Consider the following 57,671-nt stretch of genomic DNA (forward strand, 5'->3'; position numbering starts at 1 on the left):
AAGATACTGATATGCTGCAAACGATGTTCCACTAAAAGCAGGAACTTTCAAGGTGCCAATTACAGTTGAAACAGGAAGATTAGGCAATAAAATCAAACCCATGGGAGTTTGTATCAATCCGCCACCACCAACAATTGCGTCAATAAATCCTGCCGCAAAGGCCGCTAAACAAAGTAAAACTAGAATATAAGTTTCCATTACGGTATTCGATTTTAAATAGTGTAGTTACAAGGGACAAAAATAGTATTCGTATTGATGTATTGCTATTAAATAGAAATTGTTTTGTCTTCAAAAAAGTATATTTTTGTTATTTAAATTTTAAATCAAAATGGATTCAACAAAAATCATAGAAATTCTGGCGTACACAATACCCTCACTAATTACCGGTGGAGTTGCTTATTACTTGTTCAACTCTTATTTTAAAGACCAACAAAATACTAGACGTTGGTTATTACAAAAAGAAGCACAAAAAAATGCTTTACCACTGCGTTTACAAGCCTATGAGCGCATGTCATTATACATGGAACGCATTAATCCAACTAAATTATTAATTCGGATTGCTCCAATTTCCAACGATAAAAACGATTACGAAAATCTGATAATTTCACAAATCGAACAAGAATTTGAGCACAATTTAACCCAACAAATTTACATGTCAGATGAATGTTGGACTATCATTGTAACTGCAAAAAATGCTACGATCCAAATGATTCGAAAAGCGAATATGAGTGATCGTGTTGACAATGCCGATAAATTGCGTGAAGTTGTTATAAGTGATTTGATGGGAAAACAATCACCTAGTAATGCAGCATTAGCTTACATCAAAAATGAAGTGGGTCAATTGTGGTAAAACATTCTAAAACAATGAACATAATCAAATTCACTAATTTCAATATGAATAATCGTTTGAAATTAGTGAATTTATGTTTTAAATCCCTGTTGATTCTGACTTATTCTTTCAACAACCGGTTCAATTGAAACTGTTCGGCTTGATTTAAATCTGGAACTATTCTTTCCAAAGAAACTCTCATTTCCGAATTTTTTAATAATTTTCTAATGTTATCTCTTCCAAATTTCGAGAATTGCCACATGTGATGCGTGGTTGCGTTGACCAAATTCTCCAAAACAACATCATTTATTATTTTGAAAGAAAGTAATTTATCCAAAGCATTTTGTCTTGTATTCGCTTCGTAATTGATTGACGAATACTGTATTAATTCGTTTATGAGGGCACCTTTTTCTTCAGCATAATTGGGTGTTGACAAAGCGAGTGTGAGCCATAATGTCCTTAAATTATAATCATTGAAACCTATCCAGGTTTTTGATTTATCCAAATACTGAATGCGTTGCACCGGAAAATTATGCCATAAATTATACAGCGCAATTTCTTGTGTTTGATATGATTTATCCTGTAATAAAGTTTCATATTGCGTTCTGAAACTCTCCGGAATTTCATTCAATGATGCAGCAACCGATTGGCGCAATTGCATATTTTTAGTTTCTAAAGCTAAAATAAAAAAACTCTTTTTATCTTCCCAATTTTCATTTTTCAATTGATTCAGAATCGCTTCTTTTACCGAAAAACAAACGTCAGATTGCATTGTTTTTTTTAGAAAATCTCTTTTCTCTGACAACGGTTTGTTTTTTAACTTATCAACTTCAAACAGTATCTGAATCGCTTTATTTTTAAGCAATAAACTATTGGCTTGTTGTGTATTGAAAACGGTATTTTCAAGCCATACTTTACTAAAATTATCCAAATCATATCTTGATACTTTTTTGATTTCAGCAAAGAAATCTGGTGTATTCACACTCTTAAAAGCATGCTTTTTCAAATAGTTTGATACCGCATTTTTAAAGGCCTTATCTCCTATTTCTTTTTGTAAAACAAAAAGTGCCCAAGCTCCTTTTTGATAAAAAGTCAATGTACTGGCTTTGGCATTCAAAACAGGAATGGTGTCCGTTCGGGAAGCAAATTTCAATTGTTGCGCCGACTCATATAATTTGGAATAGAAATAATCTTCACCATAGATTTCCTTTTCGGCCAGCAACGCGTAATAGGTTGCGAAACCTTCCTGTAACCAATGGTGTTTTCCACTTTCGGCAGTGACTAAATTCCCAAACCATTGATGTGCTAATTCATGTGCATTAACATTCGTGTAACTTCTATCCTCAAAACCTGTAGAATCGACCACATAACGCGTGTTGAAAAGTGTTGCTGATGCATTTTCCATTCCGGCATACAAGAAATCTCTGACAGGCGCTTGTTTATAAATTTCCCAAGGATACTTTACTCCTATTTCCTTTTCTAAAAAATCAAACATTATTTTAGAATCACGATAGGTTGGTTCAAATTTAGTTGCGTCTTTTGGTTCCAAATACATTTCTAAAGGAATTCCCGAATTTGATTGCTGTATTTGTTTTTCAAATTTCCCGATGGCAAGCATGAGTAAATAAGAACTCATTGGTTTTTGCATGTTGAATCTCCAATAGGTCATTGAATCATTATTAACCTTACTTTTTAAAATTCCGTTAGAAATTACTTGGTATTTTGAATCAACTACTATTTCCAAACTAAAAATCATTTTCTCATTGACATCATCAAAACTTGGCAGCCAATTGCTAGTGTTTTTTCCTTGTCCTTGCGTCCATATTTGCACATTATCTTTTTCTTCAGAACCAACAAAATACAAGGCTTGCTTTGGTTTGGCAACATAATTAAAACTAACATTATTTTTTCCTTTTTTGAAATGTGAAATCAATAGAATTTGCTTTCCATTTGTAATAAATTGAATTTTTTTTTGATTTAATTCTGCATCAGAAAAATCCATATTTTGCCCGTCAATTTTAATAGTATCTGTTTCTTTTAAAACATTAAACCAATAGCTGACTGCACCGCTAACAGATTTAGCCTTAGAATTAATTGTTATCTGTCCACCAACCGATTTAAAATCGACAGATTTACTTTGTTGCGCAAAAGTGATGGCAGATATTAAGAGAAAAAGGTATTTCATGAATTTCAAAGGTTAAAACTGAGATTTCCAAAGTTACAAAGGTTTCCCAAACTAATCCGACTAATTTTGTAAGTTTACCTCCAGAAAATTACAAGAAAATAACATTGAAAAAGAAAGCCTTATTTAATTGGAGCAGTGGAAAAGATTCTGCGCTGGCCTTATATAAAACCCTACAAAATCCAGAAATTGAAATTGCCTGTTTACTCACCAGTGTAAACCAACAGTATCAACGTATTTCGATGCACGGCGTACGAGTAGAATTATTGCAACAACAGGCCGAAAGTATTGGATTGCCACTTGAAATCATGCGAATTCCTGAAATGCCCACGATGGAAGTCTACGAAAATGTGATGCGCGAAACATTGGCTAAACTAAAAAAACAAGGTGTGACGCATTCCATTTTTGGGGATATTTTTCTGGAAGATCTGCGTAAATACCGTGAAGATAAATTAGCCGAAATAGGTTTTGAAGGCATTTTTCCGCTTTGGAAGATCCCAACTCACGAACTAATTCAAGAATTCATAGATTTAGGATTCAAAACGATTGTAGTTTGTGTAAATGAACGATTTTTAGATAAAAGCTTTGTTGGTCGCGTTATCGACCAAGATTTCATCAAAGATCTACCTGAAAATGTTGATGTTTGTGGTGAAAACGGCGAATTTCACACCTTCACATTTGATGGTCCTGTTTTCTCGAATCCAATTAATTTTGAAATTGGTGAAATCGTGTACCGAAAATACGAAAAACCGGAAAAAGAAGATTCCTCAGATACCGCTTGCGATACGAGTGCTTCTGATGCATTTGATTTTGGATTTTGGTATTGTGATTTGGTTGCAAAATAATTTAAATACAAAACTCCGAAATCATAAGACAACGGAGTTTCATTTTTATAGAATCTTAAAGAAATTACTAATCTAAACTTGGCACAGAAAAAGTATCCAAAACACTTTTTTCATTCATAAGGGCTTCCATTTCATTTGATTTCCTTGGTGCTTCCGCAGATAAGTTTACGGGTCCATTTGTAGTAATCAAAATATCATCTTCAATTCGCACCGCAATTCCCCACCATTTTTTATCACAATCACTACCTATAGGAATGTAAATTCCCGGCTCAACAGTAACGACCATATCGGCTTCAAAAGCATTATATAAACCCGGATCGTGAACATCTAACCCAATATGATGCGAAGTTCCGTGCGGAAAATATTTTCGGGATTCTTGTTCCGTTTTTACAATTCCTAGTTTTACTAAACCGGCGCTGATTATTTTACGTGCCGCAACATCAGGTGCATTGAAACTATTTCCAATTTTAGCAGCAGTAATTCCCGCTTCTTGAGCATCATATACTAAATCATAAATCAGCTTTTGCTCAGTAGAAAATTTTCCGTTAGCAGGAATCGTTCGGGTTACATCAGCAGTATAGCCATGATATTCAGCACCTAAATCCATTAAAACCAATTCATTTTCGACTTTCATTTTGCTATTTTCAATATAATGCAACACACAACCATTGTTTCCAGCGCCTACGATTGATGGATAACCTTCAAACTCGCTGCCGTACTTTTTATAAACAAATTCGTGAATTCCTTGTATTTCCGTTTCAGACATTCCTGGATGCATCGCTTTCATAATTTCGCGTTGTCCCATTGCCGAAATTCGAACGGCTTTTGTCAGCAAAACCAACTCTTCTTTTGATTTTTTCTCACGTAAACTCGCCATATACGTCAAAATCGATTTTGTATTCATCGTAGCTTTTTTTGAAGTGATACTTTTTTTTGCATTAATTTCATTTTGCACATTCGAATCCATTTGAGATTTCACTTTTTCGTTGTAGCCTATTTGGGATTTAAACGCTCCAATTAACTTGTATAAATCCGCTTTTTCATTTTTCGAATTTCGAGTGTCTTCTTCAAATTCCTTAAAGAAAACAGTGTCAAAACTGACATAATCAATCCCCGAATTTAAAAACGCTGCTCCATTGAAAGCATTTTCAAAACCCAACTCTTTTTTGGCACCTTCCGTTCCTAAACGCACTCCTGTCCATTGCTCCGCTCTTGGATTTTTTTCCTGAACGTACAACAATTCATTGAATGACTTTCCATCTTTATTGGTTTGATTGTTCGAAAAAATTACCAGAACTGAATTCGGCTCTTTATATCCTGTTAAATAATAAAAATCAGGATCTTGATGGTAGATAAAATCCACATCATTGGCTCGGTTCCGAATGGGATTACCAAAAAATACCGCTACACTGTTCTCAGGCATTTTAGCACGCAAAGCTTCTCTACGCTCTTTATGGAATTGAGCCGATAAATAATCGTTTGGATTTCCGTTTTGTGCTATTGCTGCACAAACAAAAAGAACTGTAAAAACAAAAGAAAGTTTTAAATTCATAGCATTAAAATATTAGAGTTTTGCAAAATAAAGCGAAGTTTTGGATGAATGAATTAATAGGTAAATATAATTTTTTTGTGCGTACCAATTACTATTTTTATTGAAAGTACCTTTCTTTTATTCGTTTAAAAATAGAAAAAGAGCACCAAAAGTTTTTCAACTTCTGAGTACTCTTTAGCAAAAGTGCTTCATCATTCTAAAATTAACCAAAACTAAATTTTATGAAAAATGTTTTTTAATAAGCACTTATAATTTACTTTTTATACTTTAATCCTGGACCATCGCAATAACTCCAAGTGCTGGACAAGGAATTATTGTCCGTTAAATACAATCCTTCTTTTTGATTTCCGTAACAGCTTCCTATAATTTCGCTATCATTGGGATATGTTAATTCAAAAAATATTTCGTCTGATTGATTGGTAGTCGTGTAGGTTCCGGAAAGTGTTGTTGTTACCCCATTTCTTTCTCTGGATTTTGTAAAAGTTCCGTTGGTGTTGAACAAATAATATTCTTGCCATTCCATTGCTGCACCTGTAGTTCCAGAATTTTGAAAAGAACCAGTCATCGCGACCAAAGTCCATTTTCCGTAAAAATCCGTAGTAACAATTGCTTCAGCTTCATCCTTTGAACAGGAGCTAAAAATAGCAAGGAAAGCAACAAGAATGATTTGTTTTTTCATGTATCAGATTTTACAGATATTCTTTAGATACTACTTCCTATAAAAGGTTGCGTCAAAATTATAATTATTTTTTTCTAAAGTTAAAAAAGTTAAAATTGATTTTGAAACATCTTTGTTTTGACTCTAAAAAAATACCGCTAATTCGCAAATTTCAAATGGATGATAACATTTAAAAATTAGCGAATTAGCGGTTAAACCAGACTTAAAGTCTTATTACCTTTCCTCGTAGAGTTTTAGCAATTGCGTCACCGTATTCCAATTGCGGATTGTTGCAATAACATTCAGTTTTTTCTCGATGTATTTTTGGTCGAATCGGGTTTTTCCGGCGCCAACAGCGTATTTTATAAAAATTCTGCTCGCATCAATACTCGCTTCGTCCGGTTTGAATTGGCTAATTTTCAAATCATTCATACTTGTACTTTGCAAGGTGGTAGAAATAAAAGCCACATACAACTTCTTAGTATCAGTATCTTTTTCCTTCAAAAAAGGATTGTTCTTAAAACATGCTTCCAAGTCTTCTTTAGCAATTACCACAACAGGTACTTCATGACCAAAAGCCTTGAAGATTTCTTGATTTATTTTGAAGCCAACAGCAGCAGGACTTTCTTCCTCCGTATCCACAAAAACATTTCCAGATTGAATGTAGGTTTGCACGTTTTGAAAACCAATGGCTTCCAAAGTCGTTTTTAGCGCCTCCATTTTTATCATGTTGTGACCGGAAACATTGATGCCACGAAGCAGTGCGAGATGAGTTGTCATGATTTAATTCTTTTTTGCAAATGTATTATCTATTTAGCATAAATAATAGGAACAGCAACTCAATATTCAATCATTGCCTTTTAAAGTAATAATTGTATAAATTAAACTCTTATTTAAATTGAATTGGAATCCATACTTCCTCCTCAGAATTGGGATTGTTTTTTTGATATTTTTCACCAAGAATTTCAAAATGCGGACGATCTGCCAATTCGTAAATAGAATTTGGCAACCAACTTCTAAAAATCGATTCAAAAAAAGCGGGTGCAGTTGCTCCGTCTCCTTTGTATACAAATACAGCATACAAGCCAGTTGGAATAATTAATGTGTCCATTTCGGCAGGAACATCCTCTAAAACACTTACCTCGACCGCTGCCCATTTCTGAAAAGTGTTATCTGCATTAAAAGCATTCCAATACGAGTTCCCAAATACCTGAATGGATAGATAATCAGCACCTACTCTATTTTTTATTTTATTACGTCTTGGCATAAAACGTTTCCAAACTTCTAGCGCTTGATAATCAGTATAAGACATGTTTTGGTTCAGACCAATACATTTTTTTTCAGTGAGTGTAGTTATTGTTGGATTCATCTATTAAGCGATTTATTTGTAGGTAACATCAAGAAAGCATTTGTATCTCATACTATTATTTAAAGCAAAAATAACTAACCTCAATGACAACAAAAGAACATTGTCTTCTTTTGTAGTTTTTTTGATCTTGTATTTTATATTTATCGAAATAAGGTTGGTTCTTTTAGGTATTTTTTCTTTTCTGATCGACTGAATTCAAGAGTTAATTGCTCTTCCGTGCAAAGTGCCTCATAATCATTGGTCGACACTATTTGTGCGACACCATTTTCAGTAACAAAATAGGGAGCTAAATAGGTATATTTAGAACGGTAATTTTGAAAAAATTGCTTGGATGCAGTATTAATTTCTTTGTCGGACCAATAAAAAACAAAAAAATCTGCTCGATAAACACCTGGATTAAACTCTTCTATAACTCCTAACTCAGTTTGAGGATAGACGGTTTGACCTAATTTTACAAATATTAGATTTTTTTTAAATCCATTGTATATCGCTATTGTTCCATCTGAATGTTCCACAGTGATAGAATTTCTTTTGCTAGTAAACGACATGTCTAAAGAGGAATTTTGGTATTGATTATCAATTTTAACGACAATTCCTTTTCTCATACTACAAATTGTATCAGGCGTTGTAGAATTGACTACATACGACTTCCAATTTTTAGGTTTTTCTTGTCCAAGATATTTTTCACCTAAATTAGATGCTTCAACTATTTTATGTCTCTTCCCTTTCTTGAAAGGTAAAACGTAATGAAATAAGCTGTCAACTTTTGGATTAGGCTTGCCAAATATTACATAATATTGTAATGCATAACCAATTGATTGTTTGTCGTTTGATGGTTTAAGTGTGAGTAAATTTCCTGAATAGCTATCGATAATTGTTTTATAATTAGAAACGTTACTATTGGTAACATTTGAAAAATTTAAATAGACAAAATAACTACCAGGGTCTTCCTTTTTATAACTCAATACGACACTATTATCCGTATTAAGAGTTCTTTCGATAGTTATTTGTGGCGATTGAGCAATAGCGCTGGAATTGATTCCTACTATAATTATGAATAGCAATAAACAAAGAATTTTATATTTCATTTTAATTGGGGTAGTTTATTTTTTTCAAATATACAATTTTTCCTACTGCATTTCCAAGCCTTCCCATTTCCAAATTTCCAAACAAAAAACTATCTTCGCTCCATCAAATTAAAAATCCGTTTTAATCTGCGTTTTTGCCATCTCGAGCGAAGTCGAGAGAAACAAATCCGTTTCATCCGTGTCCAAAAAAAACTAAATGAGCAACCTCCTACTCACTCCCATTGAATACCTCAAAGGCGTTGGACCCAATCGGGGCGAATTGCTGCGTAAGGAATTGGGAATTTATAAGTACGTGGATTTGGTTAATTTTTTTCCAAACAGATACATTGACAGAACGCGGTATTACAAGATTAACGAACTGCTAAACAACATTGCCGAAGTTCAGATTATCGGTAAAATAATCAACATAAAAACCGTTGAATTTGGCAGAAACCAAAAACGATTAGTCGCTACTTTTGTGGATGATACAGGTCAAATGGAACTCGTTTGGTTTCAAGGCCACAAATGGATTCGGGAGAGTTTGAAGCTGAATGAAATCTGTGTGATTTTCGGAAAATGCACGTCTTTTGGGAATGCGTTCAATATGGCGCATCCGGAAATCGAACTGATGAGCGAACACGAACAAAGTCTGCGTTCGGCGATGCAACCCGTTTATCCTTCGACAGAAACCTTGACCAATCGTGGGATTTCAAACCGAGTAATTAATAAACTGATGCAACAATTGTTTCTGGAAACGCAAGCATTGTTTACGGAAACCTTACCGGATTATTTAATCCACGAATTGAAGCTGATTCCTAAAAAAGCAGCTTTATTCAACATTCATTTTCCAAAAAGCGCAGACGTTTTGGCGAAAGCCAAATTCCGATTAATATTCGAAGAATTGTTCTTTATTCAACTGCAGCTAATCACGAAAAACCTGATTAGGAAGCATAAAATAAAAGGGCATCCGTTTGCGACTGTGGGCGAATATTTCAATGATTTTTATCAGAATCATTTGCCTTTTCAATTGACCAATGCCCAAAAAAGAGTTATCAAAGAAATACGAACCGACATGGGCAGCAATGCCCAAATGAACCGTTTGCTGCAAGGCGATGTAGGTTCCGGGAAAACCATTGTGGCTTTTATGAGCATGCTTTTGGCACTTGATAATGGTTTTCAAGCGTGCTTGATGGCGCCCACGGAAATTTTGGCGAATCAGCATTTTGTTGGTTTATCCGAATTAGCAGAAACGTTAAATATAAATATCAGAATCCTAACAGGTTCCACCAAAATAGCACAACGAAGAATTATCCATGAAGAATTGGAAAACGGTACGTTACACATTCTCATCGGAACGCATGCTTTACTGGAAGACAAAGTAAAATTCAAGAATCTAGGACTCGCAGTAATTGATGAGCAACACCGTTTTGGAGTAGAACAACGCTCTAAATTGTGGAAGAAAAATGTAATTCCACCACACGTTTTGGTGATGACCGCCACGCCTATTCCACGAACTTTGGCGATGAGTTTGTATGGCGATTTAGATATTTCGGTAATTGATGAACTGCCTCCGGGACGAAAACCGATTCAGACCGTACACCGTTTTGACAGCAACAGATTGAAGGTTTGGAAATTCCTTCGGGACGAAATCGCTTTGGGTCGTCAGATCTATATAGTTTATCCGTTGATTCAGGAATCAGAGAAAATGGATTTCAAGGATTTGATGGACGGTTACGAAAGTATTTCCAGAGATTTTCCGTTGCCGCAATATTCAATTTCCATTCTGCATGGAAAGATGAAACCGGCAGATAAAGATGCTGAAATGAAACGCTTTTCAGAAGGAAAAACCAATATTATGGTCGCCACAACCGTAATTGAAGTTGGCGTGAATGTTCCTAACGCCAGTGTGATGATTATCGAAAGTGCGGAACGTTTTGGATTATCGCAACTGCATCAGCTTCGCGGTCGCGTGGGTCGTGGTGCGGAACAAAGTTATTGCATCCTGATGACGAGCCATAAATTGAGTTCTGACAGTAAAACCCGAATGGAAACAATGGTGCAAACGAACGATGGTTTCGAAATTGCCGAAGTCGACTTGAAACTTCGTGGTCCGGGAGATTTAATGGGAACCCAACAAAGTGGCGTACTTAATCTTCAAATTGCCGATTTGGTTCGAGACAGAGATACTTTGGCATTAGCCAGAAATTATGCTTTAAAATTACTTAAGGAAGATGCGGGAATGCAAAAACCGGAGCATACTGCTTTGAGAGCTATTTTTATCGAAATGACCAAAAAGAAAAATATATGGAATTATATTAGTTAATTCAATACGTGATGTGCATTTTTTATCTGTTTAAAATTACGCTACTAAATTTATTTTCTTAAAAAAGGGTTCTTTTTTCAATTCTTGATTAAACCATTTTCATTTTTAGCAGTCTCTATTAATTAGAGGTTGTTATTGCTTGCATTCATTTGTAAATCTTGTGTTTTCTAAATGTTAATATTTGTATGTACAAACGTTAAATAAAAATTAACAAGATCATAATTGCCATTTCTAAAACCTAAATTTGTTTTTATCTACAATTACTGAAACCTAATCCTACATTACTCTATACCTATGAAAATCAAATACCTAGTTTATGCCTTGTTGACCATTGGAATCATTGGATTTATTGGCTACCGAATCACAGAAAACAAAAATAAAAATGCCGACTCGAAAGACCAAAAAGGAAAAGGCAAGTCCATAAGCGTTAATGGAATTGTGGCAACACCACAAACTTTTGACAATAATTTATCCCTTTCTGGTTCAATTGAAGCCAATGAACAAGTAGAAATTCGTAGTGAAGTTTCTGGAATTGTGGAGGTAATTTATTTTCAGGAAGGAAGCAATGTGAGCAAAGGTCAGGTACTTTTTAAAGTAAATGATTTAGAGTTAAGAGCGCAATTGAGACAAACGTCAACCAGAGAAGGACTGGCTTCAGAGAACGAAAGAAGAGCTAAATTGTTATTACAAAAAGAAGCCATCAGTCAGGAAGAATATGATTTGGCCAGAGCCGATTTAAAATCTGCACAAGCGCAAAGTCAGTTGATCAAAGCACAAATTGCAAAAACATCGGTTAGAGCCCCATTCTCAGGAAGAATCGGATTGCGTTCTATTTCGCCAGGAACCTACATTACACCTACAGTTTTGGTGGCTAAATTAGTAAATACAGGAAAATTAAAAATTACTTTTTCAATCCCTGAAAAATACGCCAGTCAAGTAAAAACGAATACCTATATCACCTTTACCGTTTCGGGTTCTACTGAAAAATATACTGCAAGAGTATATGCTATTGAACCAGAAGTTGCCGTAGCGACCAGAACATTACAAGTTCGTGCGATTGCCGAAAATAAAAACGGAAAATTATTACCGGGAACATTTGCTGATGTCGAATTGCCTTTGGACATCATAAAAGATGCCATCGTTGTACCTACAGAAGCTATTATTCCGGTGCAAAATGGTAAAAAAGTTTTCATCTCCAGCAATGGTCAAGCCAAAGAAGTGATGATAGAAACTGCCACAAGAACGGATGCTTCTATTTTAGTGCTTTCTGGTTTGAAAGCGGGTGATACCATTATTACCAGTGGTGTTATGTCTCTAAAAAATGAAACTCCGGTGACCGTTAAAATTAAATAGATTGAGATATTAGATTCCTTCAGAGCCATCTACAATCTAAAATCAGCAATCAAAAATCTAAAATCTAAATGAGTTTATCTACAACAAGTATTAGAAGACCCGTATTTACGATAGTAATCAATTTATCCATCGTATTGTTTGGAATAATTGGCTATACCTTCCTGGGCGTTCGAGAATTTCCATCGATTGATCCTGCACAAGTTTCCATCAGTACTCGATATGCCGGCGCAAATGCTGATATTATTGAGTCGCAAATTACGGAACCGTTAGAAAAAGCAATCAATTCCATTGATGGGATTAGAAACGTTACTTCTTCGAGTGCGCAAGGAAGCAGTAACATTACCATAGAGTTTAATCTGGATAAAGATTTAGAAGAAGCTGCTAATGATGTTCGAGATAAAGTTTCTCAAGCCGTTAGAAACCTTCCACAAGATATCGACTCTCCGCCAGTAGTTTCTAAGGCTGACGCCAATGGTGAGGCGATTATTTCAATGACGGTTCAAAGTGATACGAGAAACGCATTAGAATTAAGTGATTATGCCGAAAACGTAATCTCACAACGATTAGAAACGATTCCTGGCGTGAGTGGTGTTCAAATTTGGGGACAAAAAAGATACGCGATGCGTTTGTGGATTGATCCCATAAAACTGGCTGCTTATGGTTGCACCGTTTCTGAAGTGAGAGATGCATTGAACAAACAAAATGTAGAATTACCTTCTGGAAAACTAACGGGAGACAATACCGAATTAACGGTAAAAACAGTGGGAAACCTTTCTACAGCTGAAGAATTTAATAATATTATTATTCGTACCGAAGGGGAAAAAGTAGTTCGTTTTAGCGATGTAGGATTAGCAAGTCTTGGACCAGAAAATACGGAAACCAAAATGACACAATCTGGAACGCCTTTAGTTGGTGTTGCTATTGTACCGCTTCCCGGAGCTAATTATTTAGATATTTCTACCGCTTTTTACAAAGAGTTTGCTCGTTTAAAAAAGGATTTACCAAAGGATATTAAACTTAATATTGCGATTGACAATACTATTTTTGTAAAAAAATCAGTTATCGAAGTTGCTGAAACATTGGGAATTTCAATAATTCTGGTGATTTTGATTATCTATTTATTCTTCAGGGATTGGGCGATTGCCTTTAGACCATTAATTGATATTCCTGTTTCATTAATTGCTACTTTCTTTATCATGTGGCTTTTCGGGTTTTCCATCAATGTATTGACTTTATTGGCTATCGTTTTGGCAACAGGATTGGTGGTCGATGATGGAATTGTAGTCACCGAGAATATTTTCAAAAAAGTAGAAGAAGGAATGACGCCTATCGAGGCTGCTATCAAAGGATCTAACGAAATATTCTTTGCGGTAATTTCGATTTCGATAACCTTAGCAGCGGTATTTCTTCCTGTGATTTTCCTCGAAGGATTTGTCGGGCGATTGTTTAGGGAATTTGGAGTCGTCATAGGTGCTGCGGTATTAATTTCGGCTTTTGTATCGTTGACATTAACACCAATGTTAAACGCCTATCTGATGAAAGGCGGCGAACAAAAAAAATCAAAATTCTACATTCGTACAGAACCTTATTTCCAAAAACTAAACAGTGGTTACGCCAGTGCACTGGACCGTTTTATGAAGAAAAAATGGTTGAGTTTCCCTATTTTGATTGCTTGTTTTGGATTAATTTACTTGTTTTTCAACCTTTTGCAAAAAGAAACGGCACCTTATGATGACCGAAGTGGTTTTGTGTTGCGTATGTCTACTCCCGAAGGTTCTTCTTATGAATATACGGATCGCTTTATGCAGGAAGTATCTCAATTAGTAGATGACTCGATTCCCGGTAAAAAAGTAGCCTTAGTTATTACGTCTCCTGGTTTTGGATCTTCATCCGTAAATAGTGGTTTTATTCGGGTATCATTGGTTCAACCAGATGAAAGAAAAGATTCTCAAAAAGAAATCGCAGAGAAATTAACCAAATGGACCAAACAATATCCAGATGCAAAAACGTCCGTAATTGAGCAACCAACAATTGCCGTAAACAGACGCGGTGGATTGCCGATTCAATACATCATTCAAGCGCCAAACTTTAAAAAACTGGAAGAAAAAATTCCTGTTTTTATGGATGAAGTAGCTAAAAACCCAACTTTTGCGGTTAGTGATGTCAATTTAAAATTTAACAAACCAGAAGTTAATGTAACCATTGACCGAGAAAAAGCCGAAAGTTTAGGAATTTCAGTTATTGATATTGCGCAAACCTTACAGCTTTCCTTGAGCGGACAACGTTTTGGTTATTTCATGAGAAATGGAAAACAGTATCAGGTTATTGGACAATTTGACCAAAAAGACCGTTCGAAACCATTGGATTTAACATCAATGTATGTCAAGAATAATATGGGACAACTCATTCAAATGGATAACGTAGTGACTATTGAAGAGAAAAGTAATCCGCCACAGTTGTACCATAATAATCGTTACATGGCCGCAACTATTTCTGCAGGTCTTGCTCCAGGCAAAAGTATAAGTGACGGAATTGACGCAATGAACGACATTAAGGCTAAAGTTTTAGACGATACTTTCACCACAGATTTAGGTGGCGAATCTCGAGATTTTGTTGAAAGTAGCTCAAACACCGCTTTTGCTTTTGGATTAGCTCTGGTATTAATATTTTTAATTCTTGCAGCACAATTTGAAAGCTTTATTGATCCTTTTATTATTATTTTAACCGTTCCTATGGCCGTTGCAGGAGCACTATTCTCATTATGGTTGTTTGACCAGACTTGGAATATTTTCAGTCAAATTGGAACTGTAATGCTTATTGGTTTGGTAACCAAGAACGGAATCTTAATTGTCGAATTTGCGAATCAGCTTCGAGAACAAGGAAAACCAAAAATGGAAGCTATTTTAGAAGCTTCGGAAGCGAGATTACGACCTATTTTAATGACAAGTTTGGCAATTTCATTAGGAGCATTACCAATTGCAATGTCACTTGGAGCAGCTTCAACCAGTAGAATTGGGATGGGAGTTGTAATTGTAGGAGGAACTATTTTCTCTTTGGTTTTAACGTTATTCGTTATTCCTGCAATGTATTTAATGTGGTCTAAAGCCAGAAAACATTATCCTGAGTTTGATCATATTGAAGAATATGAAAAAGAAGTTAAATAATTTGAATGGAACGCTGATGACGCGAATTAAATAGATTTACCGAATTTTTATATAAAATTCATTGATTCGTGGCTAAAAAATATAATTATGAAACATACAAAAATACTATTTCAAAGCTTTATACTACTCTTATTTTGTGTAGTTAAAACCAATGCGCAAGAAGTTTTGACATTGGAAAGCGCAGTAAAAATTGCATTGGAAAACAATTACGAAATAAAAATTGCCACCAACAATTTAACCATTGAAAAAACAAATGTAGCCATTGGAAACGCAGGAATGTTGCCCACAGTTACTGCAACAGTTGTGGATAACAACAGCATTCAGAATAGTTCCCAAACGCGTCAGGACGGAACAGAAACCGAATTAGACAATGCAAAAAACAATAGTTTAACGTATGGTGTCGGCTTGGATTGGACCGTTTTTGACGGAATGAGAATGTTTGCCAGACTGGATCAGTTGAAAGAATTGCAAAAATTAGGTGAAGCACAATTAAAACTCACTGTAATCACACGAATCAGCGATGTGAATGCTGCATATTATAATTTGGTTCAACAACAGCAGCAATTGGCCGCTTTGGATTCGACAATTGTTATTTCAAACCAGCGATTGACTTTGGCACAAAACAGATTTACCATTGGAAAAGCCTCTAAATTAGAAGTTTTGAATGCTCAAGTAGATTTGAATACCGATCAGGTTGCGTTGTTAAGACAAAAAGAATTGTATGCTAATAGCAAGATTTTATTAAACCAACTATTGGCCAGAGATGTTGCCACTGATTTCAAAGTAATTGATCAACTTCAAGTAGATGGATTATTATTACTGTCGGAACTTACTGCCTTAGCTGAAAAACAAAACCCACAATTAGAAGCCCAGATTATTAATAAAAGAGTAGCCGAATTAGAATTAAAACAAATTAAAGCGGCACGTTATCCTACTGTTCGAGTGAATACTGCCTATAATTTTTCAGAAAGTCAATCGAGTCTTGGGTTTGTGGCACAAGCACAATCCAGAGGTTTGAACTATGGTTTTAGTGCTTCTTTGAATATATTTGATGGTTTTTCACAAAATCGAAATGAGAAAATCGCCAAGATTCAAATTGAAAATTCTAAATTAAATATTGATCAACAAAATTTAGCTTTAAACTCACAATTAGCAACTTCCTATCAAACGTATTTGACCAATTTAGAATTGATTGCTTTAGAAGAAAAAAATGAATCGATTGCGAAACAAAATCTAAATATTACTTTAGACAAATTCAGAATTGGGACGATAACTACTTTAGAATTCAGAACCGCTCAATTGAATTATGTGAATGCCAAAGTGCGTTATAGCAATGCTCAATTTCAAGGAAAATTATCTGAAATTGCACTTCGAGAATTAGCAGGAAATCTTAATTTTTAATTTACTTTTGCTAAAAATAGTATCTTAAATGGTTTCATATAATACAAAAGACTGGTTTACTTTTATTTTTCGTTTCCACAAAGCGGACACTTTTAGAACATTAATGCCAATAATGCTCGCTATTGGAATTTATTCTGGAATTATCGGTTATTTAGAGGTTGAATATTGGAAATTAGCTGACAACAGTTATGTAAAGAATATTACAATCATGCACGGAATGCTTGGTTTCGTGATTTCATTATTGCTTGTTTTCAGAACCAATACTGCTTATGACCGTTGGTGGGAAGGACGCAAAATGTGGGGTGCTTTAGTAAACAACAGTCGTAATTTTGCCATTAAATTATCGGCAATATTGCATGATGAAAAAGATCGCAAATACTTCCGAAAAATGATTCCCGGTTATGCTTCTATTTTGCATAATCATTTAAAGGATGAAGAGACAAGCCAGCAGTTGTTTGATGGTGTTGATTTAGAAATAGATCATCACAAACACAAACCCAATCAAGTCGCTAAAATGTTATTTCAGAAGATTAATGATTTATACGATTCCAAAAAAATAACTGGTGATCAACTGATTATTTTAAACGAAGAAGTAAAATCATTTACTGATATTTGTGGTGCTTGCGAACGAATCAAAAACACGCCTATTCCCTACTCCTACAGTGCCTTCCTTAAAAAATTCATCTTCTTTTATGTTATGACACTGCCTTTTGGATATTCCTTTAGTTTGGGTTATTATGTAGTTCCTGTTGTAGTATTTATTTTTTATGTTTTGGCGAGTTTAGAGTTAATTGCTGAGGAAATTGAAGATCCTTTTGGAAGCGATGAGAATGATTTACCAACTCATAAAATTGCTGAGAATATCAAAAAACATGTGGAAGAATTAATTTAAATTTTGTTAAACAGTGTTCTGATTCTAATTATTTTCATTAAATTTAAACTTTGCCTTTTTTAAAGTTTAAAACTATGAATAGTACCCGCGCTTTTATAAATCCACCTCATTTATCAAACGAGAAATCTTTAAAAACATTAGTAGAAAATAGAACCGTTTACTCTTTAAACCATTGTGAACTGAATCTTTTTGAAACGTATGAATCTTCGGCATTAGTTCCTTTAAAATTTAATGATTTTGTAGTGACCAGCATGTTGCGAGGCAAAAAAATAATGCATCTTTTTGATGACCCCAGTTTTGTCTATTTACCTGGCGAAACGGTTGTGATTCCTTCTAATGTTGAGATGAAAATAGATTTTCCTGAGGCTTCAAAAAACAATCCGACGCAGTGTTTGGCTTTGGCGATAGACCAAACTAAAATTACCGATACTTTACAGTTTTTAAACGAACGCTACCCAAAAGAAGGAAAAGACCAATTCTGGCAATTGAATTACCAAAATTATTTCTTTTACAACAATGTGGAATTGGCAACGACGATTAATAAATTGATTAAAGAATGCATGAGCACTTCAATTACTAAAGATGCTTTAGCCGATTTGACTTTGCAGGAATTATTAATTCGAATTATTCAGACACAAACTGCAAAAGCAATAGACGACGGTTTATTTGCCGATCCAAAAAATCCTATTACACAAGTCGTAGAATTCATCCGATTGAATTTGAACGAAAATATAAGCATGAAACATTTGAGCGAGAAAGCCTGCATGAGTACAACTTCTTTCTATCGTTTTTTCAAAAGAGAATTGGGTATGAGCCCTATAGAATTTGTGATTAGCGAAAAAATGAAATGCGCCAAACAGTTGCTGAAAAACCCTTCGATACAAATCAATGAGGTTTGTTATTTATCAGGATTTGAAGATTGTAATTACTTCATTCGTTTGTTTAAAAAACATGAAGGAATTACCCCAAAACAATATCAATTACTGTACGTAAACTAGATTATTCAATAAATGTCAGTGGCTCAAGCGATAATTCTTCTTCCGGAGTAAAAATTCTATATTCAATTCGGAATGTTTTTTTCAATGGCGTTTCTAAGGAAAATCCTCCCACCCCAAACGCATCAATTACATCCAAAGTAAAATGAGCATGTTTCCAATATTCGAATAAATCTTTATCAACCCAAAATTCAGTTTCTTCAATTGTACCAATACAAACATCACCCATTCGCTGATAAAATCCGCCTTTTTCAAAACATTGTGGCTGCGTTCCCTCGCAACATCCTCCTGCTTGATAGAACATCAAATCACCGTGTTTTTCCTTTAGGATCTTGATTAATTCTATTGCTTTTTCTGTGGCATCAATTCTTTTTATCATATTTTTTTAATTTAAAATAAAACCTGACAAATTATACAATCTGCCAGGTTTATGATTAACCAATAATCAGTAATTAACTAAAAGAAACCTAATTTCTTTTTGTCATAAGAAATCAGCATGTTTTTTGTCTGACGATAGTGTCCAAGCATCATTTTATGGTTTTCACGACCAATACCCGATTGTTTATAACCTCCAAAAGGAGCTCCCGCAGGATAAGAATGGTATTGATTAATCCAAACACGACCTGCTTGAATCGCTCTTGGAACCTGATAAATTTCGTGTGCATCACGTGTCCAAAGTCCAGCTCCCAAACCATACATCGTATCATTTGCAATAGCAATAGCTTCTTCAGTAGTTTTGAAAGTGGTAACTGCTAAAACCGGTCCAAAAATCTCTTCTTGAAAAATACGCATTTTATTGTGTCCTTTGAAAAGCGTTGGTTTGATATAATAACCTCCGGCTAAATTTCCTTCCAAATGATTTTCTTCGCCTCCAATTAAAACTTCCGCACCTTCTTCTTTTCCTAATTTAATATAAGTCAGAATTTTTTCTTTTTGAACCAAAGAAGCCTGTGCTCCCATCATGGTAGTTCTGTCTAAAGGATTTCCTAATTTGATTGCAGCTGTTCTTTCAATTACTCGCGCAATGAATTTATCATAAATATCTTCGTGAACTAATAATCTGGATGGACAAGTACAAATTTCTCCTTGATTTAAAGCAAACATTACCGCACCTTCAATTGCTTTGTCAAAGAAATCATCATCAGCATCACCAACGGACTTCATGAAAATATTTGGAGATTTTCCTCCAAGTTCTAAAGTTACCGGAATAATATTTTCAGTAGCATATTGCATCACTAAACGACCGGTTGTTGTAGAACCTGTAAAAGCAGCTTTTGACACTTTTTTATTGGTTACCAAAGCTCTTCCTAGTTCAGCACCAAAACCATTAACAATATTTATAACTCCTGGAGGCAAAATATCACCAATCAATTCCATCAAAACCATAATAGAGATCGGCGTACTTTCTGCTGGTTTTAAAACCACGGTATTTCCTGCCGCTAATGCTGGCGCTAGTTTCCAAACAGCCATTAAAATAGGGAAATTCCAAGGAATAATTTGAGCAATTACTCCCAAAGGCTCGCTTAAAGCTATAGAAACAGTTTGGGAATCTAATTCGGCGATGGAACTTTCCTCAGCACGAATTACACCTGCAAAATATCTGAAGTGATCAATTGCCAAAGGCATATCGGCTGCTAAAGTTTCACGAATGGCTTTTCCGTTGTCAATAGTTTCCACAGTTGCAAGATATTCGAGGTTATCTTCCATAACCTGAGCAATTTTATTCAATAAATTACTGCGTTCTGTAACAGATGTTTTTCCCCATGTCTGGAAAGCTTCATACGCAGTATCAACAGCTAAATCTAAATCTACTTTAGTGGAATGCGCAGCTCTTGTAAATACTTTCCCGTCAACCGGAGAAACTACGTCAAAATACTGCCCACCTATTGGAGCAACAAATTTGCCACCTATATAATTATCATATGTTGCCTTAAAATCAGGTCTTTTTACCACGTTATCCATGTCGTTATCTTTTTATGTTTTATCAAATATACCTTCATCCTTATTCTTAGAATAGCACAATTCATTCAACTAATAGCATTAAATTTTCATATTTGTTTTTTTAACCTAAATTTATTATTTAATTCATATTTATTTATAACTAATACTATTGAATTCTTATTTTAAATTCTTACTTAATACACCAAATCAGTTATAAAAAACCAAAAAAATTGTTTCTTTCTCCAAACTGCAATCCTTATATTTGCATTCTCATTAAAATTGACAGATGAAAATATCTTACAACTGGTTAAAACAATTCATTAAAATAGACTGGAAATCCGAAGAAACTGCAGCACTACTTACCGATTTAGGTCTGGAAGTAGAGATTGTTGACAAATACCAATCGGTAAAAGGCGGATTAGAAGGCATTGTTGTGGGACATGTTCTTACTTGTATCCAACATCCGGATGCCGACAGATTAAAAATAACTACCGTAGATTTAGGAAATGGCGTTCCTGTACAGATTGTTTGCGGTGCCAGTAATGTTGCTGCGGGACAAAAAGTACCAGTCGCTACAATTGGAACTACATTATACGATAAGGAAGGGGTTGCTTTCTCAATCAAAAAAGGAAAAATTCGCGGACAGGAAAGTCACGGAATGATTTGTGCCGAAGATGAATTAGGTCTTGGTGAAAGTCATGATGGAATTATGATATTGGACGATGCATTAATGCCTGGAACTCCTGCTGCAACGGTTTTCAAAATTGAAAATGACGAAGTTTTCGAAATTGGTTTAACACCCAATCGTGCCGATGCAATGAGTCATTTAGGGACTGCACGTGATTTGAGAGCAGGAATGTTGCAAAGCGGTGTAAACGTAGAATTGATTACACCATCAGTGAGCAATTTCAGAGTGGATAAAAGAACTTTGAAAATTGATATTGACGTAAAAGAACCTAAACTAGCTCCAAGATATTGCGGAGTGACAATTTCTGGCATTGAAGTAAAACCTTCACCAGCTTGGTTGCAAAACAGATTGAAAGCTATTGGATTGAATCCAAAAAACAATATTGTCGATGTCACTAATTACGTTTTGCACGAATTAGGTCAGCCGCTTCACGCCTTTGACGCTTCAAAAGTTAACGGTAAAATAGTAGTTCAAACACTTCCTGCGGGAACAAAATTTACTACTCTTGACGATATAGAGAGAACTTTACATGAAGAGGATTTAATGATTTGTGACGAAAAGGGACCTCTATGTATTGCAGGGGTTTTTGGCGGAAAAAAATCTGGAGTTTCTGAAAGTACTAATTCTATATTCTTAGAAAGTGCTTATTTCAATCCGGTAAGTATTCGCAAAACAGCCAAAAGACATCAATTAAACACTGATGCTTCTTTCCGTTTTGAAAGAGGAATTGACCCGACTATCACTGAATACGCATTGAAACGTGCTGCTTTATTGATTCAAGAAGTAGCTGGCGGAGAAATAACATCGGATGTTGTTAATGTATACCCAAAGAAAATTGAAGACTTTTCTGTGTTTTTAAACTTCAGCAAAGTGGCTAAAATTATTGGACAAGAATTACCAAAAGATACTATTAAGAAAATATTAGTTTCATTAGACATTAAAGTAAACAGCGTTTCAGATGCAGGATTAGGATTAACTATTCCTTCTTACCGCGTTGACGTACAAAGAGAAATAGATGTTATTGAAGAAATATTGAGAGTATACGGATACAACAACATTAATTTTTCTAAAAAACTAAATGCTACGGTTTCAAATTCTCCAAGAAACGAAGACTACAAAATACAAAATGTGATTGCTACGCAGTTAAATTCCCAAGGATTTAATGAAATGATGGCAAACTCATTGACTACTGCATCTTATGTTGAGCTTTCTGAAGTATTGAATCCTGCAAACAACGTGACAATGTTAAATCCGTTAAGTGCTGATTTAGCTACTATGCGTCAATCATTGTTGTTTTCCGGACTAGAAGCAATATCATATAATATCAATCGCAAAAATGCTGATTTGAAATTATTTGAATTTGGAAAAACGTACCATAACTATCTTGCCGGTTATGAAGAGAAAAAGCATTTGACTTTATTCCTTTCCGGAAATAGAAATCAAGAAAATTGGACTAGCGCTCAAAAACCATCTGATTTCTTTTTATTCAAAGGATATGTGAATGGAATCCTTTCCAGATTAGGGATTCAAAAAACACAAAATATACCTGTAACTTCAGATGTATTTTCTGAAGGGATTGCTATTAGCGTTGGAACCGAAATACTGGTAGAATTAGGAGTCGTTAAAAAATCAATATTAAAACATTTTGGAATCAAACAAGAGGTGTTTTTCGCTGATTTTAACTGGGCTTTGATTTTGAAATTGATTTCAACCAAGATAAAATATACTGAGATTCCTAAATACCCAGAAGTTCGTAGAGATTTAGCGTTGCTAATTGATCAAAACGTAACGTATGACAGTATTTACAATATTGCACGTCAAACAGAGAAAGCACTCTTAAAGGATATTAATCTATTTGATGTGTATGAAGGAAAAAATCTTCCTGAAGGTAAAAAATCATACGCGCTAAGTTTTACTATTCAAGACAGTTCTAAAACTCTTACCGATACACAAATTGATAAAATTATGAGCAAACTGCAAAATAATTTTGAAACTGAACTTGGAGCTAGCTTGCGATAATAGCTCTTTTTATAAAAATATTAAGTCCCAATTCTAAGTTTAGAATTGGGACTTTTTTATACAAAAAAGCCCTGCAAATTACAGGGCTCTTAAGACTAACAAAATATCAACCTCTAATCCAAAAATTATTGTTTAGGCAATACAACAGCATCAATCACGTGAATCACACCATTTGATTGATTAACATCTGCAATTGTTACTTTAGCTTTATTCATGTTCTCATCTGTAATGTATAAATCTTTTCCTTGCATCCAAGCTGTCAAAGTTCCACCACTAACCGTTTTCATTGTAGCTTTTCCATTCCCCATTTTAATAGCTTTTGCTATATCCGAAGCGTTCATTTTCCCTGCAACAACATGATACGTAAGGATTGTTTGTAATGTTTTTAAGTTTTCTGGTTTTAATAATGTGGTTACAGTTCCTGCTGGCAATTTGTCAAACGCGGCATTTGTTGGGGCAAAAACGGTGAATGGTCCTTTACTTTGTAATGTTTCAACTAAACCGGCTGCTGTTACTGCTGCTACTAAAGTTGTATGATCTTTTGAATTAACAGCATTCTCAACAATATTTTTAGATGGATACATGGCAGCTCCACCAACCATAACTGTTTTTTGAGCGAATGAAGTTGCTCCTAATACTGCTGTAAATAATGCAATGGATAAAAATTTTCTAGTTTTCATAAAATCTATTTTTTAAGTTATATAATTTCATTTACGGTGTTTAATTACGTTTGGTTTTAAAAAATGAAATTATTTTTAAAAATTTAATTTTTCTGAATGAGATGAAATTGACATTAGTTCTAATTAGCCCCGATGGCAGCAAGTATCCTTTTTATTGTGTTGTACAAAAGTTGATTTTGAAAATAAGTTTTCTGCACAATAAAAAGATACTGCGTACAGCGGGAGGATTGTGGATAGTAAATTAAAATGTTCTGCTCCTAAAAAATAAAGTACAAAAAAAAGCCCCATCTCGTTTTGATAACGAGACAGGGCTTTCTATATTCAAAAAATTTCAAGAAATTATTTTTTCTCTGATTTTTCCATTTTAGCTTTCAATGCAGCTAACATATCATTGTTATCTCCTAAAGTTGCAGCTGGTGCATTTGTAGATGAATTAGATGAAGTGTTTTCTGAAACTGATTTCACATTTTTCTCTTCTTCTTCACGGAAGATAGCAGTGTGAGATGCAACTACTCTTTTGAATTCTTTGTTAAATTCGATTACTTTGAAATCAGCTGAATCACCTTTTTTCAATTTCTTTCCGTCTTCTTTTTCAAGGTGACGAGTAGGAATGAAAGCAACGATATCATCTCCGAATTCTACAGTAGCTCCTTTGTCAACAATTTCAGAAATTTCACCTGTGTGGATAGTTCCAACTGCGAAAGAATCTTCATACTGATCCCAAGGATTAGCAGTAGTTTGTTTGTGACCTAAAGATAATTTACGTCCATCAACATCTAATTCTAATACTACTACGTCAAGTTTTTCACCAACGTTTACAAATTCAGATGGGTGTTTGATTTTCTTAGTCCAAGATAAGTCAGAAATGTAAATTAATCCATCAATTCCTTCTTCTAATTCTACGAAAATTCCAAAGTTTGTAAAGTTTCTAACGATACCTGTATGTTTAGAACCTACTGGGTATTTAGCAGTGATATCAGTCCAAGGATCTTGAGACAATTGTTTGATACCTAATGACATTTTACGGTCATCTCTATCTAAAGTTAAGATAACAGCTTCAACAACATCACCTACTTTTACGAAATCTTGAGCAGAACGTAAATGAGTAGACCAAGACATTTCAGAAACGTGGATTAAACCTTCAACACCTTCAGCAACTTCGATAAATGCACCGTAATCAGCGATTACAACTACTTTACCTTTTACTTTATCACCAATTTTTAAGTTAGCATCTAAAGCGTCCCATGGGTGAGCGTTTAATTGTTTCAATCCTAATTGTATTCTTGTTTTTTCGTCATCGAAATCAAGGATTACAACGTTTAATTTTTGATCTAATTCAAGAACTTCAGATGGGTGGTTGATTCTAGACCAAGAAAGGTCAGTAATGTGAATCAATCCATCAACACCACCTAAGTCAATAAAGACACCATAAGAAGTAATGTTTTTAACAACACCTTCTAATACTTGTCCTTTTTGTAATTGACCGATAATTTCTTTTTTCTGGATTTCAATATCCGCTTCAATAAGCGCTTTATGAGAAACAACAACATTTTTGAATTCGTGGTTGATTTTTACCACTTTGAATTCCATCATTTTGTTTACATATACATCGTAGTCTCTAATTGGTTTAACATCAATTTGAGATCCTGGTAAGAAAGCTTCAATTCCGAAAACGTCAACGATCATACCACCTTTAGTTCTGCATTTTACAAAACCATTAACGATTTCTCCTGTTTCGTTAGCCGAAATAACTCTATCCCATGATTTGATAGTACGTGCTTTTCTGTGAGATAACACTAATTGACCAGTTTTATCCTCACGGATGTCAATTAATACTTCAACAGTATCACCTACTTTTAATGCTGGGTTGTAACGGAATTCGTTCAATGAAATAACACCTTCCGATTTTGCGTTGATATCAACGATAACGTCTCTATCTGTAATTCTAACAACTACACCATCTACAACTTCTTCTTGATCAGTAGCGATAAATGTTTTTGAAACTAGTTCTTCGAATTCTAATAAGTTTTTCTCATCAACAGCATCAATACCTTCTTCGAAATTGTGCCAGTTAAAATTTGCTAAAAACTCTTCTTGTGATTTTACTTGTTCAGACATGCTGATTAAAAATTTGTATTCTGTATTCTCTCGAGTTTCTTAATGTGCTAGAAAACAACAGAAGTTGTTTGTATAATTAGTTGAACCCTAAAGGAAACTCTTATTCACCAAAAGGACTGCAAAAGTAACACATTTATCTTAAACTGCAAAATTTTACAGACAAGATAATCGATTGAGAATCAGGAGCGAATTAATTGGCTTTTTTGCAGGCAAAGTTCCCGCTCTCGCCTTTATCTCTCCTCTCGTCCCAAAAGACGAGATGCGAGGATATCAGCTCCATCGGGGCTAGATAGGTTTTAACTTGATTTTTCAGCATAAAAAAACCCGATATCGTATAAAAATATCGGGTTCTATATTATTTCAATCCTGTTTTAGTGACTTACATTTTCAACATCCATGGGATTGTGTTTGTGCTTAAACAAAACTGCAAATGCAACGGCAATTATCAATGCGTAAATTGCAAAAGCCACCCAAATTGTATGCCAGTCTTTCATAAAAATTACTTTACTAAACAATCCATCGGCAGTAATTGAATTCCCTTGACCGGTAACAAATTCCAACATTTTTGGATTAGTCGTTTCTGTTTCCAAGAAACCAGCCAAATCAGTAGTATTATTAAATGATTTTGTAAAATATTTATCAATAGCCCAACCAGAAGTAAAACTTCCTAAAACTGCTCCAAAACCATTGGTCATCATCATAAACAATCCTTGCGCTGAGGAACGATTTTTTGAATCTGTATTGGTTTCAACAAATAATGATCCTGAGATATTAAAGAAATCAAATGCCATTCCGTACACTACGCAAGACATAATAATCATCCACAATCCGCTTGTTGGATTTCCGTAAGCAAACAATCCAAAACGCAGCACCCAAGCCAACATACTGATTAGCATCACTTGTTTGATACCAAAACGTCTCAGAAAAAAAGGAATTGCAAGAATAAATAAAGTCTCCGATATTTGAGAAATGGACATAATAATCGTTGAATATTCCACTACGAATGAATCCGCATATTTTGGAAAATGCTTGAACTCATCTAAAAAAACATCTCCGTACGCATTTGTCAATTGCAGCGCCCCTCCTAAAAACATTGAGAAAACAAAAAACAAAGCCATCTTATAATCAGCAAATAATTTAAACGATTCTAACCCTAATGTTTCCATGATAGAAGCATTTTCTTTAGACAAACGTTGCGGTTTACACTTTGGTAAAGTGAAGGAATAAATCCCTAGAAATACGGCCGCCAAACCTGCAATATAAAACTGATATTCTGTTGATTTGTTTCCCGTTAAATTAGTAATCCACATCGCAACAATAAAACCTATTGTACCCCAAACCCGAATGGGTGGAAAATTTTTAATAATATCTTTATTGTTTAATTTGAGTGCATTATATGATATAGAGTTGCTCAAAGCAATCGTTGGCATATAAAAACACATCGCCAAAAGCATAATATAAATAAAAGAATTTGGAGTGGTAACTTGAGGGATATAGAATAAAACCGCAGCATATAGAATATGTAACGTTCCATATAATTTTTCAGCATTTATCCATCTGTCAGCTATTATTCCTGTTAGTGTTGGCATAAATAAAGAAGCAATTCCCATAGTTCCGAAAACCAACCCAAATTGAGTTCCTTCCCAGTTTTTTGTGCCAAACCAGTAATTTGCAATGGTAATCAACCAAGCTCCCCAAACAAAAAACTGAAGAAAGCTCATTATTACCAATCTATTTTTAATTCCCATGAGATGAATTGTTTTTTATTTTTAAAAATTAACAAGGCGTAAATCTACTATTAAAAATGAGATCTGCAAATAATTATATTGTTTTAGTAATTTCATTCACCAATTCCAATACCAGCTCGAATTGTTCCTCACGATTCAAATGCGAATTATCAATTTCTATAGCATCTTCCGCCATAACCAAAGGGGAATCCTTACGGTGCGTATCAATGTAATCGCGTTCTTCTACATTTGCCAAAACTTCATCAAATGTCACAGTATCACCTTTTTTTACCAGTTCGTCGTAACGTCTATGTGCTCTGGTAGTTGCGCTTGCTGTCATGAAAATTTTAAGCTCTGCATCCGGAAAAACTACAGTACCAATATCTCTTCCGTCCATTACTATTGCTTTGTCTTTTCCCATTTCTTTTTGCTGTTCGACTAATTTGGCACGAACTTCAGAAACTTCAGCTACTTTACTCACAAAACTAGAAACTTCAATCGTTCTGATTTCGATTTCAACATTTACTTCATTCAAATACATTTCTGCAAAACCTAAATCAGCATTGAATTTGAATTGCAATTTTATATTTGGCAAACTGTTAATTAATGTTTGTTTATCAAAAGAATCCGCATTTATATAACCGTTTTGCATCGCAAATAAAGCTACGGCACGGTACATTGCCCCTGTATCAACGTAAATATATCCTAAATGATTCGCAAGTTGTTTGGCCAACGTGCTTTTTCCTGTCGATGAAAATCCGTCAATTGCGATGGTAATTTTTTTCAAAATATTATATTTAAATTTTAATAATTAATCAAACTGTCCTTCCATAATTTTCAAAGGAGAAAATTATTCTTGAAAGTTAATGGTTAACCCAAAAAGGCTTGTATTTCCTGCCAATGTGTATCTGGAATACGAATAATTAAATTTCAACTTATTCAATTTAAGTCCGAAACCTAATGAAACTCCCGAAAAATTACGTTGTTCCTGAAGTCGTAATTCCTCTGCTCTTCGAAAGTTATATCCCACACGCAAATTAAATGCTTTTTTTGGAAAAAGCTCTACTCCTACAATTACATGTCGCAACGCATTATTTACAAATGAAATTTTTTCTTCAGTCTCCGTTCCGTCAAATGATGATTCTGCCCTAACCGGATTTGAAAAAGCTATATTCCATTGCTGCAAATTTTCCAAAGTAAGATGCCAACGAATAGGCACATTTTCTAATTCTTGCGAAACACCAGCAATTATTTCGAGTGGCAGTTTTTCATTTGTACCATTATAAGTAGAAAATTGAGTCCCAATATTTCGAATGGCCAAACCCCAATTCACATCATTTTTTTCATCGATAAAAAGCGCTCCAATATCAATTGCTCCTCCAAAAGAATTATAACTTTCTAAAGTCGAAGATATCAATTTGGCACTGGCTCCAATATGAATGTCGGTATACGGAATATTGTACGCATACCCAAAAGAAAGGGCTATTTCGCTTCCGGTAAATTCTGATGTTGGCTGACCATTCTCGTCATAGCCTTCAAAATTACCATAATTCACATAATTCACTCCAGCCTGAAAAGTTTGCAAATGTCGATCGTAAGTGTAGGCATAAGAAGCAGTTCCGTAAGTTACTTCCTTGAAATAACTTCCATAATTTAAAGCCAAACGATTGTCCATTTCAGCATTTATGGTTGCTGGATTAAAATGGGCCTGATTGACGTCATCATCATAAATAGTGATTACTTTTCCGCCCAACGCTGCTTGTCTTGGTGAAGTGACCAAGTTCAAAAACTGATAGGTATACTTACCTCCTATTTGACTGTAAGACACAGTACAAATAATAAGGAAATAGTATAGTAGAAGTTTTTTTAACATGCTTTAAATTGCAGTTTGTGTAAAATAAAAACGCAACTGCGAAGATAAAATTATAAATACAATAAATGGCAACTTTAAAACTCGTAATTACAAATAAAAATTCCAAAATCTAAGTACTGAAAATCAGCATTTAGAATTTGGAATTTTAAAATTAAAAATTAATTTTTATTATAAATCCTTGGCGTTCTTCACCTTCTGATCGGTTAATGCATATTTCAATACTTCGCTCATTTCCTTCACATAATGAAAAGAAAGTCCTTCCAGATATTCTGGTTTTATTTCATCAATATCACTTTTGTTTTCATGACAAAGAATAATTTCTTTGATATTCGCTCTTTTTGCCGCCAAAATCTTTTCTTTGATTCCGCCTACTGGCAACACTTTTCCACGCAAGGTGATTTCTCCTGTCATTGCCAAATTTTTCTTCACTCGTTTTTGTGTAAACAATGAAACTAATGATGTTAACATCGCAATTCCGGCACTTGGACCGTCTTTTGGAGTAGCTCCTTCTGGAACGTGTAAGTGAATATTATATTTAGAAAGAATCTCTGAATCCAATCCTAAAAATTTTGCATTCGCTTTAATATATTCCAAAGCAATTGTTGCAGATTCTTTCATGACCGTACCTAAGTTTCCGGTAATAGTCATGGTTCCTTTTCCTGGAGAAAGTAACGATTCAATAAAAAGAATATCACCACCAACAGAAGTCCAAGCTAAACCAGTTACCACTCCGGCAACATCATTATTCTCGTATTTGTCTCTTTCTAATCTTGGAACACCCAGTGTTTTTATGATATCTTCGTCAGTAACTTTTTTGTTATACTCTTCTTCCATCGCTACAGATTTTGCTGCGTTACGGATTACTTGAGCAATTTTAGCCTCTAAACCACGAACTCCAGATTCACGCGTATATCCTTCAACAATTTTTTCTAATTGTTTTTTTCCAATGGTTAAATCTTTAGTAGTCAAACCGTGTTCTTTCAATTGTCTTGGAAACAAATGCTGACGCGCAATTTCTACCTTTTCTTCAATCGTATAGCCTGACATTTTGATGATTTCCATTCTGTCTTTCAACGCAGGTTGAATCGCTGCCATATTATTAGAAGTTGCAATAAACATCACTTTAGACAAATCATATCCCATTTCAAGGAAATTATCATAAAAAGAATTGTTTTGCTCCGGATCTAAAACTTCTAATAATGCCGAAGATGGATCTCCTTGATTGCTATTTGATAGTTTATCGATTTCATCCAAAACAAAAACTGGATTTGAAGTTCCTGCTTTTTTCAAACTTTGAATGATTCGTCCCGGCATGGCACCAATATACGTTTTTCTATGTCCACGAATCTCCGCTTCATCGCGCAAACCACCAAGGGAAATTCTAACATATTTTCTACCCAATGCTTCTGCAATGGAACGTCCAATCGAAGTTTTACCAACTCCCGGAGGTCCTGTCAAACAAATAATTGGAGATTTCATATCATTTCGCAATTTTAAAACTGCCAAATGTTCTATCATTCTTTTCTTAACATCTTCAAGACCAAAATGATCTCTGTCCAATATTTTTTGTGCTCGTTTTAAATCAAAATTATCTTTTGAATATTCGTTCCAAGGCAATTCTAAAAACAACTCTAAATAGTTTCTTTGAATTCCAAAATCTGGCGCTTGCGGATTCATGCGACGCATTTTAGACAATTCTTTTTCAAAATGTTTTTTGGTTTTCTCGTCCCATTTCTTGTTCAAAGACTTTTGCAACATTTCATCCATTTCCTCTTCCTGAGAAACGCCACCCAATTCTTCTTGAATGGTTTTCATTTGTTGGTGCAAGAAATATTCACGTTGTTGTTGGTCTAAATCGAAACGAACTTTCGATTGAATATCATTTTTCAATTCGAGTTTTTGCAACTCAATATTCATATAACGAAGCGTCTCTAAAGCTCTTCCTTTTAATTCATTAATTGCTAATAAATCTTGTTTTTCTTTAACAGAAAGATTCATGTTAGAAGTAACAAAATTGATCAAGAAAGATTGGCTCTCAATATTTTTGATGGCAAAAGTTGCTTCGCTGGGAATATTTGGACTTTCTTTAATAATCTGAATGGCTAGTTCTTTGATAGAATCTAGAATTGCTACAAATTCAGTATCATTTTTCTTAGGTCTTTTCTCAGGAACTTCTTTAATTTTAGCTGTCAAGTAAGGTGATTCCTCAACGATGTCATCAATTTCGAAACGCTTTTTACCTTGAAGAATTACGGTGATATTTCCATCGGGCATCTTTAACACTCGTAAAATACGGGCAACAGTTCCTATTTTATGAATATCATCTTTAGTTGGATCTTCATCTTCTTCATTGATTTGAGCAACGACTCCAATCGTTTTTCCAGCGGCATTGGCATCATTAATCAGTTTAATAGATTTATCACGACCAGCAGTAATTGGTATTACAACCCCAGGAAATAAAACCATATTTCGCAAAGGTAAAATAGCCAATAATTCCGGTAAAGCCTCATTATTCATTTCCTCCTCGTCTTCAGGAGTCAAAAGCGGAATTAAATCTGCTTCTGAATCAAATTCCTGAAGTGACAGATTGTCAATAGTAAGTATTTTATGATTTGACATATATTATTTAAGTCTTTTTGTCATTAAAAATTTAATTATTTAAGCAAATATAAGCTTTCAAAGTAGTCTTTTTATATAAAATCTATCTTTAATCCTCATTATTTGCATAACGGTAAAAGAGTCAATCTCTGTGCCAAAATATAATCTTTTTATCCTATTTTCCATTAGAAAGGGATATTTTAGACACAACAAACTACAACCAAACAAAACAATTTAGAACATGTCAAAAGAAAAAATGTAATTTAGTTTTATAAAACTGTAACAAAGGTAAAAAGACCAAGTCCTTATAATAAACTAATATCAGCTGTTTGAGTTTAACCAACTATAATATCGAAGAATTAATCTTGCTTTGCAGGCAAAAAAATCAAAAAGCACAGTGCGAAGTTTACAATCGCTATGCAAAAGCGATGTATAATGTGTCGTTTAGGATTGTCAAAGATGTCCATTTTGCTGAAGATGTAATGCAGGAAGGTTTTTTAAAGGCATTCATTAAGATAAACGACTACAAACAGGAAGTTTCTTTTGGTGCTTGGTTAAAAAGAATTATCGTGAACTGTAGTATTGATTTTTACAAAAAAAACAATCAATTCAAACCAGAAGATTTTGATACCACGCTTTATAAAATTGAAGAAAATGAATCCGCTCTAACTGAAAGTATAAACTTCAATGAATTAAAAGTAAAACAAATTTTAGAGGTCATGAACTCTCTGAAATATAATTACAGAATGGTTTTAACTTTATTTTTTATTGAAGGATATGATCAAGAAGAAATCAGCGAAATCCTAAATATCAGTTATGCCAATTGCAGAACTACATTGAGCAGAGCCAAAGATTGTTTAAGAAAAAAATTAGAGGAAATATGAAAAAGGAAAATAAAAAACTAGACAAATTATTTGACAAATTTGAAAATCATTGGGACATCGAGACTCTTGAAAACAATCATGAGGAACGATTTGTACAAAAATTAAAATCTAAGAAATCGAATTGGAAACGTTTCCTTTCTATTGGAATCGCTGCTTCTACCGCAGTTATGTTGGGACTTTCAATCTTCAATACTACTCCTAAAAAAACAGAAGAATTGCGATTTGCATCAAAAGAAACCAAACAAACAGATTCTATTTTTACGGTTCTAATTGAAAATGAATTAGAAAAAATAAGAGAGAAAAAATCACCAGAAAACGAAAAAATAATTTCCGATGCGCTCAAGCAAATGAGAACATTAGATAGTGATTACGAAAAAATAATTAAGGAATTAGAGACTAATGGAGAAAGTAAGCAAATTATTAATGCGATGATCAGCAATCTTCAAACGCGAATTTCTTTTTTACAAAATGTACTGTTTCACATTGAAAAAAATGAAAAATTAAAAAATATTTCTGATGAAAAAACAATTTAAACTACTCCTCTTATTGGCTTTAATTCCTTTTTTAGGATTTTCAAAAGATCCGGATTACATCCATACCAAACAAAAAAATATTAAAAAAGCCTATTTCGTAAATTCGGATGCAGGTCTTTATATAGATAACTCATACGGTAATATTTCAGTAACAACTTGGGACGAAGATAAAACCGAATTGGATATTGTTATAAAAGTGAGCGGTGACAACGAAAACTGGGTGAACCAACGCATCAATGATATTGATGTTGATATAATAGCACTCAAAGGAATGATTACTGCAAAAACCATTTTAGGAAACTCTAGTTATAAGAGTAATGGTAAAAACAATAGTTTTCAAATTAATTATATGTTGAGAATTCCTAAAAACGGAAATGTAAAACTCCACAATAGATACGGAAATATCACCACATCAAACTTGTTTTCTGAGGCTGAAATTAAGTGTAAATACGGTAAAATAGCTTTAGGCCGATTATCCGGAAGCTCCAGTAACATACAAGCCGAATATTGCTCTAACTCGACTATTTCATTTTTAAAGAATGCAATCATTACGGCAAAGTATTCGAATTTAAAAATTGGAGAAGTCACAAAACTAGATTTGGCTTCTGATTATACAGATGTAGATATTCAAGAAAGTGATGTCGTTAAATACATCAGTAAATACGGAAATATTAAAATTCAGAATGTAAAATCATTAGATGCAACCGGAAACTATTTAACACTTAAAGTTGGTGAATTATCTAATACTTTAAAACTATCCACAAAATACAGCAATGTAACTATTGGAACTATTAGTGCAAAAGCCAATAATATAACTATTGCAGCGGGTTACACTGGATTAAACATTGGATTTGATACTAATTATGCTTTTGATTTTAATGTGACTGTAAAATATGCTAATTTTAAATATGACAATGAACTGGAGATAAATTCTAAAGAAGACTCAAATAACTTGAAAAAACACAGTGGTTTCTACAAGAAAAAAGGAGTCAACAACATCACTATAATTTCAGATTACGGAAATGTAATGCTAGTAAAAAAACAATAACCTTAAAGCTTTATTTATGAAAAATTCAATCAAATTATTTATTAGTTGTTCACTATTACTAACAACTATATCTAATGGTCAATGGTCATCCAATCAAAAAATAAAAGGAAATGGCAAAGTAATTTCTGAAAAAAGAACAACAGCTTCTTATGATGAAATCGCAATAACAGGTTTTTTTGATGTCGAATTAGTTTCGGGAAAAGAAGGAAACATTACTATTAAAGGAGAAGAAAATTTGTTGCCTTACATCAAAGTTGAAGTTGTCGATAAAGTATTAAAAATTTCTACTGAAAAGAATAAATATATCAGCACCAGCAAAGGAAGTGAAATTGTAATAGTTGTCCCTTTCGAAAGTATTGATCAAGTTTCTTTGACTGGTTCAGGCGATGTAATAACTAAAAATAGTATTAAATCGACATCATTTTCAGCTAAATTAATTGGCTCCGGCGACATGAATTTAAATGTTGAATCAAATGACTTTGATGTTAACTTGAGTGGTTCAGGAGATATGGTTTTAACTGGAAAAACTGAAAATTTCAACAGTAATTTAAATGGTTCTGGTGATATTGATGCCGGTGATTTGAAAGCTAAAAATGCAAAAATTACGGTTTCTGGTTCAGGAGACAGTAAAGTTTTTTGCAGCGAAAGCCTTCACGCCAGAGTTTCTGGTTCCGGAGATATTGAATACATTGGTGACCCCAAGAAAAAAGACACAAAAGTAAATGGCTCAGGAGCAATTTCGAAAGCTTAATTTTCAAAAAGTAAATTAGATCAAAAGGTGTTTTATTAATTTAAAACGCCTTTTTTTGGAACTCTCTTTAGCAATAAAACACCCACTACAAAGAATACACCAAGAAATACAATTGCTAACCTTGGACTTCCTGTGATTTGATCAATAATTCCATAAATACACATTCCTATAACAATTCCGATTTTTTCAGCAACATCGAAAAAACTAAAAAACGAAGCCGTATCATCCGTTTCAGGTAATAATTTAGAATACGTTGAGCGTGATAATGCTTGAATTCCTCCCATTACAAGTCCTGCAATTCCTGCCATAACATAAAAATGTATTGGTAAGGTAATAAAAAATGCAATTGCACAAAATGCTGCCCAAATACAGTTTATCACAATTAAAGTTGGAATATTTCCGAATTTTTCTGAGGCTCTTGAAGTTATAACTGCACCCAGAACAGCAACTAATTGTATTATCAAAATACAAATAATTAAACCCGTTGTACTCTCCGCTTTAGATGACCAAGCAATTTCTTGTGCTCCAAAATATGTGGCAACAAGCATCACGGTTTGTACGGCCATACTATACACAAAAAAACTTCCTAAATACCTTCTTAATGCAATGTTTTCTTTCAATAAAAACCAAACTTTTTTTAACTCTTTAAAACCATTAAATATAACATGGTGTGTTACTTTACGATTGGCATTTTTATTTCCTTTTGGCAAATAATAATACGTGTACTGACTGAATAAGATCCACCAAACTCCAACCATAAGAAATGAATATCGCATGGCTTTCATGGCTGCTTCACCATCTGTTCCAGTAATTCCAAAGAGTTTTGGTTTCATGATCATCGCCAAATTGATAATCAATAAAATAACACTTCCAATGTATCCAAATGAATATCCTTTGGCGCTAATTTTATCTTGTTGCTCTACATAAGCAATGTCTGGTAAATAGGAATTATAAAAAACTAAACTTCCCCAATATCCAATCAAACCAAAAAAATAAAATGCTAATCCGATGTATATATTTTCAAGATTAAACCAATACAATCCCATACAAGACAAGGCTCCCAGGTAGCAAAAGAATTTCATAAATGATTTTTTATCCCCCACATAATCTGCAATACCAGACAATAAAGGCGAAATAAAAGCCACCAATAAAAATGCAAAAGCGGTAACAAAACTAATTAAAGCTGAATTTTTTAGATGCAAACCAAAAACATCAATGTAATGATCTCGTTCAGAAAACAAAGCTTCATAAAATATTGGAAATACTGCAGATGCAATGGTAAGTGTATAAACTGAATTTGCCCAATCATAAAAAGCCCAAGCATTTAATAATTTTTTACTTCCTTTTTTTAAATCTGCCATATTTATTTTTTTAGAATACTAATTTATTTATTTTTTACTAAGAACGATATAAAAAGTAAATAATTTATACATTAATAAATCATTAATGAATTAACGGCGTATAATGATTATTACTCATATTCAAAAAAAAAAACAGGCTAACCATTTTAAGGCCAGCCTGCTTAGATATTTTATAATAATTAAGTTATTATTTGTAAATAATACCAACTTTAGTCGCTAAAGCTTTAGCTTCAGGAATTAATGCTTTTAGATTTGCAATTCTGGTAGCATCAGATGGGTGCGTACTCATAAATTCTGGTGGTGCTTGACCTGAAGATTTTGCAGCCATTCTAGACCAGAAAGTAATAGATTCCTCCGGATTATAACCTGCAATTGCCATTAAAGTCAAACCAATTTTATCTGCTTCAGTCTCGTGATTTCTACTAAAAGGAAGCATTACACCAAACTGAGATCCTAAACCATATGCTTGACCCCATATTTGTTGTGTTTGTTCACTTTTACCTCCAGTCGCAACTGCAACACCTACCGCTCCTAATTGTTGCAATTGAGAAGCACTCATACGTTGAGCACCATGATTAGCTAATGCGTGAGATACTTCGTGTCCCATTACGGTAGCTAAACCAGAATCATTCAATGTTACTGGCAAAATCCCTGAATAAACAACAATTTTCCCTCCCGGCATACACCAAGCATTCACTTCTTTATTGTCAATTAATTTGTATTCCCAACGGTAATCAGCCAAATATTGTGATTGACCTAAATAGGTTAAATATTTTTCTGCTGCCGCTTTAATTCGCATCCCAACTGCTTCCACTTTTCTAGCCTCTGCAGTTCCTGTAATCACTTTATTCTCCTTTAAAAAAGTACCATATTGTTGAAAAGATGTTGGAAACAACTCACTATTAGAAACAAAATTTAGACTTTTTTTCCCTGTAATTGGATTAGTGGCACAAGAATAAACCAATCCTGCTGCAAAAATCCCTATTAGTAAATGCTTTTTCATAATTTTAGAATTAAATATTAAACAAAAATACAATAATTATGATCATTTTAATTTACATAATTAAATATAAAAGTATCAACTTTTTTTGTTAATCTCCAGTAATTTGAAATGCCGTAAACCCTTTATCAACAATTAAGTATCCCTCTTTTTCTAAAGTAATTTTATCAAATGATACTTCTACATTATCAATTTCGATCATTTTAACTTTAAATGGTAATCCGATAAGATTTATTTTATATTTCGAATAATTCGTATCGTATTTTCCCTCTTTATGCAACTGAATAATCAATTCTTTCTCTTTACCGGTTGTTTGAAATGATAAGAAGCTGTATCTCCCTTTTTTGTAATCATATCCATCTTGCGCATCTTCATAAACTACTGATTTTTCTTTTCCTTCTTTGTAGTAAATATCTAATGTTAACTCATCAAATTCTAACTCTCCAACATATTGTTGAACAGGATATTTAGGGATGATTGCACCTGCTTTCACAAAAATTGGAATCTGATCAAATTTAGTGTCGACCCAAATTTCTTTTCCTCCTTTAACTTCTTCGTTGGTCCAATAATTATACCAGTGACCGCGAGGAATATACATCCTTCTTCCTAAGGCATTTGGCTCTAAAATTGGACATACTAATATTTGATTTCCAAAAACAAATTCGTCATTTCTGTAATGCGTTTGAATATCATCTTGGTCATAATATACCAATGGTTTCAGCATAGGAATTCCTTCCTCAATATATTGCCAAAACATAGTATATAAATACGGTAATAATTGATATCTCAAATTGACAAATTTTCTGGTGATATCAATAACTTCTTCATCAAAAGCCCAAGGCTCCTGGTCTCCGTGATCTCCTGAAGAGTGTGTTCTGCAAAAAGGATGGAAAACACCTAATTGAATCCAACGAGCATATAATTCCCCCGAAGGTTGTTCTGCAAATCCACCAATATCAGAGCCTGTGAACCCCATACCAGAAATTGACATGCGTTGTACTTGAATATTTGCAATCCATAAATGCTCCCAAGTGGCAACATTATCTCCTGTCCAAGAAGACGTATAACGTTGTGCTCCAGCGTATGCTGATCTTGTTATTACAAAAGGTCTTTTTGGATACGCAAATCGTTTTACACCATGATAGGTTGCTCTGGCCATTTGGGTACCGTAAATATTGTGTGCTTTTCTATGACTGCATGGATTTCCATCATAATCGTGACGTACATCCATAGGAAACGTTTTATTAGGAACCTCCATTACCGCGGGTTCATTCATATCGTTCCACACTCCTTTTACTCCAATATCTGAAATTAATTCTTTGAATAATCCCGCCCACCATTCTCTTACTGCAGGATTTGTATAATCTGGAAAATTACATTCTCCAGGCCAAACTTTCCCCTTCATGTAAGGACCATCAGCTCTTTTGCAGAAATAATCTTTTTCTAAAGCTTCTTTATATATAGCGTATTCTTTGTCAATTTTTATTCCCGGATCAATAATTACAACTGTTTTGAAACCATCTTCGGCTAATTCAGCCACCATTCTTTTGGGATCGGGAAAATATTCTTTGTTCCAAGTGAAACATCGAAAACCTTCCATATAATCAATATCTAAATATAGCGCATCACATGGAATTTTCAATTCCCTGAATTTAGCTGCCACTTCTTTTAAATTACTTTCAGGATAATAGCTCCATTTACATTGGTGGTATCCAAGTGCCCAAAGTGGCGGTAATTCAGGTTTTCCAGTCAAATCAGTATATGTGGTAACCACATCTTGCATTTGTGGTCCGTAAATGAAATAATAATTCATCTCACCACCCTCAGCCCAATAACTGGTTACGTTTCTTCTTTCGTGACAAAAATCAAAATAGGTTCTAAACGTATTATCAAAGAAAATACCGTAAGATTGCTTGTTTTGTAATCCAATATAAAACGGAACTACTTTGTATAACGGCTCTTGATCTTTTTGAAAAGCATATTGATCTGTAGCAAAATTTTCCAGTCTCTTCCCTTTCAAATTCATTTGGGTTGCTTTATCGCCAAGTCCGTAAAAGCATTCCCCATCTTTTGAAGCTTTACTCATTTTTACGATATTACCACCGTATTCATAGCTTTCTTCCCAATGGAAACCCAATTCATCTTCTAAAATAATAGTGTCTTCTAAATCAAAAATAGATAACCTCATATCTATTTTTTGAATTCTACATTTTACTTTACTGGTTTTTATCTGATAATAATCTTCCACTTCAGAAACCTCAAGAAAATTATATCCATGAGAATGACTTTTATCAACTGCGTAAGAAAAATCGCTACTAAAATACCCTTTTGTGGTAAATCTAAACCGGATTAAACTATCTCTTAATACCGTTACTTTTAGTATGACACTATTATCGGTATGAAAACTTATAGAATCAACTTCATGCTCAAAAGAAACTATTTTTGTGGGATATAGATCCCCTTTATATTCTAATTCTGTATTTGTAATCATTTTCTATAGTATTAATTTTAATCTTTTTCTAAAGCTAAAACTTACAAAATCACTTTGTAAACAGCTATATATGAGGGAATATTAGCGAAAACGTTATAGTGTGATTCAATGTAACAATCAACAATATACAATAATGGTTTTCATTATAAATGAAAACCATTAGCTATGCTTATCCGCAAAAAAACAATTTTGTACTTATGAAATTTTAAAAACAGTAACACTTAATGGAGGCAATAGCAACTCAACTGAATAATCTCTTCCATCATAAGGCATAGCCTCAATTGCTGTTTTTTTAGTGTTAGAAACTCCGCTTCCACCATAATTTGAAGCATCGCTATTAAAAATTTCTGTCAATTTTCCTTTTTTAGGTAAACCAATTCGATAATTAGGACGCACTACTTGAGTGAAATTACAAACTACAATTACATCGTTTTTTGGGTCATTACCTTTACGAATAAAAGACATTACTGCATTTTGATGATCGGAATAATTAATCCATTCAAAACCTTCAGGACTGAATTGTTTTTCGTGCAAAGCAGGCTGTGTCTTATATAATTTATTCAAATCTGTTATCAATATTTTTACTCCTTCATGATATGGATATTGCAACAAATGCCAATCTAAACTTCCTTCAAAATTCCACTCGCTACTTTGTCCAAATTCACTTCCCATAAACAACAATTTAGTTCCGGGATGCATAAACATATAGCCGTATAGTAATCTTAAATTCGCAAATTTTTGCCATTCATCGCCTGGCATCCTTCCTGCAATTGATTTTTTTCCATAAACCACTTCGTCATGCGAAAGCGGCAACATGAAATTTTCTGAAAAGGTGTACGTCATTGAAAAAGTCAAATCATTTTGATGGTATTTTCTATACACAGTATCTTTTTGAAAATATTCTAAAGTATCGTGCATCCAACCCATCATCCATTTCATACCAAAGCCTAAACCACCAACCGATGTAGGTCTGGAAACCATAGGAAAAGAAGTACTTTCCTCTGCTATAGTTTGAACTCCTTCATAATTTAAATAAACGGCTTCATTAAATTCCTTTAAGAAACTAATCGTATCCAAATTTTCTCTTCCTCCGTAAATGTTAGGTTCCCATTCGCCATCATTTCTGGAATAATCCAAATATAACATCGAGGCAACAGCATCAACACGCAAAGCATCTGCATGATAATAGTGTAACCAAAATAAAGCATTGCTTATTAAGAACGAACGAACTTCATTTCGTCCATAATTAAAAACCAAACTTTTCCAATCAGGATGATAGCCTTTTCTGCGATCTGGATGTTCAAAAAGATTAGACCCGTCAAAAAAGCCTAAACCATGTGCGTCATCTGGAAAATGAGAGGGTACCCAGTCGAGAATTACACCAATTCCGGCTTCATGTAATCTATCTACTAAATGCATGAATTCTTGCGGATTCCCAAAACGGGAAGTTGGCGCAAAATATCCCACTAATTGATATCCCCAAGAAGGATCATACGGATATTCCATTACAGGCATAAACTCTACGTGAGTAAAGCCTGTTTCTTTTACATAGTTAACTAAATCTTCAGCAAATTCTAGATAGGTCAAAAAACGATTTTCTTCTGCATGGCGTTTCCAAGAGCCTAAATGTACTTCATAAACAGAATAAGGTTTGTCTAAACCATTATGATTTTGACGCGTTTGCATCCAGTTTTTGTCATTCCATTTATAATCTAAGTCCCAAACTACAGAAGCTGTATGTGGAGGTTTTTCACAGTAAAAAGCAAAAGGGTCTGCTTTCTCAGTTACTATACCACCATTATTAGATTCTATTTTATATTTATACGTTGTGCCTTTTTTGACATTTGGAATAAAACCTTCCCAAATACCGGATGAATCCCAACGAACTTCTAAAAGATGTTCGCCTTGTGTCCAAAAGTTGAAATCCCCAACCACAGATACAGAATGAGCCGTAGGAGCCCAAACGGCAAAATAAACGCCATCTACTCCATCAACCGTAATAAGATGGGCACCTAATTTTTCGTATAGTCGGAAATGTTTCCCTGATTTGAATAAATCGATATCAAAATCGGTAAAAAGGGAATGCGAGATAACTTTACTCATATAATATTTGTGTAATTCTATTTTTTATAAAAAAAAACAGAATATTATTTTAAGAAAAAACAGTTGATAAATTTATTTTATGATGTAATTGTCCGGTATAACAGCTCCTTTTTTAATAACAACAATCCCGTCTTTAATAGCGTATAATTCATTCGAAAAATCTTCTAAATGGCTGCCTCCTTTGATGTAAACATCATTCCCAATTCGACAGTTTTTATCCACGAGAGCATTGCTTATAAAACATCTTTCTCCAATCCCCACCAGTTGTCTCCCTGTTTTAACATCGTCATTCATATCATCAATATTCTGATAAAAATCATTCCCCATGACATAACAATTCTGAATAATGGTTCCCTCGCCTATTCTGGATCGGATCCCAATAACGGAGCGATTTATTTCTTTCGCATTCAAAATACAACCTTCTGAAATCAATGATTTATCAATCATTGTTTTTTGGAATTTAGAAGGTGGCAATAATCTTGGTCTAGTATAAATTTTATTGTCGTTATCGAATAAATTAAATTTAGGTAGATCTTCAGTCAGTCCAATATTCGCTTCAAAAAAAGAATCAATATTACCAATGTCTGTCCAATATCCTTCATATTGGTAACTCAATATCTTTTTGTGACCTACTGCCTGTGGAATAATTTCTTTACCAAAATCTTTAGTTTCTTTATTTGACATGATGTCTACCAACAGTTTTTTGTTGAAGATATAAATTCCCATTGAAGCCAAATAATGCTTGCCTTCACTTTTCATTTGGTCGCTCACATCCGATTCCCAATCTGGCAATAATTCCTTTGCAGGTTTTTCGATGAAGGATTCAATACAACTTTCGGAGTTTGTTTTTAATATTCCAAATTCAGGAGCATCTTTTGCATTTACTGGCAAAGTCGCAATAGAAATATCGGCTTCATTCTTAATGTGCTCCTCTAACATATCGTTGAAATCCATTTGATACAACTGATCTCCGGAAAGAATCAAAGCATAATCAAAATCATGGTTCAAGAAATGAGGCATACATTGTCTTACAGCATCAGCTGTTCCTTGAAACCAAGTTGGATTATCGGGAGTTTGTTCTGCTGCAAGAATATCAACAAAAGCATGGCTAAAAATACTAAAATTATACGTGTTTTTTATATGAGCATTTAAAGAAGCAGAGTTGAATTGCGTCAGTACAAACATTCTGTAAATATCTGAATTCATACAATTTGAAATCGGAATATCAACCAATCTATATTTACCTCCTATTGGTACTGCAGGTTTAGACCTTGTTTCTGTCAATGGATATAATCTGGATCCTTGTCCTCCACCTAAAATTATTGCAATAACATTTTTCTTTTTAGCTTTCATTTTTTGTTAATTATTAAATTGTACATTTCTATATATTCCTGACAAACCCTTTCCCAAGAATGATCAGTACTCATTCCTTTTTTTATAATTTTATTTAAGTGTTTTTTATCGTCGTATAAATTTACTGCCCTTTGAATCGAATAACAAACATCACCTACAGTTGCCTGGTCATGACAAATTCCATTTCCATCATCTCCAAAATCGACTACAGTATCTTTCAATCCCCCGGTCCTGCGAACTATAGGAATTGTTCCATAGCGCAACGAGTACATTTGGTTCAAACCACAAGGTTCCACTCTTGAAGGCATTAATAAAAAATCAGAACCTGCATAAATTAAGTGCGCTAATTCCTCATTATAACCAATAAACGTATTGTAATTCCCTTTGTAATCCGATAACAAGCCATTCAATTCATTCTCAATAGCTGTATTTCCTGAACCTAAAATTAAAATATTAATTTGTTGATAATTTTCAGATAAAGCTAACGCTGCAGCATGTGGTAATAAATCGCCTCCTTTTTCTTCTAATAACCTACCAATGAAACTAAAAAGTGGTTTTGTTGGGTCTAGATTAAAAAGGTTGCATAATTTTTCTTTATTTTCTTGTTTTCCTTTTTCGAAATTTTTAATCGAATAGTTTTTTTCTAACATCATGTCTTTAGCAGGATCCCAAACTTCGATATCAATTCCGTTTAAAATTCCTCTGGATTTATAACGCACCAGATTAAATAAATACTCTAATCCATTAGCTGAATAATTAATCTCATTCAAATAACTTGGTGATACTGTTGTTACACCCCAAGCACATTTTACGGCTACTGCTAATGAATTAATACAATTATCCCATTCTAAAACTTTAACATGAGCTAAATCAAATTCTGGTAAATAATACAATTTATCAAAACCAAATTGCCCTTGATACAAACCATTATGAATGGTAATCATGGAAGGGGTATTACGCAATTTTTCGTATTTATAACAATACAACATCATAAATGGAATTAAACCAGTATGATGGTCATGGCAATTGATTACATCAGGAACTTCATTTCTACCTATAATCCAATCCAAAGTTGCGATTTGAAAAGACAAAAAACGTTCTATATCATCTTGATATCCATAAACATCTTTTCTGTCAAATAATTCTTGGATTTCAACTAAATACAATTCAAATCCTAACTTATCTGTTTTTTCTTTGAGAATACTAAAAGGAAAATTAAAATTCCCCAATTTCACATGTCCCCAATGAACACATTCAAAATCATTTTCTTTTTTGAATTTTGTGTCATAACATGGCATCACTACTCTTACTTGATGTCCTGCGTTATTTTGATATTTTGGCAATGCACCTACAACATCAGCTAAACCTCCTACTTTAGCTATGGGGTAACATTCTGCACTGATATGAAATATTTCCATTTATGAAATTTTGGTGTTTTAGTTAATTATAACACTATTCGAATTATTTAATATTTCCGTCTTTTATGTTAATACCAATAAAAACTTTATAAAAAATACTACTTTTATGTTTTTCTAAATTTACTAAAAAAATTATAATATAATAACGCACTTGAAAATTTATTGAAATGACAAAAAAAACTTCTAATCATACCCAATCATTGAAAATTCCTAAAATTATCTTATTAACCAGTAAATTAATCTCTTTTATTTCTCCAAAACTAATTACATTATTTGCTGCTAAACTTTTTACAACTCCCATAAAACATAAAATTCCAAAAAGAGAATTAGAAATGGATCGAAATAGCATTCAAAAATTAATCCCAGTTCCTGCTATTAATAAAGAAGTTGTTTTGTACCAATATGGAAAAAGCAAAAAGAAAATTTTATTAGTTCACGGTTGGTCAGGACGCGGAACACAATTATTTAAAATAGCCGATGAACTGCTAAAAGCTGGATATTCAACCGTTAGTTTTGATGCTCCTGCCCATGGAAAATCTCCGGGAAAAGATACTATCATGGTCGATTTTATCGCTACAATTTTAGAAATAGATCGACAATTTGGGCCATTTGAAGCAGCTATTGGTCATTCATTAGGAGGAATGTCAGTTTTGAATGCGATAAAAAAAGGATTAAAAGTAAATCATGCTGTAGTTATTGGCAGTGGAGACATTGTAGAAGATATTATGGATGATTTTGTAGCAAAATTAGGACTCAAACCAACAGTGAGTACTCTTTTACGTTTGCATTTTGAAAAAAAATATGGAGAAAAAATGAATAGTTATTCTGCTTTTCTAGCCGCAAAGGAAACCACTATTCCAGTTTTAGTAATTCATGACAACAATGACCCTGAAGTTCCTGTAAAAGCAGGGATTCACATTCATGAATACTTAAAAAATGGGGAGTTATTATTAACCGATGGATTAGGGCATAGAAAAATTCTAGGCAATCCTAAAGTAATTGAAAGAACAGTTCAATTCATTCAAAATAAATAACTGTTTCACAGCATCGTAAAGAAATTAAACTCTTATCCGCAAGAAATATAAAATAAAGAATACTAATTTTTAATAAAATTAATAAATCATGAAATATCCTGTAGAAAAAACCGAACAAGAATGGAAAGAACAATTGGGAGAAGAACGTTATAGAATTCTTCGACAAAAAGGAACTGAATACCCACACACGGGAACTTATAACTTACATTACGAAAAAGGAACCTACTGCTGTGGTGCCTGTGGAGAACCTTTGTTCGAAAGTAATTCTAAATTTGATGCCCATTGCGGTTGGCCTTCATTTGACGAATCTATACCCGGAAAGGTAGAATACATTTCAGATGTTACCCACGGAATGAAACGTACTGAAATCCTTTGTGCTAATTGTGGAAGTCATTTAGGGCATGTATTTGATGACGGACCTACAAAAACCGGACAACGCTATTGTGTGAACTCCTTATCTGTTGATTTTAAAGAATAATGCTATGGATTTATTTGGAAATTCTAATGATTGGGCTAAAAATTTAAAACCTATCTTAACTAAATATAAAGGACGAAAGCATCCGCTGGAGTATCATAATTTATATCAACTTATGGTGATGGTCGTTTTATCAGCACAAGATTCCGATGCTAATATTAATAAAATTGCACCAGTCCTATTTGAAGCCTATCCTAATATGGAAAGTCTAGCTGTTTCTAATGTTGAAGCATTATTTCCATACATCGCTAAAGTCCGGAATTTTGGAACCAAAGCAAACTGGCTTTTAGAAATAGCGCTAACCATCCAAAAAGACGAAAATATCCCACTTACTATGGAAGGTTTGGTTGCATTAAAAGGCATTGGAAGAAAATCAGCTAATGTAATTCTACGCGAAGCAAAAATTCCCGCAGAAGGAATCATAGCTGATTTACATGTTATTAGGGTTGCACCAAGAATTGGATTAATCCCAGAAACCAAAGACGGGATTAAAGCCGAAAAACAACTCATGCACGTTTTACCAGGAGAAATCTGGGGTGAAATTGGAATGGCAATTTCATTTTTAGGAAGAGAAATTTGTCGGCCACAACCCAAATGTCTAGAATGTCCTATTAACTCCAATTGTGAGTATTATAAAAAATAAAAGGGTAAAAAGTGATTCACTCTTTACCCTTTTAAATATTTTCGAAATGTAATTTATTATAAAAAAGAAGCTTTAAGTTCTGGTTTTAAACGCTTTTTTGAGGCCTGTTCGTAAGCATAACCCAATCCTATTAATTCCCCTTCCGTATAAGGAGTCCCAAAAAATGATAAACCAACGGGTAGATCATAAACCATCCCATTAGGAACCGTAATATGCGGATAACCACTTGCCGCAGCAGGAGAAGTTAAAGAATATCCTCCCCAACGATCGCCGTAAATCATATCAATACTACAAGCAGGTCCCATTGTGATTCCACAAATAGCATCTAACTTATTATCCTCAAAAACAGCATTTAGAATACCTTTACTTCCTTCAAAACTTACATTTAAAGCATCTGTATATTTTTTATCATCCAATCCTTTTTTTGTATTTGAACTCTCTAGTGTTTCTTGTTTAAAATACGGCATTGCTTTATCTTCATTAGCAGCATTAAAATCAATGACCTCTTTCAGATTTTTTACTTTTGCATTGGCTGTAGCCAAATAGCTGTTCAATCCGTCTTTAAATTCATATTGCAAAACTTCAAATTCAGCTTGACCCAGAGCATTAATTTTCTCCAAATAGTCAATTCCGATAATAATAGCACCTTGTTTTTTTAGAAGATTAATGGCATCTGCTAAAAGTGCATTAATGTATTTATTATTTCCCTGTGGCTTTTTTTCAATACCAATACGTTTGCCTTTCAAAGCATTTATATCTAGAAACGTTGTATAATCTTTCTGCGCTTTTCCTTTACTTTCAAGAGTTACAGAATCATCTTCGTCAATCGCCGTTATTGCACCTAATAAAATGGCAGCATCAGTAACGGTTCTCGCCATTGGACCAGCTGTATCTTGTGTTTTTGAAATTGGAATAATTCCAGATCGACTAACCAAACCAACTGTTGGCTTAATCCCTACAATTCCGTTTACCGAAGCTGGACAAACAATAGAACCATCCGTTTCAGTTCCAACAGCAACAACACAAAGATTAGCTGACACTGCCGCTCCAGAACCCGCACTTGAACCACATGGATTATGATCTAAAATATATGGATTTTTAGTTTGACCGCCTCTGCTGCTCCATCCGGAACACGATTGGGTGGAACGAAAATTTGCCCATTCACTCAAATTGGTTTTTCCAATGATTATTGCTCCGGCATCTCTCAGTTTTTTAACTATAAAGGCATCTTTTGAAGCAATATTTCCTGCCATTGCCAAAGATCCTGCAGTGGTTTGCATTTTATCTGCTGTGTCTATATTATCTTTTATTAAAACGGGAATTCCATGTAAAGAGCCTCTGCTTTTACCTGCTTTCAACTCTTTATCCATTGCAACAGCAATAGCCACTGCATCAGGATTGACTTCGATAACAGAATGCAATTGAGGTCCAGTTGCATCAATAGCTTCTATGCGTTTTAAATATAATTGTACTAATTGTTCCGAAGTATATTTTCCAGAAGCTAATTTCTCCCTTAAACTGCCGATGGTTTCTTCATCCAGTTCAAAGGCTACATAATCTTCAACTGATGCTAAATTTTCATCCTTTTTTGTATTAGACGTACAACCTGCAATTAAAAGTGTGGTAAGACCTGCAGACGCTAAAGTTGCAGTAGTTAAAAAAGATCTTCTTTTCATAGATGAATCATTTATTTGGAAACTATATATTAAGTAATCTACTAAAGTACTTTTTTTTTATCAAATACAATAAACTATTAATGGTTAAAAAGTTAAAGCTTAACAATGTATCATACACCTTATTAAATCTCAAAATGGTATTAAATTCCTATTTTAGGTATTCAAAAGAGAAATATTCATCAGTCTTATTAGGAAGAATATTTCTGTATTTATAAGTGAATTTCCATTTTTTTATTCAATCCAATAATTTCAAAAAGGATTAAACCATGCTCAATTCTAAATATAAATCAATCGTTTTCAATACATTAAAAATACATAGGAATTACTATTGTCGTCATTCTTTCTTTGATGTATACAACGCTTTTTTTTAAAAGGATTAAACAAGAAATAAAAAAATGTAGCTAATATTGAATAAACTCTAAAAGTTTTAGGGAAATATTAAATTGGACCAATCCTAAAAGTTGTGGGAAAATATTAATAAATCGATTTTTGCATTTTAAAATTACATAAAATACAAGATTATTTTGGAGAGCCTATTAAGTAATTATTACCAGAAATTATAGTTGAATACATGAATAAACTTCTTATCAAAAAGGAGAAGAAATACTTCATCTTATTTAAAGGAGATCAATTCCATTCCAAAGGAATACAGAGGAAACAAATTAAGTTCCAAAAGATTCTTTGACCAGATAATTGTTCAGTATTTTCCAATTCGTGGACAACAAGTATACCTGTATATCACTCGCAGAAGATGGCTCAATGAAGACACTGGAAAAGTGGTTTTTAGAGAGTGGAATTTAGTGGCAGACGGAACTCGGGTAACACAGGAGTTTGCGTCTTTTTTAAAAGAAATCAATAGATTCAAAGCCTAATGACTATAATTCTATTGCTTCTTTCTACGGAGTTAACGGTAAAAATTTACAATACCAATATAAGGATTTCTTGAGCAATTTTAAAATCTGGGATCAAAAATCGCATACTAAAGAGTGTCTTATTTCCAAAAACTGGATCAATCCTAAACACTTAAGCAAATGTTTATCGATAGATGAAACATCCCGCTCCAACGACGAACTCTATACTATCTTAACAAACAAAGTAACCAAAGGAAGAAAGGGAGTAAAGTTGCCATGATTGCCGGTACTAAAGTAGATACTGTAATTTATATTATAAAAAAATACTCTAAAAGCGCGCAATCAAGTCACAGAAATTAAAGCTTTTAGATTGCAATGTAAAGGGTTATAAAAAATTGATATTTTCTTGTTCAAGTTATCTAACCCTTTTAAATAATCCCCAACTTTTGCACCTAATCCGTCAAATGAAGGAAAAGGGATGTCTTGTATACAAAAAAAAAGAGAGGAAACCTTTCGGCAATCCCTCAAAGTGGGCGATGAGGGGTTCGAACCCCCGACCACTTCCGATAGAATCGGAATGCTCTGAAGCAGGTGAACTAATTTTTTTTTGAAATTAGTTCCTGAATTTTAATACTGCTTTTCCAAGATTTGATTTGTAATTCTCTTTGTTGAACTAATTCTTTTGTTTCGTATTTTTCGATATAAACAACTTTCCAATCATTTACGTTGCCAGTAAAACCTTTGCTTTTTTGATTGTGCCTAATAATACGTTCTTCTAAATTAGAAGTGAAGCCAATATAATATCTATTTTTAATTCCACTAAATAGGATGTAAGTAATGTGTTCCATAAACTATTAGACATAAAAAAACTCCATTATTTCTAATGGAGTTTATTGTGGGCGATGAGGGGTTCGAACCCCCGACCCCCTCGGTGTAAACGAGGTGCTCTGAACCAGCTGAGCTAATCGCCCTAGTACAATTTAGTTACTTTCATTTCCTTATTGCGAGTGCAAATATACATCTAGAATTCATATCTGCAAGCAGAATTGTAAAAAAAATCAATAAAATATCAACCTTATTTGCTTTAACGCTTTATTATAGCACTTTATGATAAGCATGAAACTCTAGTATTTTTTTGTATTGATTCGTTATAGTCTTACATTTGTGATATAAACAATAGATAATGGCCAGGTTCAAAGAAAACGATTTACCAAAATCAAAAATTACTGCAAGTTCACTCCAAAAAGCAACTGCAATATTTCAATATGCAGGAAATCATCGTTGGAAATTTTATGTAGGTTTAATTTTTTTATTATTTACAGGAGCAACTGCTCTTGCCTTTCCTAAATTAATGGGAATGCTTATCGATTGTGTAAAAAATAAAGACAACTCACAGGCTAACATGATTGCGGGCGGTTTACTAATAATCTTATTTCTACAATCTATATTTTCGTTTTTTAGACTGTATTTATTTGTCAATTTCACTGAAAATACATTGGCTAACCTTAGAGTAGCACTTTACAGTAATTTGGTAAAACTACCGATGTCTTTCTTTTCGCAAAAGCGTGTAGGGGAATTAAACAGTAGAATAAGTTCTGACATAACCCAAATACAAGACACTTTAACGTCTACAATTGCCGAATTTTTAAGACAATTTATTCTAATAATTGGCGGCGTTCTTTTATTGGCAAACGAAAGCATCAAATTGACTTTATTGATGTTATCCGTAGTTCCCCTTGTGGCTGTTGCTGCAGTTATTTTTGGACGATTTATCCGGAAATATTCAAAAAATGTTCAAGATAAAGTTGCCGAAAGTCAGGTAATTGTTGAAGAAACCATGCAAGGTATTAGTATTGTTAAGGCTTTCGCGAATGAGTGGTACGAAATTGCCCGTTACAACGGAAAAATAAAGGAAGTCGTTACCATTGCTATCAAAGGTGGCAAATACCGCGGTTACTTTGCTTCTTTCATTATTTTTTGTCTTTTTGGAGCCATTGTTGCCGTAGTTTGGTACGGAGTTAGATTAAGTATCAGCGGTGAAATGAGTGTAGGACAATTGATTTCTTTTGTATTGTATTCTACATTTGTAGGTGCTTCGTTTGGTGGAATTGCGGAGCTTTATGCCCAAATCCAAAAAGCAATTGGAGCAACGGAACGTGTTTTTGAATTATTAGATGAAACTCCTGAAAAAATTAATTCCGTTCAAGAGGTTGCTGAAACGCAGAAAATAAAAGGTAATGTTACGTTTAACAATGTAGCATTCAGTTACCATTCGAGAAAAGAGATTAAAGTATTGAAAGACGTCAGTTTTACGGCTAATTTTGGTCAAAAAATTGCTATTGTAGGTCCAAGTGGAACCGGAAAATCAACTATTGCTTCGCTTTTATTACGTTTTTATAATATTGATGAAGGAGAAATATTGGTTGACGGAAAAAATATTTATGATTTTGACTTAGAAAACCTTCGAGGAAACATGAGTATTGTACCGCAAGATGTAATTTTATTTGGAGGAACCATCAGAGAAAATATTGCGTATGGAAAACCAAATGCAACCGAAGAAGAAATTCTTACAGCTGCAAAACAAGCAAATGCTTATAATTTCATCGAAAGTTTTCCTGAAAAATTTGAAACTATTGTGGGAGAAAGAGGAATTAAACTTTCCGGAGGACAAAGGCAACGTATTGCAATTGCGAGAGCTTTATTGAAAAATCCAAGTATATTGATTCTGGATGAAGCCACATCATCATTAGACAGTGAAAGTGAAAAACTAGTTCAAGAAGCATTAGAAATTTTAATGGAAGGAAGAACCAGTATCATTATTGCGCACCGTCTTTCAACCATTCGAAGCGCAGATCAAATTTTGGTTTTGGATAAAGGAAAAATTACAGAACAAGGAACACATCAAGAATTAATAGCTCTAGAAAATGGTATCTATAAAAATTTAAGTAATCTGCAGTTTAGCAATTCTTAAATTTAAACAACCTTATCATTATTTTTGGACACTGATAAAACTGATTCGTACAAGCGAAAACACGGACAAAAACTGATTTTCTCATGTTGTTAATACAACTAAAATCAGTTTTTATCCGTGTCTTTACAAAGTAAATCTGTGTAATCCGCGTTCTATTTTATATTGACTACTTCCCTTTTCTTCTGTTACGTTCTGTTTTGATTAATGTCAATTCACGACTCGTTTGCCCCGCTACGGAAGTATTTTCTTCAGCACGACGAATCAAGTACGGCATCACATCTTTTACAGGGCCAAAAGGCAAGTATTTAGCAACATTATATCCATGAGCAGCTAGATTGTAACTGATATTGTCACTCATGCCATACAATTGGCCAAACCAGATTCTGTCATCGTTATTTTTAATTCCTTTTTCCTGCATTAATTCCATCAACGTATAGGTACTTAACTCATTGTGGGTTCCCGCGAAAATAGACATCGCATCTAAGTGCTCAATCATATATCGAACTGCAGCGTCGTAATTTTCATCGGTAGCTTCTTTTGAAGCGCATATTGGCGATGGATATCCTTTTTCTTCAGCCCGTGCAATTTCTTTTTCCATGTAAGCACCACGAACTAATTTCATACCAATGAAGAATCCCTCTTTTTTGGCTTGCTCGTGTAATTTTTTCAGGTAATCCAAACGATCCCAGCGATACATTTGCAACGTATTGAAAACAATGGCTTTTTCTTTATTGTATTTGCGCATCATTTCGGTCACTAAATCATCCGCTGCATCTTGCATCCAACTTTCTTCACCATCAATAAGTAAGGCAACATTTTTTGCATGAGCATCTTTACAAACCAAATCAAAACGGGCCACTACTCTATTCCACTCCGCTTGCTCTTCAGGAGTTAAAGTTTGTTTTTCTCCTAATTTCTCATACAATTCAAAACGACCAAAACCAGTTGGTTTAAAAACTGCAAAAGGAATCGCTTGACGTTCCTTGGCAAATTCAATGGTTTTTAAAGTCATTTCAAGTGCAGCATCAAACTGATCTTCTTCCTCTTTTCCTTCTACAGAATAATCCAAAACAGATGAAACTCCTTTAGTGTACATTTTATCAACCACTGAAAGACAGTCCACTTCGTTTACTCCGCCACAAAAATGGTCAAAAACCGTAGCACGTATCAAACCTTCCACAGGAAGATTCGCTTTTAGGGCAAAATTAGTAACCGCAGTTCCTATTCGAACTAAAGGTTGATTATCAATCATTTTGAAAAGAAAATAAGCTCTATCAAGTTCCGTATCACTTTTTAATGAAAAGGCAACTTGCGTATTATTGAATATTTTTTCCATTATTTGTTAAATTTTTGTACAAATATAGACAGAGTTTTGAATATTATTTAGCAAAAATTGCCTTATTTTGCGGTTCCAATTAATCAATACAGATGCAATCAATTCAAGCCAACAGTTATCCGATTCATTTCAACGAAAAAGGATATGAAGCCCTAAACCTTCATTTGACAGAAAATAAATATTCCAAACTTTTTATTATTGTAGATAGTAATACAAATGAGTTTTGCATACCAAAATTTCTCCCTTTTTTAGAAACCGATCTTACTATTGAAATTATTGAATTTGATGCCGGTGAGGAAAATAAAAATATTGAGACTTGCGTCCAAATTTGGAATGTATTGACCGAACTTGGTGCTGACAGAAAAAGTCTTGTAATTAATCTGGGTGGCGGCGTTGTTACAGATTTAGGTGGTTTTGTTGCTTCAACATTCAAGCGCGGAGTTGATTTTATTCACATTCCTACTACGCTACTATCGATGGTTGATGCATCTGTAGGTGGGAAAAACGGGGTTGATTTAGGAAATTTAAAAAACCAAATTGGTGTTATAAATGTTCCAATAATGGTACTTATCGATACGCAATATCTTGAAACGGTACCACAAAACGAAATGCGTTCCGGTCTTGCAGAAATGTTGAAACACGGTTTAATATATGATAAGGAATATTGGGAGCAATTTTTAGATTTAAAATCTATAGATTTTGCTGATTTTGATGGGTTGATCTATCGTTCTGTCGAAATAAAAAATGAAATTGTAATACAAGACCCTACGGAGAAAAACATTCGAAAATCATTGAATTTTGGTCATACATTGGGTCATGCGATTGAAAGCTATTTTCTGGAAAATGAAAATAAAACTACTTTATTACACGGAGAAGCTATTGCCGTAGGGATGATATTGGAAAGTTACATTTCATTACATAAAAAACTCATCAATCAAGAAGAGTATTATCAGATAAAATCAAGTATAAAATCTATATATGTCGACATTTTTTTTGATGAAAATGACATCGAACCTATCATGGAATTACTCATACACGATAAAAAAAATGAGTATGGTAACATTCAGTTTGCTTTGATAGAGGGTATCGGAAAAATAAAAATCAATCAATCAGTTGAAAATGAATTAATTCTTGAAGCATTTCAAGATTATAAATCTTAATTATTTTTTATAAAAAGGATTGCATTGCGTATATAATATTTTTTACATTTGCATCAATGAAAAAAAGTCAAAACAAGCAAAATTATAGTTCTGATAAAACCCGAAACAATATCTCTTTTTTAAGAATATTGAAACGATTTTATTCTATTAAAGGAAACTTCAGTTTTGATGTTTTTCAATACATGAAAGCAGAAAACGAGAAGCTTCAGATTGTTTATGCAAATATTAGAGTTTGAATTTTAGATTAAGTCATACACACTATTTTAATCTATAATTCAAAAATATAATGAATACAAAATATTCTGATTTAATCAATCAAACCTATTACTTTCCACAAGAAGAATTTACATTAAACAAAGATAATCTTCAGTTTCATAATATTGATTTGATGAAACTGGTAGAAAAATATGGTACTCCATTAAAATTTACTTATTTACCTCAAATTTCCAACAACATTAACAAAGCCAAAAGCTGGTTTCGTAAATCAATGGAAAAAAACAAGTATGAGGCAAAATATTACTATTGTTATTGTACAAAAAGTTCTCATTTTGAATATATCATGAATGAAGCTTTTAAGAATAACATCCATATTGAAACGTCATCTGCTTTTGACATTAATATTGTTGAAAATTTATTAGCAAACGGTAAAATAAATAAAAGCACGTATGTAATTTGTAATGGTTTCAAAAGAGACCAATATATTGAGAACATAGCGCGACTTATTAATACAGGTCATAAAAATACGATTCCAATTATTGATAATTATGAAGAACTTGATTTGCTTCAAGGTCAGATAAAAAATAAATTCAAAATAGGAATTAGAATTGCCGCAGAAGAAGAGCCTAAATTTGAGTTTTATACTTCTAGATTGGGAATTGGATACAAAAATATTGTTCCGTTTTACAAAAAGGAAATCAAAGAAAATAAGAAATTGGAACTGAAAATGTTGCACTTTTTTATCAATACAGGTATTAATGACAATGCCTACTACTGGAATGAATTAGTAAAATGTATCAAGGTTTATGTGGCATTGAAAAAAGAATGCCCCACTCTTGACGGATTAAATATTGGTGGAGGTTTTCCAATAAAAAACTCCTTGGCATTTGAATATGATTATCAATATATGATTGATGAAATCATCAATCAGATAAAAATAGCTTGTGATGAAGCCGAAGTTGATGTTCCAAATATTTTTACTGAATTTGGTTCATACACAGTAGGTGAAAGCGGCGGAGCTATTTACCAGATATTGTATCAAAAACAACAAAATGACAGAGAAAAGTGGAACATGATTGACTCTTCATTCATCACTACTTTACCAGATACTTGGGCAATTAACAAACGTTTTATCATGCTGGCAGTAAATCGTTGGAATGATGCGTACGAAAGGGTTTTATTGGGCGGAATGACTTGTGATAGCGATGATTATTACAACTCAGAACAAAACATGAATGCTATTTATTTGCCAAAGTATAATAAAGAAAAACCATTATATATTGGATTCTTTAATACGGGTGCCTATCAAGAAACAATTGGTGGATACGGAGGTTTACATCACTGCCTTATTCCACAGCCGAAACATATATTGATAGACAGAGATGAGAACGGATTTTTGGCAACTGAGGTGTTCTCAGAACAACAAACCTCTGAAGATGTCTTGAAAATATTAGGTTACGACAAGAAAAAATAAATTCACAATAATTCAATTAGTCAATTTAAAAATTCGTTAAATTTGAAATACTATTTCTAATGTAATGATTTTTAAGTATTTAAATTTTAAAAAATGAGCAAAGGACCAATCAGTCAGTTTATTGAAAAGCATTATTTGCATTTTAATTCTGCATCTTTAGTTGACGCAGCTAAGGCTTACGAACAACAATTAGCCAATGGTGCAAAAATGATGGTGAGCATGGCTGGAGCTATGAGTACAGCAGAGATTGGAAAGATTTTTTCCGAGATAATCCGTCAGGACAAAGTTCATATTATTTCTTGTACTGGTGCTAATCTTGAAGAAGACATCATGAATTTAGTAGCTCATTCTCATTATGAAAGAGTGCCAAATTATCGTGATTTGACTCCTCAAGACGAATGGGATTTATTAGAAAGAGGTTTAAATCGTGTTACAGACACTTGTATTCCGGAGCACGAAGCATTCCGTCGTTTGCAAAAGCATATTTACAAAATCTGGAAAGATGCTGATGATAAAGGCGAAAGATATTTTCCGCATGAATTTATGTACAAAATGTTACTTTCAGGTGTTCTTGAAGAATATTATGAAATTGACTTAAAAGACAGCTGGATGTATGCAG

General features: G+C 33.6%; 46 protein-coding genes and 1 tRNA gene (2 of these 47 running past the window's edge). 22 read left to right on the top strand and 25 right to left on the bottom strand.

Features of this window, described 5'->3' with window-relative positions; genetic code table 11:
• Positions 1-198: the 5' portion of a sulfite exporter TauE/SafE family protein gene (locus ACNQF6_RS10820; RefSeq protein ID WP_417965763.1), read on the bottom strand. Its footprint begins 573 nt before the window's first position; the window shows 198 of its 771 coding nt (coding positions 1-198); it begins with the start codon at positions 196-198; its stop codon lies off the left edge, out of view.
• A 130-nt stretch (positions 199-328) separates the two neighbouring features.
• Between ACNQF6_RS10820 and ACNQF6_RS10825 the strand changes: the two genes are divergently transcribed.
• Entirely contained in the window at positions 329-850 is a 522-nt protein-coding gene (locus tag ACNQF6_RS10825) for a DUF7935 family protein (protein ID WP_417965765.1), read from the top strand.
• A gap of 100 nt (positions 851-950) precedes the next feature.
• Here the strand turns inward: ACNQF6_RS10825 and ACNQF6_RS10830 are convergent, their stop codons facing one another.
• On the bottom strand, positions 951-3,014 hold the full coding sequence (locus tag ACNQF6_RS10830) for a M1 family metallopeptidase (RefSeq protein ID WP_417965767.1): 2,064 nt from the start codon (positions 3,012-3,014) through the stop codon (positions 951-953).
• Positions 3,015-3,118: 104 nt separating this feature from the next.
• On the opposite strand from ACNQF6_RS10830, the gene ACNQF6_RS10835 reads away from it, so the two are divergent.
• A complete protein-coding gene (locus ACNQF6_RS10835) occupies positions 3,119-3,856 on the top strand; it encodes a Dph6-related ATP pyrophosphatase (RefSeq protein ID WP_417965768.1) in 738 nt (245 codons plus the stop codon).
• 67 nt (positions 3,857-3,923) lie between these two features.
• Here the strand turns inward: ACNQF6_RS10835 and ACNQF6_RS10840 are convergent, their stop codons facing one another.
• The 5 genes from ACNQF6_RS10840 to ACNQF6_RS10860 form a co-directional block, all read right to left on the bottom strand.
• Entirely contained in the window at positions 3,924-5,408 is a 1,485-nt protein-coding gene (locus tag ACNQF6_RS10840) for an aminopeptidase P N-terminal domain-containing protein (RefSeq protein ID WP_417965771.1), read from the bottom strand.
• A gap of 253 nt (positions 5,409-5,661) precedes the next feature.
• Positions 5,662-6,087: a hypothetical protein gene (locus ACNQF6_RS10845; protein WP_417965773.1), complete on the bottom strand. Its 426-nt coding sequence runs from the start codon at positions 6,085-6,087 to the stop codon at positions 5,662-5,664.
• 213 nt (positions 6,088-6,300) lie between these two features.
• Complete coding sequence (locus ACNQF6_RS10850; RefSeq protein ID WP_417965775.1) at positions 6,301-6,846, bottom strand: DUF1697 domain-containing protein; 546 nt, start codon at positions 6,844-6,846, stop codon at positions 6,301-6,303.
• A gap of 109 nt (positions 6,847-6,955) precedes the next feature.
• On the bottom strand, positions 6,956-7,435 hold the full coding sequence (locus ACNQF6_RS10855; RefSeq protein ID WP_417965777.1) for a GyrI-like domain-containing protein: 480 nt from the start codon (positions 7,433-7,435) through the stop codon (positions 6,956-6,958).
• Positions 7,436-7,575: 140 nt separating this feature from the next.
• Entirely contained in the window at positions 7,576-8,523 is a 948-nt protein-coding gene (locus ACNQF6_RS10860) for a hypothetical protein (protein WP_417965779.1), read from the bottom strand.
• A gap of 196 nt (positions 8,524-8,719) precedes the next feature.
• Here ACNQF6_RS10860 and recG point away from each other — a divergent pair, with 196 nt between their 5' ends.
• The 6 genes from recG to ACNQF6_RS10890 all read left to right on the top strand — a co-directional run bounded on the left by recG (position 8,720) and on the right by ACNQF6_RS10890 (position 18,633).
• Positions 8,720-10,825, top strand: a complete 2,106-nt coding sequence (gene recG, locus ACNQF6_RS10865) for an ATP-dependent DNA helicase RecG (RefSeq protein WP_417965781.1) — start codon at positions 8,720-8,722, stop codon at positions 10,823-10,825.
• Positions 10,826-11,119: 294 nt separating this feature from the next.
• The gene (locus ACNQF6_RS10870; protein ID WP_417965783.1) at positions 11,120-12,178 is read left to right on the top strand and encodes an efflux RND transporter periplasmic adaptor subunit; all 1,059 of its coding nucleotides are present in this window, start codon (positions 11,120-11,122) and stop codon (positions 12,176-12,178) included.
• A 68-nt stretch (positions 12,179-12,246) separates the two neighbouring features.
• On the top strand, positions 12,247-15,342 hold the full coding sequence (locus ACNQF6_RS10875) for an efflux RND transporter permease subunit (RefSeq protein WP_417965785.1): 3,096 nt from the start codon (positions 12,247-12,249) through the stop codon (positions 15,340-15,342).
• Positions 15,343-15,429: 87 nt separating this feature from the next.
• Positions 15,430-16,743 (top strand): TolC family protein, encoded by a 1,314-nt coding sequence (locus ACNQF6_RS10880; RefSeq protein ID WP_417965787.1) that lies wholly within the window; start codon positions 15,430-15,432, stop codon positions 16,741-16,743.
• 28 nt (positions 16,744-16,771) lie between these two features.
• Entirely contained in the window at positions 16,772-17,635 is an 864-nt protein-coding gene (locus ACNQF6_RS10885; RefSeq protein ID WP_417965789.1) for a bestrophin family protein, read from the top strand.
• A gap of 74 nt (positions 17,636-17,709) precedes the next feature.
• On the top strand, positions 17,710-18,633 hold the full coding sequence (locus ACNQF6_RS10890; RefSeq protein ID WP_417965791.1) for an AraC family transcriptional regulator: 924 nt from the start codon (positions 17,710-17,712) through the stop codon (positions 18,631-18,633).
• Between the two features lies 1 nt (position 18,634).
• Here the strand turns inward: ACNQF6_RS10890 and ACNQF6_RS10895 are convergent, their stop codons facing one another.
• Positions 18,635-19,009: a DUF779 domain-containing protein gene (locus tag ACNQF6_RS10895; RefSeq protein ID WP_417965793.1), complete on the bottom strand. Its 375-nt coding sequence runs from the start codon at positions 19,007-19,009 to the stop codon at positions 18,635-18,637.
• A 77-nt stretch (positions 19,010-19,086) separates the two neighbouring features.
• On the bottom strand, positions 19,087-20,592 hold the full coding sequence (locus tag ACNQF6_RS10900; protein ID WP_099715441.1) for an aldehyde dehydrogenase family protein: 1,506 nt from the start codon (positions 20,590-20,592) through the stop codon (positions 19,087-19,089).
• Between the two features lie 265 nt (positions 20,593-20,857).
• On the opposite strand from ACNQF6_RS10900, the gene pheT reads away from it, so the two are divergent.
• Complete coding sequence (pheT, locus tag ACNQF6_RS10905; RefSeq protein WP_417965796.1) at positions 20,858-23,278, top strand: phenylalanine--tRNA ligase subunit beta; 2,421 nt, start codon at positions 20,858-20,860, stop codon at positions 23,276-23,278.
• Positions 23,279-23,403: 125 nt separating this feature from the next.
• Here pheT and ACNQF6_RS10910 read toward each other — a convergent pair whose 3' ends face one another.
• The 6 genes from ACNQF6_RS10910 to lon form a co-directional block, all read right to left on the bottom strand.
• Complete coding sequence (locus ACNQF6_RS10910) at positions 23,404-23,958, bottom strand: fasciclin domain-containing protein (protein WP_417965799.1); 555 nt, start codon at positions 23,956-23,958, stop codon at positions 23,404-23,406.
• A gap of 339 nt (positions 23,959-24,297) precedes the next feature.
• Positions 24,298-26,076, bottom strand: coding sequence for a 30S ribosomal protein S1 (rpsA, locus tag ACNQF6_RS10915; protein ID WP_417965800.1), 1,779 nt, complete (start codon positions 26,074-26,076; stop codon positions 24,298-24,300).
• 371 nt (positions 26,077-26,447) lie between these two features.
• On the bottom strand, positions 26,448-27,824 hold the full coding sequence (locus ACNQF6_RS10920; protein ID WP_417965802.1) for a nucleoside permease: 1,377 nt from the start codon (positions 27,822-27,824) through the stop codon (positions 26,448-26,450).
• A 73-nt stretch (positions 27,825-27,897) separates the two neighbouring features.
• A complete protein-coding gene (gene cmk / locus ACNQF6_RS10925) occupies positions 27,898-28,590 on the bottom strand; it encodes a (d)CMP kinase (protein WP_417965804.1) in 693 nt (230 codons plus the stop codon).
• 63 nt (positions 28,591-28,653) lie between these two features.
• Entirely contained in the window at positions 28,654-29,676 is a 1,023-nt protein-coding gene (porQ, locus tag ACNQF6_RS10930) for a type IX secretion system protein PorQ (RefSeq protein ID WP_282712895.1), read from the bottom strand.
• 168 nt (positions 29,677-29,844) lie between these two features.
• Complete coding sequence (gene lon, locus ACNQF6_RS10935; protein ID WP_417965806.1) at positions 29,845-32,295, bottom strand: endopeptidase La; 2,451 nt, start codon at positions 32,293-32,295, stop codon at positions 29,845-29,847.
• Between the two features lie 308 nt (positions 32,296-32,603).
• Here lon and ACNQF6_RS10940 point away from each other — a divergent pair, with 308 nt between their 5' ends.
• The 4 genes from ACNQF6_RS10940 to ACNQF6_RS10955 are packed head-to-tail and all read left to right on the top strand — an operon-like array spanning position 32,604 to position 35,490.
• The gene (locus tag ACNQF6_RS10940; RefSeq protein ID WP_417965808.1) at positions 32,604-33,158 is read left to right on the top strand and encodes an RNA polymerase sigma factor; all 555 of its coding nucleotides are present in this window, start codon (positions 32,604-32,606) and stop codon (positions 33,156-33,158) included.
• Entirely contained in the window at positions 33,155-33,691 is a 537-nt protein-coding gene (locus ACNQF6_RS10945; protein WP_417965810.1) for an anti-sigma factor, read from the top strand. Before ACNQF6_RS10940 ends, ACNQF6_RS10945 begins: the two co-directional genes overlap by 4 nt.
• A complete protein-coding gene (locus ACNQF6_RS10950; RefSeq protein WP_417965812.1) occupies positions 33,675-34,739 on the top strand; it encodes a hypothetical protein in 1,065 nt (354 codons plus the stop codon). Before ACNQF6_RS10945 ends, ACNQF6_RS10950 begins: the two co-directional genes overlap by 17 nt.
• A 16-nt stretch (positions 34,740-34,755) precedes the next feature.
• On the top strand, positions 34,756-35,490 hold the full coding sequence (locus ACNQF6_RS10955) for a head GIN domain-containing protein (protein ID WP_417965814.1): 735 nt from the start codon (positions 34,756-34,758) through the stop codon (positions 35,488-35,490).
• Positions 35,491-35,525: 35 nt separating this feature from the next.
• On the opposite strand, the gene ACNQF6_RS10960 is transcribed toward ACNQF6_RS10955, so the two are convergent.
• The 6 genes from ACNQF6_RS10960 to ACNQF6_RS10985 form a co-directional block, all read right to left on the bottom strand.
• Positions 35,526-36,851 carry an MFS transporter gene (locus tag ACNQF6_RS10960; protein WP_417965816.1) on the bottom strand — a complete coding sequence of 442 codons (1,326 nt, stop codon included), beginning with the start codon at positions 36,849-36,851 and terminating at the stop codon, positions 35,526-35,528.
• Between the two features lie 187 nt (positions 36,852-37,038).
• A complete protein-coding gene (locus tag ACNQF6_RS10965) occupies positions 37,039-37,854 on the bottom strand; it encodes a M48 family metallopeptidase (protein WP_417965818.1) in 816 nt (271 codons plus the stop codon).
• Positions 37,855-37,942: 88 nt separating this feature from the next.
• Positions 37,943-40,342, bottom strand: a complete 2,400-nt coding sequence (locus ACNQF6_RS10970) for a glycoside hydrolase family 31 protein (protein WP_417965820.1) — start codon at positions 40,340-40,342, stop codon at positions 37,943-37,945.
• A gap of 195 nt (positions 40,343-40,537) precedes the next feature.
• The gene (glgB, locus tag ACNQF6_RS10975) at positions 40,538-42,445 is read right to left on the bottom strand and encodes a 1,4-alpha-glucan branching protein GlgB (RefSeq protein WP_417965822.1); all 1,908 of its coding nucleotides are present in this window, start codon (positions 42,443-42,445) and stop codon (positions 40,538-40,540) included.
• Between the two features lie 72 nt (positions 42,446-42,517).
• A complete protein-coding gene (locus tag ACNQF6_RS10980; protein WP_417965825.1) occupies positions 42,518-43,798 on the bottom strand; it encodes a glucose-1-phosphate adenylyltransferase in 1,281 nt (426 codons plus the stop codon).
• Complete coding sequence (locus ACNQF6_RS10985) at positions 43,795-45,216, bottom strand: glycogen synthase (RefSeq protein WP_417965827.1); 1,422 nt, start codon at positions 45,214-45,216, stop codon at positions 43,795-43,797. Before ACNQF6_RS10985 ends, ACNQF6_RS10980 begins: the two co-directional genes overlap by 4 nt.
• Before the next feature lie 167 nt (positions 45,217-45,383).
• Here ACNQF6_RS10985 and ACNQF6_RS10990 point away from each other — a divergent pair, with 167 nt between their 5' ends.
• From ACNQF6_RS10990 to ACNQF6_RS11000, 3 genes are all read left to right on the top strand, one after another.
• Positions 45,384-46,250, top strand: a complete 867-nt coding sequence (locus ACNQF6_RS10990) for an alpha/beta hydrolase (protein ID WP_417965829.1) — start codon at positions 45,384-45,386, stop codon at positions 46,248-46,250.
• Between the two features lie 88 nt (positions 46,251-46,338).
• Entirely contained in the window at positions 46,339-46,728 is a 390-nt protein-coding gene (gene msrB, locus ACNQF6_RS10995; RefSeq protein ID WP_417965831.1) for a peptide-methionine (R)-S-oxide reductase MsrB, read from the top strand.
• 4 nt (positions 46,729-46,732) lie between these two features.
• Positions 46,733-47,368, top strand: a complete 636-nt coding sequence (locus tag ACNQF6_RS11000) for an endonuclease III domain-containing protein (protein WP_417965833.1) — start codon at positions 46,733-46,735, stop codon at positions 47,366-47,368.
• A gap of 56 nt (positions 47,369-47,424) precedes the next feature.
• Here ACNQF6_RS11000 and ACNQF6_RS11005 read toward each other — a convergent pair whose 3' ends face one another.
• Positions 47,425-49,044, bottom strand: a complete 1,620-nt coding sequence (locus ACNQF6_RS11005; protein WP_417965835.1) for an amidase — start codon at positions 49,042-49,044, stop codon at positions 47,425-47,427.
• Between the two features lie 635 nt (positions 49,045-49,679).
• On the opposite strand from ACNQF6_RS11005, the gene ACNQF6_RS15730 reads away from it, so the two are divergent.
• Positions 49,680-49,916, top strand: coding sequence for an ISAon1 family transposase N-terminal region protein (locus ACNQF6_RS15730; protein ID WP_470303389.1), 237 nt, complete (start codon positions 49,680-49,682; stop codon positions 49,914-49,916).
• Positions 49,917-50,491: 575 nt separating this feature from the next.
• On the opposite strand, the gene ACNQF6_RS11010 is transcribed toward ACNQF6_RS15730, so the two are convergent.
• On the bottom strand, positions 50,492-50,743 hold the full coding sequence (locus ACNQF6_RS11010; RefSeq protein WP_417965837.1) for a GIY-YIG nuclease family protein: 252 nt from the start codon (positions 50,741-50,743) through the stop codon (positions 50,492-50,494).
• A 48-nt stretch (positions 50,744-50,791) separates the two neighbouring features.
• Positions 50,792-50,866, bottom strand: a tRNA-Val gene (locus tag ACNQF6_RS11015).
• A gap of 212 nt (positions 50,867-51,078) precedes the next feature.
• Between ACNQF6_RS11015 and ACNQF6_RS11020 the strand changes: the two genes are divergently transcribed.
• Complete coding sequence (locus tag ACNQF6_RS11020) at positions 51,079-52,866, top strand: ABC transporter ATP-binding protein (protein ID WP_417965839.1); 1,788 nt, start codon at positions 51,079-51,081, stop codon at positions 52,864-52,866.
• Positions 52,867-53,032: 166 nt separating this feature from the next.
• On the opposite strand, the gene ACNQF6_RS11025 is transcribed toward ACNQF6_RS11020, so the two are convergent.
• Entirely contained in the window at positions 53,033-54,202 is a 1,170-nt protein-coding gene (locus tag ACNQF6_RS11025) for a proline dehydrogenase family protein (RefSeq protein ID WP_417965841.1), read from the bottom strand.
• A gap of 92 nt (positions 54,203-54,294) precedes the next feature.
• On the opposite strand from ACNQF6_RS11025, the gene aroB reads away from it, so the two are divergent.
• From aroB to ACNQF6_RS11045, 4 genes are all read left to right on the top strand, one after another.
• Positions 54,295-55,362, top strand: a complete 1,068-nt coding sequence (gene aroB / locus ACNQF6_RS11030) for a 3-dehydroquinate synthase (protein ID WP_417965843.1) — start codon at positions 54,295-54,297, stop codon at positions 55,360-55,362.
• 56 nt (positions 55,363-55,418) lie between these two features.
• Positions 55,419-55,598, top strand: a complete 180-nt coding sequence (locus ACNQF6_RS11035) for a hypothetical protein (protein ID WP_417965845.1) — start codon at positions 55,419-55,421, stop codon at positions 55,596-55,598.
• Positions 55,599-55,648: 50 nt separating this feature from the next.
• Positions 55,649-57,052, top strand: coding sequence for a type III PLP-dependent enzyme domain-containing protein (locus ACNQF6_RS11040; RefSeq protein WP_315209746.1), 1,404 nt, complete (start codon positions 55,649-55,651; stop codon positions 57,050-57,052).
• A gap of 93 nt (positions 57,053-57,145) precedes the next feature.
• On the top strand, positions 57,146-57,671 hold the 5' portion of the coding sequence (locus tag ACNQF6_RS11045; RefSeq protein ID WP_073208830.1) for a deoxyhypusine synthase family protein. It continues 446 nt past the right edge of the window; 526 of the gene's 972 nt are visible here — the first part of the coding sequence; the start codon lies at positions 57,146-57,148; its stop codon lies beyond the right edge, outside the window.

Origin of the sequence: Flavobacterium pasteuri (assembly GCF_048286615.1) — a bacterium.
Classification (GTDB): Bacteria; Bacteroidota; Bacteroidia; order Flavobacteriales; family Flavobacteriaceae; genus Flavobacterium.

What these genes read in the sequence shown, in the direction of transcription:
- ACNQF6_RS11010 (WP_417965837.1), bottom strand. Translation starts at nt 50,743, where the DNA reads ATGGAACACATTACTTACATCCTATTTAGTGGAATTAAAAATAGATAT.
- ACNQF6_RS10920 (WP_417965802.1), bottom strand. Translation starts at nt 27,824, where the DNA reads ATGGGAATTAAAAATAGATTGGTAATAATGAGCTTTCTTCAGTTTTTT.
- msrB (WP_417965831.1), top strand. Translation starts at nt 46,339, where the DNA reads ATGAAATATCCTGTAGAAAAAACCGAACAAGAATGGAAAGAACAATTG.
- ACNQF6_RS10985 (WP_417965827.1), bottom strand. Translation starts at nt 45,216, where the DNA reads ATGGAAATATTTCATATCAGTGCAGAATGTTACCCCATAGCTAAAGTA.
- ACNQF6_RS10840 (WP_417965771.1), bottom strand. Translation starts at nt 5,408, where the DNA reads ATGAATTTAAAACTTTCTTTTGTTTTTACAGTTCTTTTTGTTTGTGCA.
- ACNQF6_RS10855 (WP_417965777.1), bottom strand. Translation starts at nt 7,435, where the DNA reads ATGAATCCAACAATAACTACACTCACTGAAAAAAAATGTATTGGTCTG.
- ACNQF6_RS10885 (WP_417965789.1), top strand. Translation starts at nt 16,772, where the DNA reads ATGGTTTCATATAATACAAAAGACTGGTTTACTTTTATTTTTCGTTTC.
- ACNQF6_RS10945 (WP_417965810.1), top strand. Translation starts at nt 33,155, where the DNA reads ATGAAAAAGGAAAATAAAAAACTAGACAAATTATTTGACAAATTTGAA.
- lon (WP_417965806.1), bottom strand. Translation starts at nt 32,295, where the DNA reads ATGTCAAATCATAAAATACTTACTATTGACAATCTGTCACTTCAGGAA.
- ACNQF6_RS10910 (WP_417965799.1), bottom strand. Translation starts at nt 23,958, where the DNA reads ATGAAAACTAGAAAATTTTTATCCATTGCATTATTTACAGCAGTATTA.
- ACNQF6_RS10830 (WP_417965767.1), bottom strand. Translation starts at nt 3,014, where the DNA reads ATGAAATACCTTTTTCTCTTAATATCTGCCATCACTTTTGCGCAACAA.
- ACNQF6_RS10950 (WP_417965812.1), top strand. Translation starts at nt 33,675, where the DNA reads ATGAAAAAACAATTTAAACTACTCCTCTTATTGGCTTTAATTCCTTTT.
- ACNQF6_RS10960 (WP_417965816.1), bottom strand. Translation starts at nt 36,851, where the DNA reads ATGGCAGATTTAAAAAAAGGAAGTAAAAAATTATTAAATGCTTGGGCT.
- ACNQF6_RS10965 (WP_417965818.1), bottom strand. Translation starts at nt 37,854, where the DNA reads ATGAAAAAGCATTTACTAATAGGGATTTTTGCAGCAGGATTGGTTTAT.
- recG (WP_417965781.1), top strand. Translation starts at nt 8,720, where the DNA reads ATGAGCAACCTCCTACTCACTCCCATTGAATACCTCAAAGGCGTTGGA.
- ACNQF6_RS10870 (WP_417965783.1), top strand. Translation starts at nt 11,120, where the DNA reads ATGAAAATCAAATACCTAGTTTATGCCTTGTTGACCATTGGAATCATT.
- rpsA (WP_417965800.1), bottom strand. Translation starts at nt 26,076, where the DNA reads ATGTCTGAACAAGTAAAATCACAAGAAGAGTTTTTAGCAAATTTTAAC.
- ACNQF6_RS11000 (WP_417965833.1), top strand. Translation starts at nt 46,733, where the DNA reads ATGGATTTATTTGGAAATTCTAATGATTGGGCTAAAAATTTAAAACCT.
- ACNQF6_RS11025 (WP_417965841.1), bottom strand. Translation starts at nt 54,202, where the DNA reads ATGGAAAAAATATTCAATAATACGCAAGTTGCCTTTTCATTAAAAAGT.
- ACNQF6_RS10980 (WP_417965825.1), bottom strand. Translation starts at nt 43,798, where the DNA reads ATGAAAGCTAAAAAGAAAAATGTTATTGCAATAATTTTAGGTGGAGGA.
- glgB (WP_417965822.1), bottom strand. Translation starts at nt 42,445, where the DNA reads ATGAGTAAAGTTATCTCGCATTCCCTTTTTACCGATTTTGATATCGAT.
- ACNQF6_RS10845 (WP_417965773.1), bottom strand. Translation starts at nt 6,087, where the DNA reads ATGAAAAAACAAATCATTCTTGTTGCTTTCCTTGCTATTTTTAGCTCC.
- ACNQF6_RS10825 (WP_417965765.1), top strand. Translation starts at nt 329, where the DNA reads ATGGATTCAACAAAAATCATAGAAATTCTGGCGTACACAATACCCTCA.
- ACNQF6_RS10850 (WP_417965775.1), bottom strand. Translation starts at nt 6,846, where the DNA reads ATGACAACTCATCTCGCACTGCTTCGTGGCATCAATGTTTCCGGTCAC.
- porQ (WP_282712895.1), bottom strand. Translation starts at nt 29,676, where the DNA reads ATGTTAAAAAAACTTCTACTATACTATTTCCTTATTATTTGTACTGTG.
- ACNQF6_RS10990 (WP_417965829.1), top strand. Translation starts at nt 45,384, where the DNA reads ATGACAAAAAAAACTTCTAATCATACCCAATCATTGAAAATTCCTAAA.
- ACNQF6_RS10895 (WP_417965793.1), bottom strand. Translation starts at nt 19,009, where the DNA reads ATGATAAAAAGAATTGATGCCACAGAAAAAGCAATAGAATTAATCAAG.
- ACNQF6_RS11005 (WP_417965835.1), bottom strand. Translation starts at nt 49,044, where the DNA reads ATGAAAAGAAGATCTTTTTTAACTACTGCAACTTTAGCGTCTGCAGGT.
- ACNQF6_RS10890 (WP_417965791.1), top strand. Translation starts at nt 17,710, where the DNA reads ATGAATAGTACCCGCGCTTTTATAAATCCACCTCATTTATCAAACGAG.
- ACNQF6_RS10880 (WP_417965787.1), top strand. Translation starts at nt 15,430, where the DNA reads ATGAAACATACAAAAATACTATTTCAAAGCTTTATACTACTCTTATTT.
- ACNQF6_RS10860 (WP_417965779.1), bottom strand. Translation starts at nt 8,523, where the DNA reads ATGAAATATAAAATTCTTTGTTTATTGCTATTCATAATTATAGTAGGA.
- ACNQF6_RS11040 (WP_315209746.1), top strand. Translation starts at nt 55,649, where the DNA reads ATGAATACAAAATATTCTGATTTAATCAATCAAACCTATTACTTTCCA.
- ACNQF6_RS11020 (WP_417965839.1), top strand. Translation starts at nt 51,079, where the DNA reads ATGGCCAGGTTCAAAGAAAACGATTTACCAAAATCAAAAATTACTGCA.
- ACNQF6_RS11035 (WP_417965845.1), top strand. Translation starts at nt 55,419, where the DNA reads ATGAAAAAAAGTCAAAACAAGCAAAATTATAGTTCTGATAAAACCCGA.
- ACNQF6_RS10900 (WP_099715441.1), bottom strand. Translation starts at nt 20,592, where the DNA reads ATGGATAACGTGGTAAAAAGACCTGATTTTAAGGCAACATATGATAAT.
- pheT (WP_417965796.1), top strand. Translation starts at nt 20,858, where the DNA reads ATGAAAATATCTTACAACTGGTTAAAACAATTCATTAAAATAGACTGG.
- aroB (WP_417965843.1), top strand. Translation starts at nt 54,295, where the DNA reads ATGCAATCAATTCAAGCCAACAGTTATCCGATTCATTTCAACGAAAAA.
- ACNQF6_RS10955 (WP_417965814.1), top strand. Translation starts at nt 34,756, where the DNA reads ATGAAAAATTCAATCAAATTATTTATTAGTTGTTCACTATTACTAACA.
- ACNQF6_RS10875 (WP_417965785.1), top strand. Translation starts at nt 12,247, where the DNA reads ATGAGTTTATCTACAACAAGTATTAGAAGACCCGTATTTACGATAGTA.
- ACNQF6_RS10970 (WP_417965820.1), bottom strand. Translation starts at nt 40,342, where the DNA reads ATGATTACAAATACAGAATTAGAATATAAAGGGGATCTATATCCCACA.